At 39.4% G+C, this 57,671-nt stretch carries 54 protein-coding genes (1 of these 54 running past the window's edge); 18 read left to right on the top strand and 36 right to left on the bottom strand.

Features of this window, described 5'->3' with window-relative positions:
- Positions 1-790, top strand: partial view of an ADP-forming succinate--CoA ligase subunit beta gene (sucC, locus tag MWU84_RS12380; RefSeq protein WP_246901797.1) — the 3' portion only. The gene continues 404 nt to the left of window position 1, outside the view; the window shows 790 of its 1,194 coding nt (coding positions 405-1,194); its start codon lies off the left edge, out of view; its stop codon occupies positions 788-790.
- 76 nt (positions 791-866) lie between these two features.
- Here sucC and MWU84_RS12375 read toward each other — a convergent pair whose 3' ends face one another.
- On the bottom strand, positions 867-1,235 hold the full coding sequence (locus MWU84_RS12375; protein ID WP_246901796.1) for a DUF1456 family protein: 369 nt from the start codon (positions 1,233-1,235) through the stop codon (positions 867-869).
- Positions 1,236-1,359: 124 nt separating this feature from the next.
- Here MWU84_RS12375 and MWU84_RS12370 point away from each other — a divergent pair, with 124 nt between their 5' ends.
- Complete coding sequence (locus MWU84_RS12370; protein WP_246901795.1) at positions 1,360-1,761, top strand: TerB family tellurite resistance protein; 402 nt, start codon at positions 1,360-1,362, stop codon at positions 1,759-1,761.
- A gap of 126 nt (positions 1,762-1,887) precedes the next feature.
- On the top strand, positions 1,888-2,313 hold the full coding sequence (locus MWU84_RS12365; RefSeq protein ID WP_246901794.1) for an Hsp20/alpha crystallin family protein: 426 nt from the start codon (positions 1,888-1,890) through the stop codon (positions 2,311-2,313).
- Positions 2,314-2,592: 279 nt separating this feature from the next.
- Here the strand turns inward: MWU84_RS12365 and uvrB are convergent, their stop codons facing one another.
- The 3 genes from uvrB to MWU84_RS12350 all read right to left on the bottom strand — a co-directional run bounded on the left by uvrB (position 2,593) and on the right by MWU84_RS12350 (position 6,556).
- Positions 2,593-4,581 (bottom strand): excinuclease ABC subunit UvrB, encoded by a 1,989-nt coding sequence (gene uvrB, locus MWU84_RS12360; protein WP_246901793.1) that lies wholly within the window; start codon positions 4,579-4,581, stop codon positions 2,593-2,595.
- Positions 4,582-4,792: 211 nt separating this feature from the next.
- Complete coding sequence (locus tag MWU84_RS12355; protein ID WP_246901792.1) at positions 4,793-5,626, bottom strand: ABC transporter permease subunit; 834 nt, start codon at positions 5,624-5,626, stop codon at positions 4,793-4,795.
- Between the two features lie 30 nt (positions 5,627-5,656).
- A complete protein-coding gene (locus MWU84_RS12350; protein ID WP_246901791.1) occupies positions 5,657-6,556 on the bottom strand; it encodes an ABC transporter ATP-binding protein in 900 nt (299 codons plus the stop codon).
- 77 nt (positions 6,557-6,633) lie between these two features.
- Here MWU84_RS12350 and MWU84_RS12345 point away from each other — a divergent pair, with 77 nt between their 5' ends.
- Entirely contained in the window at positions 6,634-7,719 is a 1,086-nt protein-coding gene (locus tag MWU84_RS12345) for a hypothetical protein (RefSeq protein ID WP_246901790.1), read from the top strand.
- Positions 7,720-7,895: 176 nt separating this feature from the next.
- Here the strand turns inward: MWU84_RS12345 and MWU84_RS12340 are convergent, their stop codons facing one another.
- The 8 genes from MWU84_RS12340 to MWU84_RS12300 form a co-directional block, all read right to left on the bottom strand.
- Positions 7,896-8,954 (bottom strand): nucleoid-associated protein, encoded by a 1,059-nt coding sequence (locus MWU84_RS12340; RefSeq protein ID WP_246901789.1) that lies wholly within the window; start codon positions 8,952-8,954, stop codon positions 7,896-7,898.
- Positions 8,955-9,089: 135 nt separating this feature from the next.
- Positions 9,090-9,587 (bottom strand): plasmid pRiA4b ORF-3 family protein, encoded by a 498-nt coding sequence (locus MWU84_RS12335; protein WP_246901788.1) that lies wholly within the window; start codon positions 9,585-9,587, stop codon positions 9,090-9,092.
- A gap of 26 nt (positions 9,588-9,613) precedes the next feature.
- On the bottom strand, positions 9,614-10,648 hold the full coding sequence (locus MWU84_RS12330; RefSeq protein ID WP_246901787.1) for a COX15/CtaA family protein: 1,035 nt from the start codon (positions 10,646-10,648) through the stop codon (positions 9,614-9,616).
- A 119-nt stretch (positions 10,649-10,767) separates the two neighbouring features.
- The gene (locus MWU84_RS12325) at positions 10,768-12,192 is read right to left on the bottom strand and encodes an HD domain-containing protein (RefSeq protein WP_246901786.1); all 1,425 of its coding nucleotides are present in this window, start codon (positions 12,190-12,192) and stop codon (positions 10,768-10,770) included.
- Positions 12,193-12,194: 2 nt separating this feature from the next.
- Entirely contained in the window at positions 12,195-12,764 is a 570-nt protein-coding gene (locus MWU84_RS12320) for an L-threonylcarbamoyladenylate synthase (RefSeq protein ID WP_246901785.1), read from the bottom strand.
- 9 nt (positions 12,765-12,773) lie between these two features.
- The gene (locus tag MWU84_RS24430; protein WP_348647868.1) at positions 12,774-14,594 is read right to left on the bottom strand and encodes a CDP-glycerol glycerophosphotransferase family protein; all 1,821 of its coding nucleotides are present in this window, start codon (positions 14,592-14,594) and stop codon (positions 12,774-12,776) included.
- Positions 14,591-15,277, bottom strand: a complete 687-nt coding sequence (locus MWU84_RS12305; protein WP_246901784.1) for a phosphocholine cytidylyltransferase family protein — start codon at positions 15,275-15,277, stop codon at positions 14,591-14,593. Before MWU84_RS12305 ends, MWU84_RS24430 begins: the two co-directional genes overlap by 4 nt.
- A gap of 18 nt (positions 15,278-15,295) precedes the next feature.
- A complete protein-coding gene (locus MWU84_RS12300) occupies positions 15,296-16,204 on the bottom strand; it encodes an ATP-grasp fold amidoligase family protein (protein WP_246901783.1) in 909 nt (302 codons plus the stop codon).
- A gap of 63 nt (positions 16,205-16,267) precedes the next feature.
- Between MWU84_RS12300 and MWU84_RS12295 the strand changes: the two genes are divergently transcribed.
- A complete protein-coding gene (locus MWU84_RS12295) occupies positions 16,268-17,092 on the top strand; it encodes a glycosyltransferase family 2 protein (protein ID WP_246901782.1) in 825 nt (274 codons plus the stop codon).
- Here the strand turns inward: MWU84_RS12295 and MWU84_RS12290 are convergent.
- Positions 17,074-17,868: a glycosyltransferase family 2 protein gene (locus MWU84_RS12290; RefSeq protein ID WP_246901781.1), complete on the bottom strand. Its 795-nt coding sequence runs from the start codon at positions 17,866-17,868 to the stop codon at positions 17,074-17,076. The two genes, MWU84_RS12295 and MWU84_RS12290, sit on opposite strands and share 19 nt — an antisense overlap.
- Positions 17,869-18,200: 332 nt before the next feature.
- Between MWU84_RS12290 and MWU84_RS12285 the strand changes: the two genes are divergently transcribed.
- Complete coding sequence (locus MWU84_RS12285) at positions 18,201-18,839, top strand: adenylyltransferase/cytidyltransferase family protein (protein WP_246901780.1); 639 nt, start codon at positions 18,201-18,203, stop codon at positions 18,837-18,839.
- On the opposite strand, the gene MWU84_RS12280 is transcribed toward MWU84_RS12285, so the two are convergent.
- From MWU84_RS12280 to MWU84_RS12270, 3 genes are read right to left on the bottom strand one after another with little or no spacing between them, the layout of a single operon-like run.
- Positions 18,836-19,420, bottom strand: coding sequence for a LicD family protein (locus MWU84_RS12280; protein WP_246901779.1), 585 nt, complete (start codon positions 19,418-19,420; stop codon positions 18,836-18,838). The genes MWU84_RS12285 and MWU84_RS12280 overlap by 4 nt on opposite strands.
- A 6-nt stretch (positions 19,421-19,426) precedes the next feature.
- Positions 19,427-19,807 (bottom strand): hypothetical protein, encoded by a 381-nt coding sequence (locus MWU84_RS12275; RefSeq protein ID WP_246901778.1) that lies wholly within the window; start codon positions 19,805-19,807, stop codon positions 19,427-19,429.
- Positions 19,808-19,817: 10 nt separating this feature from the next.
- A complete protein-coding gene (locus tag MWU84_RS12270) occupies positions 19,818-20,633 on the bottom strand; it encodes a 2,3,4,5-tetrahydropyridine-2,6-dicarboxylate N-succinyltransferase (protein WP_246901777.1) in 816 nt (271 codons plus the stop codon).
- Positions 20,634-20,735: 102 nt separating this feature from the next.
- Between MWU84_RS12270 and ruvX the strand changes: the two genes are divergently transcribed.
- From ruvX to MWU84_RS12250, 4 genes are all read left to right on the top strand, one after another.
- Complete coding sequence (gene ruvX, locus MWU84_RS12265) at positions 20,736-21,149, top strand: Holliday junction resolvase RuvX (protein ID WP_246901776.1); 414 nt, start codon at positions 20,736-20,738, stop codon at positions 21,147-21,149.
- 1 nt (position 21,150) lies between these two features.
- Positions 21,151-21,741, top strand: coding sequence for a peptide deformylase (gene def, locus MWU84_RS12260; protein ID WP_246901775.1), 591 nt, complete (start codon positions 21,151-21,153; stop codon positions 21,739-21,741).
- Positions 21,742-21,798: 57 nt separating this feature from the next.
- Positions 21,799-22,230 (top strand): DUF5606 domain-containing protein, encoded by a 432-nt coding sequence (locus MWU84_RS12255; RefSeq protein WP_246901774.1) that lies wholly within the window; start codon positions 21,799-21,801, stop codon positions 22,228-22,230.
- A gap of 212 nt (positions 22,231-22,442) precedes the next feature.
- Positions 22,443-25,022, top strand: coding sequence for a prolyl oligopeptidase family serine peptidase (locus MWU84_RS12250; protein ID WP_246901773.1), 2,580 nt, complete (start codon positions 22,443-22,445; stop codon positions 25,020-25,022).
- A gap of 264 nt (positions 25,023-25,286) precedes the next feature.
- Here the strand turns inward: MWU84_RS12250 and MWU84_RS12245 are convergent, their stop codons facing one another.
- The 5 genes from MWU84_RS12245 to MWU84_RS12225 form a co-directional block, all read right to left on the bottom strand.
- Positions 25,287-26,792 carry a carboxypeptidase gene (locus MWU84_RS12245; protein ID WP_246901772.1) on the bottom strand — a complete coding sequence of 502 codons (1,506 nt, stop codon included), beginning with the start codon at positions 26,790-26,792 and terminating at the stop codon, positions 25,287-25,289.
- A 113-nt stretch (positions 26,793-26,905) separates the two neighbouring features.
- Positions 26,906-28,525, bottom strand: coding sequence for a family 20 glycosylhydrolase (locus tag MWU84_RS12240; protein ID WP_246901771.1), 1,620 nt, complete (start codon positions 28,523-28,525; stop codon positions 26,906-26,908).
- A 46-nt stretch (positions 28,526-28,571) separates the two neighbouring features.
- A complete protein-coding gene (locus MWU84_RS12235) occupies positions 28,572-29,222 on the bottom strand; it encodes a GDSL-type esterase/lipase family protein (RefSeq protein ID WP_246901770.1) in 651 nt (216 codons plus the stop codon).
- A gap of 108 nt (positions 29,223-29,330) precedes the next feature.
- Positions 29,331-30,218 carry an alpha/beta hydrolase gene (locus MWU84_RS12230; protein ID WP_246901769.1) on the bottom strand — a complete coding sequence of 296 codons (888 nt, stop codon included), beginning with the start codon at positions 30,216-30,218 and terminating at the stop codon, positions 29,331-29,333.
- Positions 30,219-30,229: 11 nt separating this feature from the next.
- Complete coding sequence (locus tag MWU84_RS12225) at positions 30,230-31,480, bottom strand: serine hydrolase domain-containing protein (RefSeq protein WP_246901768.1); 1,251 nt, start codon at positions 31,478-31,480, stop codon at positions 30,230-30,232.
- A gap of 114 nt (positions 31,481-31,594) precedes the next feature.
- Between MWU84_RS12225 and MWU84_RS12220 the strand changes: the two genes are divergently transcribed.
- Positions 31,595-33,805: a DUF5916 domain-containing protein gene (locus tag MWU84_RS12220; protein WP_246901767.1), complete on the top strand. Its 2,211-nt coding sequence runs from the start codon at positions 31,595-31,597 to the stop codon at positions 33,803-33,805.
- A gap of 22 nt (positions 33,806-33,827) precedes the next feature.
- Here the strand turns inward: MWU84_RS12220 and MWU84_RS12215 are convergent, their stop codons facing one another.
- The 4 genes from MWU84_RS12215 to MWU84_RS12200 all read right to left on the bottom strand — a co-directional run bounded on the left by MWU84_RS12215 (position 33,828) and on the right by MWU84_RS12200 (position 37,824).
- The gene (locus tag MWU84_RS12215; protein ID WP_246901766.1) at positions 33,828-34,151 is read right to left on the bottom strand and encodes an EthD family reductase; all 324 of its coding nucleotides are present in this window, start codon (positions 34,149-34,151) and stop codon (positions 33,828-33,830) included.
- 127 nt (positions 34,152-34,278) lie between these two features.
- Complete coding sequence (locus tag MWU84_RS12210) at positions 34,279-35,175, bottom strand: SMP-30/gluconolactonase/LRE family protein (protein ID WP_246901765.1); 897 nt, start codon at positions 35,173-35,175, stop codon at positions 34,279-34,281.
- A gap of 70 nt (positions 35,176-35,245) precedes the next feature.
- Complete coding sequence (locus tag MWU84_RS12205; protein WP_246901764.1) at positions 35,246-36,292, bottom strand: DUF3500 domain-containing protein; 1,047 nt, start codon at positions 36,290-36,292, stop codon at positions 35,246-35,248.
- Between the two features lie 41 nt (positions 36,293-36,333).
- Positions 36,334-37,824 carry a DUF5050 domain-containing protein gene (locus tag MWU84_RS12200; protein ID WP_246901763.1) on the bottom strand — a complete coding sequence of 497 codons (1,491 nt, stop codon included), beginning with the start codon at positions 37,822-37,824 and terminating at the stop codon, positions 36,334-36,336.
- Between the two features lie 105 nt (positions 37,825-37,929).
- Here MWU84_RS12200 and mazG point away from each other — a divergent pair, with 105 nt between their 5' ends.
- Positions 37,930-38,703: a nucleoside triphosphate pyrophosphohydrolase gene (gene mazG / locus MWU84_RS12195; protein ID WP_246901762.1), complete on the top strand. Its 774-nt coding sequence runs from the start codon at positions 37,930-37,932 to the stop codon at positions 38,701-38,703.
- A 92-nt stretch (positions 38,704-38,795) separates the two neighbouring features.
- On the opposite strand, the gene MWU84_RS12190 is transcribed toward mazG, so the two are convergent.
- Positions 38,796-41,402, bottom strand: a complete 2,607-nt coding sequence (locus MWU84_RS12190; protein WP_246901761.1) for a PAS domain S-box protein — start codon at positions 41,400-41,402, stop codon at positions 38,796-38,798.
- A 384-nt stretch (positions 41,403-41,786) separates the two neighbouring features.
- Here MWU84_RS12190 and MWU84_RS12185 point away from each other — a divergent pair, with 384 nt between their 5' ends.
- The 3 genes from MWU84_RS12185 to MWU84_RS12175 all read left to right on the top strand — a co-directional run bounded on the left by MWU84_RS12185 (position 41,787) and on the right by MWU84_RS12175 (position 44,050).
- Positions 41,787-43,175 carry an MATE family efflux transporter gene (locus MWU84_RS12185; RefSeq protein ID WP_246901760.1) on the top strand — a complete coding sequence of 463 codons (1,389 nt, stop codon included), beginning with the start codon at positions 41,787-41,789 and terminating at the stop codon, positions 43,173-43,175.
- A gap of 74 nt (positions 43,176-43,249) precedes the next feature.
- Entirely contained in the window at positions 43,250-43,477 is a 228-nt protein-coding gene (locus MWU84_RS12180; protein ID WP_246901759.1) for a hypothetical protein, read from the top strand.
- Positions 43,478-43,480: 3 nt separating this feature from the next.
- Positions 43,481-44,050: a phosphatase PAP2 family protein gene (locus tag MWU84_RS12175; RefSeq protein WP_246901758.1), complete on the top strand. Its 570-nt coding sequence runs from the start codon at positions 43,481-43,483 to the stop codon at positions 44,048-44,050.
- Between the two features lie 45 nt (positions 44,051-44,095).
- On the opposite strand, the gene MWU84_RS12170 is transcribed toward MWU84_RS12175, so the two are convergent.
- The 7 genes from MWU84_RS12170 to MWU84_RS12140 all read right to left on the bottom strand — a co-directional run bounded on the left by MWU84_RS12170 (position 44,096) and on the right by MWU84_RS12140 (position 50,471).
- Positions 44,096-44,767, bottom strand: coding sequence for a hypothetical protein (locus MWU84_RS12170; protein WP_246901757.1), 672 nt, complete (start codon positions 44,765-44,767; stop codon positions 44,096-44,098).
- Positions 44,764-46,407, bottom strand: a complete 1,644-nt coding sequence (locus MWU84_RS12165) for a glycosyltransferase family 39 protein (protein WP_246901756.1) — start codon at positions 46,405-46,407, stop codon at positions 44,764-44,766. The genes MWU84_RS12170 and MWU84_RS12165 overlap by 4 nt, the downstream gene beginning before the upstream one ends.
- Positions 46,388-47,026 (bottom strand): lipid-A-disaccharide synthase N-terminal domain-containing protein, encoded by a 639-nt coding sequence (locus tag MWU84_RS12160; protein ID WP_246901755.1) that lies wholly within the window; start codon positions 47,024-47,026, stop codon positions 46,388-46,390. Before MWU84_RS12160 ends, MWU84_RS12165 begins: the two co-directional genes overlap by 20 nt.
- Positions 47,027-47,740, bottom strand: coding sequence for a glycosyltransferase family 2 protein (locus MWU84_RS12155; protein WP_246901754.1), 714 nt, complete (start codon positions 47,738-47,740; stop codon positions 47,027-47,029).
- Between the two features lie 189 nt (positions 47,741-47,929).
- Positions 47,930-48,970: a methylmalonyl Co-A mutase-associated GTPase MeaB gene (gene meaB / locus MWU84_RS12150; protein WP_246901753.1), complete on the bottom strand. Its 1,041-nt coding sequence runs from the start codon at positions 48,968-48,970 to the stop codon at positions 47,930-47,932.
- A gap of 2 nt (positions 48,971-48,972) precedes the next feature.
- Positions 48,973-49,533, bottom strand: a complete 561-nt coding sequence (locus tag MWU84_RS12145; protein ID WP_246901752.1) for a DUF2911 domain-containing protein — start codon at positions 49,531-49,533, stop codon at positions 48,973-48,975.
- 29 nt (positions 49,534-49,562) lie between these two features.
- Positions 49,563-50,471 carry an aldose epimerase family protein gene (locus MWU84_RS12140; RefSeq protein WP_246901751.1) on the bottom strand — a complete coding sequence of 303 codons (909 nt, stop codon included), beginning with the start codon at positions 50,469-50,471 and terminating at the stop codon, positions 49,563-49,565.
- A 142-nt stretch (positions 50,472-50,613) separates the two neighbouring features.
- Between MWU84_RS12140 and MWU84_RS12135 the strand changes: the two genes are divergently transcribed.
- From MWU84_RS12135 to MWU84_RS12125, 3 genes are read left to right on the top strand one after another with little or no spacing between them, the layout of a single operon-like run.
- Complete coding sequence (locus MWU84_RS12135; protein ID WP_246901750.1) at positions 50,614-51,156, top strand: RNA polymerase sigma factor; 543 nt, start codon at positions 50,614-50,616, stop codon at positions 51,154-51,156.
- On the top strand, positions 51,140-51,736 hold the full coding sequence (locus tag MWU84_RS12130) for a hypothetical protein (protein WP_246901749.1): 597 nt from the start codon (positions 51,140-51,142) through the stop codon (positions 51,734-51,736). Before MWU84_RS12135 ends, MWU84_RS12130 begins: the two co-directional genes overlap by 17 nt.
- Positions 51,737-51,776: 40 nt before the next feature.
- Complete coding sequence (locus tag MWU84_RS12125; RefSeq protein WP_246901748.1) at positions 51,777-53,282, top strand: hypothetical protein; 1,506 nt, start codon at positions 51,777-51,779, stop codon at positions 53,280-53,282.
- A gap of 79 nt (positions 53,283-53,361) precedes the next feature.
- Here the strand turns inward: MWU84_RS12125 and MWU84_RS12120 are convergent, their stop codons facing one another.
- The 3 genes from MWU84_RS12120 to msrA all read right to left on the bottom strand — a co-directional run bounded on the left by MWU84_RS12120 (position 53,362) and on the right by msrA (position 56,980).
- A complete protein-coding gene (locus tag MWU84_RS12120) occupies positions 53,362-54,690 on the bottom strand; it encodes a Gfo/Idh/MocA family oxidoreductase (RefSeq protein ID WP_246901747.1) in 1,329 nt (442 codons plus the stop codon).
- Entirely contained in the window at positions 54,691-56,025 is a 1,335-nt protein-coding gene (locus MWU84_RS12115) for a DUF1080 domain-containing protein (protein ID WP_246901863.1), read from the bottom strand.
- Between the two features lie 289 nt (positions 56,026-56,314).
- Positions 56,315-56,980: a peptide-methionine (S)-S-oxide reductase MsrA gene (gene msrA, locus MWU84_RS12110; protein WP_246901746.1), complete on the bottom strand. Its 666-nt coding sequence runs from the start codon at positions 56,978-56,980 to the stop codon at positions 56,315-56,317.
- Positions 56,981-57,671: the final 691 nt, after the last annotated feature.

Genomic DNA, 57,671 nt, shown 5'->3' with positions numbered 1-57,671 from the left:
TACTGAAGGTGGAATGGATATAGAGGAGGTGGCAGACAAAACACCACACCTTATTTTTACGGAAGAAATAAATCCAGCAACTGGTTTATTGCCTTTTCAGGCGAGGAAAATAGCTTTTAACCTTGGGTTGTCCGGGACAGCTTTTAAGGAAATGACCAAGTTTGTTAGCAGTTTGTATAAGGCTTACGTGGAGAGCGATGCAAGTTTATTCGAAATAAACCCTGTGCTTAAGACCTCTGACGATAAAATTATGGCTGTGGATGCCAAAGTGTCCATTGATGATAATGCGCTTTATAGAAGGAAGCAGTATGCTGAAATGCGCGATCTATTGGAGGAGAACGCAATTGAGGTAGAGGCAAGGGCCGTAGGTCTAAACTATGTAGATTTGGATGGAAATGTAGGATGTATGGTGAACGGTGCCGGATTGGCAATGGCTACAATGGACCTTATTAAAATGGCCGGTGGTGAGCCAGCCAACTTTTTGGATGTAGGTGGAACCGCTGATGCCAAAAGGGTAGAGGAGGCTTTCAGGATTATTTTGAAGGATCCTGCCGTTAAATGTATCCTGATAAACATCTTTGGTGGAATTGTTCGTTGTGATCGAGTAGCTCAGGGAGTAGTGGATGCTTACAAAAATATGGGCGATGCCATAAAGGTGCCTATTATTGTTAGATTACAGGGAACCAATGCTGAATTGGCCAAGGAAATTATTGATAATTCAGGTTTGGCCGTGCATTCCGCAGTACAGTTTCAAGAAGCAGCTGATAAGGTGAAGGAAGTATTGGCGTAAGCCCAATAGAATACAATAAATTAAAAGGCAGTACTGTAATAGTGCTGCCTTTTTTATGTCAAAGAATTTAGGGTTGTCAGGACCTTTTTTTGTTTTTATATTTTACCGGACTTATGTCGTGGTCTATATTCTTTTTTTGTTGCTCTTTGAATCTTGGTTTTTGAGCAGCTTTGGCAAGGGATTCTTTTTTTGGTTTGGGCAAAGATACTTTGGGATCTTTGGGATTCTCCCTAGTACCGCGGTAATGTATCACCAATCCGTTTAAAAAATTCCGCAAAATTTGGTCTCCGCATTCTACATAGTTGGGGTGATCTTCTTTTCTGAAAAAAGCTCCCAGCTCGCTTTTGGAAATTTTAAAATCGACCAATTTCAAAATTTCTACTATTTCATCATCCCGCAATTTTAAGGCAACCCTTAATTTTTTGAGAACATCATTATTGGTCATAGGAAATATTTTTTCACAAGATATTACAAAAAAATAGGATGTGGCGCTAGTTTGGGAATACTTTCCTTGAAGCTAGGCAATAAATCAATCCGATTTAACGTAACTTAGTGTTAAACTGTAATTTATGAGTACCTATATGGAGAAGCTGGGCATAATTTCCCAAATGATTTCTTTTGCAAAAGCAGACAAGGAAATCAAGGATTCGGAGTATGATTTTTTGTTGGGAGTGGCCAAGCAACTGGAAATCGATAAGGAAACATTCGATTCCCTTTTTCATAAGAAAGTAGGGAAGGTCTTACTTAAATCCGAGGCGGAACGGATTCTTCAGTTTCACAGGTTGGTACTGCTCATGAATGTGGATCAAGAACAACGATTGGTCGAAATTGAACAGCTACACAATATAGGTCTGGGGTTCGGGCTTCCTCAGGCGGCTATTGAGCAGGTATTGACGGTAATGCACAATTATCCTGACAAGTTGGTGCCTCCTGCAGTCCTGATCAATATATTCAAAGCCTATAATAATTAGCAGTAAGATGACATAATGTCTGACTGTTGGCTTAAACATGCGCCATAATGACATAAAAATTGATTCGGTATAACATTTGTCCTTTAGTTCATGAAAATTTAAACAATAACTTAAAATATAAAAGTCATGAGTCTAGTAAAAAGAAATAATGTTATGTTTCCTTCATTAATGAATGAAATTTTGCGACCAGATTGGGTTGGTGGCGTAGATAACTTCAAAGACAGTGCACCCGCTGCCAATGTCAAGGAAACTGAAAGCGAATATCTATTGGAATTGGCCGTTCCCGGAAGAAAGAAGGAAGATTTCAATGTAGAAATCGATAATGACATTCTTACCATTTCTTCGGAGGTTAAGAGTGAAGAAAATAAGGAGGACGATGGTTATACCCGAAAGGAATTTACTTTTTCATCCTTCAAAAGAGTATTTAGTTTACCGGAAACAATATCCTTGGACAAGATTAATGCGACCTATGAGGATGGGATCCTAAAGTTTGTTCTACCTAAAAAAGAGGAAGCATTGCCCAAACCAAAAAGATTGATTGAAATAGGGTAAGCTTAAAAGTGATTGTGCGTTCCTTTGGATGCATAATAGATTGGTTGGTTGATTAGAAAAACGCTTTGAGAAATCGAAGCGTTTTTTGTTTTGGTTAAATTCTCATCCATGATAAAAAATGTCAGTTTTATATTTTATGCGTTAGCCCAGTGTTTCAAGAGCTATAGGTTAATAGAAATGCGATTACAATACATATCTCCCTCTTTTTTGGGGAAATTTCAGTTTAATACACTGAACTTTGGGTTGTGTACCTAAAAGTGGAAAGTGGTGGGATACCCTTTATTCCTGCTCCTGCAGCAATTTAATTTCATCCCTTAACTTTGCAGCCTGCATAAAATCCAAGTCTTTGGCTGCTTTTTCCATGGCCTTTCTTTTATCCCTGATCATTTTTTCCTTTTGTTCATTGGTTAGATACAATAAGTCGGGCTCTGCAGCCTTCATCTCTTCTTTTTCAAAATGATAGGTGGAGACAGAATTTTTAGCTAAAACGCTGTCCAGACTTTTGTTTAGCGCGGTAGGCGTTATATTATTTTCAAGATTATATGTGCTTTGTTTTTCCCGTCTGTAGTTCGTCTCGTCAATTGTTTTTTGCATGCTGTTGGTAATTTTATCCGCATACATTATTGCTTTTCCATTAAGATTCCTTGCAGCACGCCCCACAGTCTGGGTGAGGGATCTGGCGCTTCTTAGAAAGCCTTCCTTATCGGCATCCAATATCGCTACTAGGGAGACCTCTGGTAGATCCAGACCTTCCCTTAATAAATTCACTCCTATGAGTACATCAAAAACGCCTTTACGCAGGTCCTGCATTATTTCAACTCTTTCCAAAGTATCTACATCGCTATGTATATAGCGACAGCGAACATTTATTCTAGTCAGATATTTGGCCAATTCTTCCGCCATACGTTTGGTTAAAGTGGTGACCAATGTACGTTCATCCTTTTCCACTCTTACCTGGATTTCCTCTATCAGGTCATCAATTTGGTTCAAACTAGGGCGTACTTCAATAGTGGGGTCCAATAACCCCGTTGGTCTTATTACCTGTTCCACATAAACCCCTTGACTCAATTCCAGTTCGTAGTCTGCGGGTGTGGCACTGACATATATAACTTGATTTTGTAGGGCTTCAAATTCCTCGAATTTTAGCGGTCTATTATCCATGGCTGCAGGTAATCTAAAGCCGTACTCCACCAAGTTTTCCTTTCTCGATCGGTCGCCACCATACATGGCGTGTACCTGTGGAATGGTAACATGGCTTTCATCAACTACCATCAAATAATCTTTAGGGAAATAATCCAATAAGCAGAACGGTCTGGTTCCAGGTTCCCTACCGTCCAAATACCTGGAATAATTTTCGATTCCTGAGCAATATCCCAATTCCCGGATCATCTCCAGATCAAAATTCGTACGTTCTTCCAAACGTTTTGCTTCCAGGTGTTTTCCTATTTCCTTAAAATAGGCCACCTGTAGCACCATATCCTCTTGAATAAGATGAATGGCATTTTGTAGTACATCCGGGGAGGTCACGAACATATTGGCCGGGTAAATATTAAGTTGTTGGTATTTTTCCAGTATTTTGTTCTTGTAGGGGTCAAAGGCCTCAATTTCCTCAATTTCGTCCCCAAAAAAATGAATTCTAAAGGCATGGTCGGCATAACTCGGAAAGACGTCCACTACATCGCCCTTTACCCTAAAATTTCCGTTCCTAAAATCGGCAGTCGTCCTTGAGTACAAGCTTTGTACCAATTGATGTAAGAATTTTGTCCTTGGAATAACCTGGTCTTTCTCAATACTTATAACATTTTTCTGAAATTCTACGGGATTCCCTATGCCGTACAAGCAGGAAACGGAGGCCACAACCAAAATATCCCTTCGGCCAGATAATAGGGATGATGTGGCACTCAGGCGTAGTTTTTCTATATCTTCATTTATGGATAGATCTTTTTCTATGTAGGTGCCACTTGTGGGGATGTAAGCCTCTGGTTGGTAGTAGTCATAGTAGGAAACAAAATATTCAACGGCGTTTTCAGGAAAAAACTGTTTAAATTCCGAGTATAATTGTGCTGCCAAGGTTTTATTATGAGCCAATACCAGGGTAGGGCGCTGCACCTGCTCTATGACATTGGCAACGGTAAAAGTTTTTCCGGACCCTGTTACCCCCAAGAGGGTTTGATAACGCTCATCGGCTTCAAGGCCCTCTTTTAATTGTTTAATAGCTTGGGGCTGATCACCTGTAGGTTTAAATTCGGAAACAACTTTAAATTTCATGTGTACTTAATTCAGGAACTCCTATAGTTTTAATTTGATCTTTTCGATTGCTAGATTATGATCAAAAAAAAATCATCTTCGTTTAATGTCCTAAAATTAAGAAATAGCAAGCAATACTTAGATTCTTTGGCAACTATTTATGACCATTTATGCCCTATAAGACCATTACGGAAGTTATGGCAAGGGTATGGAGGCTTTTTGGATAGGTGTCTTATAGATCACGTTTTTTGAGCAATGCATAGGAAAGATAGATGAAAATCACGGTCCAACACCCCACTATCAAAATCTCATAAAAATGAACGGCATAGTCCTTGTTGAATTGCTCCCCAATTTGCTCGGCCATACTTTGTACCGCTTTAAACCTGGAGGCGGGCTCTTTGATCAGGTTGCTCATAGACTCCAAGGGGAGGAATTTCATAACCGAGGCAGAAGCTTCCTTGCCGGCCAGCCACCATACTAAAAATCTGATACCCAAATTTTCAATGGCAAACCAAATAATTAAAAAACCTAAGGCAAAGGCAGATCGCTTTACCAGTATACCAAGGAATAGGCAGAAGGAAAAAAAGCCTACCATCTTAATAAAATAGGCCAATAAATATTCCAATTCTGAAAATATAATCGATACCTCCGTAAAATCGGAATAGAAAAGTCCTAGGATCAATGAAACTATAAAAACAAAAAGGGTAGAGATGACCGAAAATGCAAAAACGGTAAGAAATTTTGAGGCTATAAATTCCTTCTTGCTCAGGCCGTCTATTAAATTTTGTTTTAAGGTCTTATTGCTATATTCGTTGGCCATCATGGATACAATGATTATGGCAAAAAAGAGCTTCAATCCACTGGCTATCCAAGTGTTCAAATGCCAAATGTATGGAAAATTGAAAATTCCCTGTTCGGCCACATGGAACTGAATGGGGCCAATATCAAACTTTATGGCGGCTATCAATGCCATGCAGAGGATAAGGACGAAATAGGAAATGATAAGGACCTTACTCGCGTTATTGTTCCATAATTTTATAAATTCGATCTGTAATAAACGTAACATATTTTTAGGCGTTTGAGGGTGTTATTGGGGTTAGTCCTTATGATTGGTCAGGCTAAGGAATTGTTCCTCTAAACTTTCTTTGCGTTTTACTAAGTGGGAGAGCACAATTCCATTATCAAATAAATCCTTGTTTAGAGTGGTCGCTTTCATTTCCTCTTTCAAAATTGCTGTTATCAAACCGTTTTCCTGCTTAATGGGGCCAAAACTGGCGTGGTTGCCCAAAAATGTCACTAAGGCAGCCTCGTCAACCGCCCTTAGTTCAAAGAAGCCATAACTGGTCAGCATTTGGTCTACCGGGCCCGAATAGAGTTTTTCGCCTTTTCTTAGGATAATGACATGGCTACAGACTTTTTCTACCTCGTCCAGCAAATGTGAGGCCAAGAGAATGGTAGTGCCCTGTGAGGCAATTTTTTTTATGATTTCCCTTATTTGGTGTATGCCTTGAGGATCTAATCCATTGGTAGGTTCATCCAAAATTAGTATTTCGGGATCGTTGAGAAGAGCCGAGGCAATGGCCAGTCTCTGTTTCATTCCCAATGAATAGGTTCTGAACTTACTGTTTTTTCGGTCCAATAGTCCAACCATTTCCAATTTTTCTTCAATTTTATCTTGGGAAACTTCCTTAATTTTGCAGACCAATTTCAGATTTTGTATGGCCGTCATATAGGGATAGAAATTGGGACGTTCAATAATAGCGCCTACTTTTTTAAGGGCTGCGTGGGTGGAAACGGTTCCACCAAACCATGAAAACTCACCTGCCGTTCTGTTTACTACGTTCAGGACGATGCCAAGGGTGGTCGATTTTCCACTGCCATTTGGGCCTAAGATACCGTAAACGTTGCCTTTTTCAATGTTAAATGACAGGTCTTTTACTGCGGTTAGATACCCAAATTTCTTGGTGAGGTGGTTTACGGTCAGTATAGTTTCCAAAATGGGATAGTTTTTTTGAATGTTTGTACTTACTTGACGAAGAAATCGTTATTTTGTTACAAATTAAAGTTTTTTCCATGTCTGAAAGATTAATGTCCAAGAAAAAGCCTGCATTTCCAGTCAATAAAAGATTGGATGCCTATTTGGAGCACTATAGTAGAAAAATTGAAATTCCAATTTTTTATGATGACCTATTGCGTTTTTCCGGTTCGGTGGTGGTTTATGATTCCAACGAGGAGGATACACTTTGGGTACGTGTGTATTACAGTGAGTTCGAAAGGGCAGAGATTGATTTAGCCTTAAAAAAAATATATTCTATTCTACATTACGATGGCAGCGATAGTATCTTTCCATTTTTAAATGTAGATTCCGTTGATTACTGCACCTTTGGGAATTCCAAGCCATTTAGGATTAAGGTAAGGAACATATTGAACGACATCTTTACCAATTTTTATGTAAAAAAGGCCGATGCCTCCAGGATTTATGGCTTGGAACTAGAGCATATGTTATCGCCATATAACCTTAACTTCTTGGTCTATGGGGATACTTTGATAGAAGAACATATTGCCGGTATTCCGGGGGATGTATTTATAAAGGATTTTTTGCCAAAATGTACGGAATCGGAGAAATCCCAGTTGGCGAAAGAATTTGTCAAGTTCAATGAACGCTGCATGATCCGACTATTGGGAGATATGCGATCTTATAACTACGTCATTGTTCCTACCCATGACTTTGACCATGTAGTCTACAAAATAAGGGCAATAGATTTTGACCAGCAGTGTTATGAGGGGAAACTGAAGGTTTATAGACCACAGTTTTTTAAGGAAAACTATCAAATGGTCATGCTGGTCAAAGAAAAGTTACAACGTAGTTCTGTGGACCAATACAAGATTGAGGAACGCTCCATAGTGGCCAAAAGAATTTTGAGTTCAGGGAATCGTATCAAACGGTTGATTTCTATTGTTAAGACAGATCATATATCCAATGAAGAGAATATTTCCTCCCTGGCCCAACATATATATGAGCTAACTTCGGATGTCGACTTTAAAACGTGCAAGACTATGGGGGAAGTATTGGCGCTTGCATTGGATTTTGTTAAAAGAAACTACCAAGACGTTAACGTGAAACAGATTATTGAGAACAGGATAGATCTTGAAGGTTGATCTATTTCATAATTGCAATTGAATATTGTTACAATCCCGTATTGCTGCAGTTGAAAGTTATTTAGGTGGATGTTGTGCATAAAATAAAATAAGGCCGAAGATTTAATACTTCGGCCTTGTGCGTTGTACTCCGAGGTCTTGGTTCAATGCATGGACCTGGTAGATAATGGATATATCTAACTTTTCTGTTCCTTGTTGAAGTAGACTAGGTAGTAGTACATTTGACGTTCCTCGTCCCAACCTTTTTCAACGAATTTTTGGGCAGATTCGGGATTGATAAAATCCAGTTTTATCTGGATATTGGTATCCAAGTTAATAACGTTTTTAATTTTTTTTCTGGCGTCGGAAACCGCTTTATTGGCTATGTCAAAAGTAGAGACATCCTCTATACTATATTTAGGCCCTTTTTCTACCTTGTAGTGCTTAAATTCAGGTATCAATTCCGGGTTTTCCATGACTTCGTTCAAGAAATTGGTTTCTTCAAAAGCGTCATTCTTGGCAAAATGATTCACAGCCCTGTTCATAAACAATACTTCCTGCTGCTTGTCCTCAGCAGGCAAGACCACATCTTTGGCAAAGTTCTGACAGAATTTCAAGTAGTTTTTGGTCTTAAAATTATCGTCGGAAAGTGCATCCACTCCTAGAAAATTTTCCAACCAGTATTTGGTGTCGTAGCGATTACTATCCACTGAAAGTACTTTATAACCTTCTTCCTTATCGGTATTGAAAATAAGACAACCCTTGTCCAGCTTATTGATGTTGATGCCTTGTTGCACCAAAATATCCAAGCTATTTCCCTTTTCCTGAAATTGAAGAAAATCGTGTTTAAGCTCGCTTTTGAATATGCCCACGGCATTCACTTTTACATTATCCAACATCAGATCGGTAAGGTAGGCTACGTATACTTCACCGCTTTTAATATGTGGGTGGTTCGATTGATCGAATAATTGTGTTGCTATTTTTTTCGAATTGGCGTGAAGGCTACTTGGCTCCTCAAAAATATCGGAAACAATTTTATAGACTTCATTAAATTCAACATCGGATTCATGCGAAAAATAATAGTAATTCTCCTCCTTTTCCCTAAAAGGTTTAAAAAAATATTCCTTTAATAGTCCCGTAGTTTCATCGTTGAGAGAAAATGGTTCTTCCGACAGAAAGATACCTTCGCTTTTATTTTTGTTTCCTACGCGATGTATGGAAATTGTTTCAATTTGGGTAGGGTATAAGTTGATCATGGATCTTGGAAAATATTTATGGGTTAACTTGTACTTAAGCCGCTGTTGGGGGCCTAAGTTAATTGTATTCTAAGATGGCCGCTTAATTGGCCAATTATTATATCCTACCACTTTAGGCAGGGGCAACTGGCATTATCAGTTCCAGTTTTCATCAAAATCCAAATCTTCATAATTATCCAAGGTATTGTCAAAATCGAATTCAGATTCATCTGCCTCAAACTTTTTTTCAGGTGGGGAGTCCGGCAATTCACCAAAACTGAAAAGTGTATTGGGATAGGCATGCCCATCTTCTTTTTCAACTATATCGGCCAATTCCACAAAGAAGGTCCACATGCTTAAAAAGTCATATACATAAATTAGTTTGGGGGATTGTTCAGTAAGAATGTCCTGTAAGAGAATCTGGTTCATTAAACGTACATCGGAGCCATTTTCACTCATGTCAAATAAGGCAATTTCCTCGTCCTGCCTCCACTCCTCATCACAGGTGTAGAAAGAAGCCATTTCATTTCCCAAAAAGCCAAAAGCTTGGGCAATGGCATTGTGAAGGTCTTCCATGGAATTGCCATCCTCTATTTCAATATCCCTAAAAATATCTTCCTCTGCATCTAGAATAATCCGTATTTTGTATATCATCGGGTACTTTTTTTGTGGAGGCAAAGTTACAAAGTTTTCATGGTTTTAAAAGCATTTAAAGCTTCCAAAACCAAATAGAATTGAAAACTGAACAAAACGGAAGCAAACACAAGATGTAGGGGCTGGGTGGCAAAAGGGAAATCCAAATAATACATGGCCATTCCGGAAACAACTTCCAAAAGCAGGAGTGCCAAAACCCATTTTATTTTGGAATAGCCCAGGTTCAAACTGTAAATCCTTATGGCGAGAAACAGGTTTAACAGTACTACTATAATGGAAAACGAACGATGTACGTAAAATGATAGTGTTGGATTATTGAGCCATTGGTCAGGAGCATTTTCGCCATAAAGGTCGGTTTGTATATCAACAAACTGTCTTACTTGGGTTCCCAATACTACTTGCACCAGTGTGGTTAAAAGCACGAAGATTATTAGATTTCTAGTTATTTTGTCCGGCTTTAAAGACTTTGTCTTAAGGCTTGTGGCATGAATCAAGTAGAGTATCAGTGCTACTATAAACAAGGCCATGACCATATGTATCGTTATTTTGGCCGGGGCCAAAACGGAATATACCACAGTGGCCCCAAGCCATGCTTGGAAACCCATTGCGAATACTACGACCCACGAAAGAATAGTGATGCTTTTCTCTTGCTTCCAGTAGGTAAAGGAGGCTATGGCCATTATTAAGGTTCCCAGGCCGGCCAGGGCACCAAATAACCTATTAATAAATTCAGTCCAAGTATGGAAAGGGTTAAAGATAGCGTAGTCATGCTTGGTGTAAGGCGCCCAATTAATGGCATCATATGTAGCTGATGTACTGAAACTTTCCTTGGCTACCCATAAGGCTTCGTCTACAATAATTACCTGACCTTTTTTAAATTCCTTTTCTGGCTGCCATTGTAATTCCGCAATATCGGTAGGTGGAATGTAATAACCGAAACATTTTGGCCAATCCGGGCATCCCATGCCACTCCCGGTCATTCTCACTACAGCACCGGCTACAATTACCAAGTAGACCAAAACTAAACTGATCTTGGCGATTTTTGTAAATTTTTTTTGCATTTGGATGTTTGAAAGAATAGTGCAAAATTACCACTCTTTTATTTAATTAAGGTCTGGGTAGGTCTTAATTTTGTATTGTAAAAAAGCTGATTGGTAAATCTAATTATGTCGTATTGGCATTAGTTTAAACTTAACCCCATTTCTTTGCCTTTTTCCAACATTAGGTTGTAAGCAGCATCGTATTCGTTGGGGATATCCCCTTCCAAAATAGCTTCCTTAATGGCTTCCTTGATCATTCCTATTTCCTTGGAAGGATTTAAGTTGAAGGTTTTCATAATTTCTTCACCACTAATGGGGGGTTGAAAATTTCTAATGTGATCCCGTTCCTCGACCTCTTCGATTTTTTGACGGACAATTTTAAAATTGTTCCTATACCTTTTTTGTTTTTTTGGATTCTTGGTAGTGATATCCGCTTCGCAAAGGGTCATTAAATCCTCTACATGGTCGCCCGCATCAAAAATGAGCCTTCGAACGGCGGAGTCGGTTACAAAATCCTCGGAAAGGACTATGGGCCTGGAACTCATAAGCACCATTTTTTGGACGAATTTCATTTTTTCATTTAAAGGTAGCCTTAAGCGTTTAAAAAGTTTGTAGACCATTTTAGAACCTACAAATTCATGGGCATGGAATGTCCAACCTATTTTTTTATCGAATTTTTTGGTAGGGGCCTTGCCAATATCATGCAAAAGGGCGGCCCAACGTAGCCATACATTATCGGTGTTCTCAGAAATATTGTCAACCACTTCCAAGGTGTGCCAAAAATTATCCTTATGTCTTTGGCCTTCAATTTCCTCAATACCTTCCAAGGCCACCAATTCGGGCATTATAAAAGGTAACAGACCGGTTTCGTGCAACAGGGAGAATCCAAGTGAGGGTTTGCTGCTGGACAAAATTTTATGTAATTCGTCCACGATACGCTCATTGGAAATAATTTTAATTCTTTCCTTGTTGTCCACTATGGCCTGTAAGGATTCAGGATGAATAACAAAGTTTAACTGGGAGGCAAACCTAATGGCCCGCATCATTCGCAAAGGATCATCGGAGTAGGTTATGGAGGGGTCCAAAGGAGTTCTGATCAATTTTCTTTTTAAATCCCCAATGCCATCAAATGGATCTAAAAGTTGTCCGTAGTCCTTGGGGTTAAGTGAAATTGCCAGGGCATTGATGGTAAAATCCCGCCGTTTTTGGTCATCTTCCAGGCTCCCATTTTCAACAACTGGTTTTCTACTGTCCCTATGGTAGCTTTCTTTTCTAGCTCCAACAAATTCAATTTCAATGTCTTGAAATTTGATCATGGCGGTTCCGAAGTTTTTAAAGATGCTAACTTCTGAGCTTCCAGGTAATTTTTTGGCGACCAATTTGGCCAATTCTATTCCACTGCCAATAGCTACAATATCAATATCTTTTGGAGTGCCCCTTTCCAATAAATAATCCCTTACAAAGCCTCCGATTACGTAAGAATCTAATGAAAGTTCCTTGGCGGCATCGGAAATGGTTGAAAATATCGGGTTGTTTATGGCTTCTTCGTGGTTTTTATTCGTCATTCTTACTCTCGGATCACTTTTACGGTACCATCATTACCGAGCATAATAATGGAAGATGGGGTGCTGTTAATTTTATCGCGGTCCAAATTTACTATATAGTCCACACCTTTTAAAATCTCATCCGGTATTTCTTTAAAACTTGTAGGAGTTGGTTGTCCGGCTATGTTGGCTGAAGTAGACACGATGGGTTTTTTAAATTTCTTTATCAGATACTGGCAAAATTGATCTTTTGCTACCCTAATGGCCAAAGTATCGTCATTGGCGATTAAATTTTTGGCTACTCCCTTAGGGGATTCATAAACAATAGTGGTTGGTTTGGTGGCAAGGTCCAATATATCGTAGGCCAGCTCCGGTACTGTTGTAACATGCTGTTCCAGCATAAAATCATTGGCCACCAAACAGATCATAGTTTTGGTGTTGGATCTTTGCTTTAGGGTATAAATTTTTTCTACGGCCGCTTCATTTGTCGCATCACAGCCAATTCCCCAGACCGTATCCGTAGGATACAAAATTAGACCTCCTTTAGTGAGAATATCAAAACATTGGTTTACCTCGAAAAGCAAATCTTTCATATTACTTTATTATCTTAAATTTCTTAATCTTTTTAATTCCTTGTATCGGGAATACACGCCCAATGCGTTAAGATAGCAGACGATAACCCCTTTTTTTCCGTCCAGTATACCAAATCTTAAAATATAATGGTTGAAAAATTTGTAAAATGGCCGGAAAACAAAGTGGTAAAAGTTGGGGTCATAGTCCTTTTTAAGTTCCTCTACCGCTTTCATTTGGCCATACTTTACCATTTTACCCTTATAGTCTTCGTAGTTCTTGAAGGAGTAATGAATCAGCTTGTTTTTAAGCACATCCGACTTTCCGTCAACAACCAATGTTTCGTGGACTATTCTTTCTTGTGTAAAATGAGCTTTACTTTTTTTGAACAATCTATAATTTTTATCGCTTTGCCAACCACTAAAGCGCAAAACCTTATTCTTGAACATAAAGGTCCTGTAAAAGTAATAGGCATCGGCTGTTGATTTTGAGGAATTCACGGTTTTCAGGATTTCATTTCTTAATAGATCCGGGACTCGTTCGTCCGCATCCAAGAAAAGTATCCAATCGTTGGTCGCTTGTTCCAAAGCAAATGATTTTTGATCCGTATAATTAACGAATGGGCGTTGGATTAACTTAACCTTGGGGTGTTCTTTTATTTTTTGGATGGTGCCGTCTGTACTGAAAGAGTCCACAACAATAATTTCATCAGCAAATTTTACGTTTTCCAAAACTGCATTAATATGGATATCCTCATTATAGGTAATAAGGATAGCGGATATTTTGCTGGTCTTTTCACCATCAAAGGGATTCTTTATCGGTTTTCCGAACATGGAATTAATCTTCAGCCTTCGGGCCAAAGACAGTTTCCTTTCTTCCGGTACCCCACGGGTTTCAATGTAATTTTTAACCGTATTAACCATTCTAAGGGCCGACTTCCCATCTTGGTATGGGTGAAATTGCATGTTTATATAGGCCCTTTCCACAGCGTGGGGGTCTAAATTAAAATTATTCAAAACTTTTTCCGTAAGACCTGTATAGGTATGGGAATTGTCCCACAATACCTTCGCAGCAATATTTTTAAAGGATATTACCGGTTTGTTCAACAGTATGAATTCATAAATTACGGAAGAAGTATCACTGACCAAGATATCTGCTTGTATAAGGGATTTAATAATGTTCTTGTCTTCCTTGAACAGTACATTGGGTGTCTTATTGGCCAATGCTTTGTATGCGCTTATCCATTTTTGTTCCATGAGGTCATGAAACTTAATTAGGATTACATAGCCGGTCGTTTCGGCAAGGTTTTTAATTTCCTGTAATAAATACGGAGCAGAAGTAAGGCTAGGGGAGAAGGTAGGGGCGTAAAGGATAATCTTATCCGTATTGTACATCTCCAATATGGCCTTTTTTTCAAAATCATATTTGTTTTTCTCCGAGCTGTATACATCCAATTTTGGCCAACCTGTCTCTATGACATCAAAATCTTGGTGTATTTTTTTTAGTTTATTGAATCTATGCGTGAAATAAGGTCCTTGGGTAAGATAAAGATCGAAGTAATGTCGTATCCTGAAATGTCCTTTTTTTTCACCGGCCAGTCCGTGAAAAACTTGGACTTTTAATCCGCGTAAGTAATAGGGTACTTCATTTCCCGGAACGAAAATGGCATCGCTATTATAGAGCTGTAAATCTAAAGTGCTTACTGTATAATCTTCGTTCTTAAAGGGAAAATTATCCAATAATTTTCCGGATATGTACCAAATAAAGTCATGCCCCTGTTCTAGAAGTACATCCCGGATGGGGGCAAGGATGCCAAAGGCATAGGCATTTTGGCAGAATAAAATTACCTTCATTTTCGAAATATGGTATTGGCATTATCCAAATCTTCTTTAAAGTCGACTTCCATACAGTTGTAATCGGAAATGTCCACGGCACTAATTTTAAGGCCGTCTTTTTCAATGGCCATTTCCAACCCTCTTTCAAAATAATCATTGTCATCACATTCTTCTAGCCTTGTGATAAAGCTGTTTATATCCTTGGCCGCGATGAAATTAATGCCCACTGCTTCTCCAAGTCCATTTTTCACCGTCTTGGATAGTTGATCTATAAAATTGTTTTTTAAAGTGTACTTAACTTCTTCATCTGCCACTTTACTGGTGTTTACAGCTACAAACGATTGATTTTTATCTATATAAGGCTTTAAGAATGACAATAGTTTTGCGTCAAAAACAACATCGCCATTAAGCCAAAGTACAGATTTGTCCCTGCTTTTCATTAAGGCTTTTAAAAGGCTTTTGGAAGTGTTGGTCTGATCAAAAAATGGATTGTAAATATAGGTGAGTTGTGGAAAGCGTTCCATTATTAAATCCTTTTTAAAACCAACAACAACATTTACATCGTGGATGTTAAAGGTTTCATCCAAATTGTTGACCTGCATCTCCATGATACATTTTCCATTTTTTAAAGGTGTCAATGGTTTGGGAAAGGGATTCCCCAGTCTTGATCCAATACCTGCTGCTAAAATGACAATTTTCATGAGTTTTTTAATTAAATGCTAGTCCGTAACTAGACTGGTTATATATTTTTGTCCTTTTGGAATCGCTGGTAGAACAAAGTAATCACCAATTATTTTGTTGTATTTCTCGGGTAAAAAGCTGTTCCTTGCATCAGAAGGGTAAAAGGTCATTTCACCAAACAATGTTTTTTCATTTATGGAGTAAAGGTCTACCCTGGTAAATGGGAGCTTATCCGCCAATCGCTGGGCTACATTTTTCATTTCCTCAAAGTTTACAGGCTTTTCAATTTCCTCCGGATAGAATGGAATTTTCTCGGTATACAGCTCTAGTTTCTTCCAGTCCATGTCATAATAGCATCTAGAATTCGTATTTCCTCTATCCAAGTCTATTTGAACGAATTTAGGTATACCATCAAAGCAAAAAAATTTGTAATCGATCAATACCTCCTTGCCCAATTCCGCTAGATATTTCTCTGCAATTAGTCTTGGTTTAACATCTTTGTAAGCCCACTCTTTTCCGCCTCTGAAATATTGATTTTTGGACATCCATTTTTTAAGCAGAAACCTGGCCTTTATTCTATTGAGTTTTTTTTTGTCCTTTACAATTAGGTTGAAATGATAGCCGTGGACACCCTTGATTACAAATTGATCGGGTAATTTGTCAAAATCAACTTCCGAACTTTTTTCATAAACAGCCAAGGTTTCATTTAAAAACTGCTTTCCAATTTTGTCCTCGACATAAGATTTGACGGCATATTTATCTACAAGCTGATTTAATATTTTTGGTCTGAAAAAAACTTTGTACCAGGATATCTTTTCATAAAATTCGATCGGCTGGTCAAAATCCAATTTTTTCCCGGAGTAATATTCGTAATAAATTTTAACGAAGGTCTTCTGGGGAAGAAATTTAAATTTCTTAAGAAGTCCGAATAATAATTTTTTAACCATAACCTAATGCAAAGATAAAGCAGGCCGCAAAGATATGTAAATAAAGGTTTATAATTTTGGAGGGTGAAGAATGTCAACCCTTCGATATCTGTTATTGTAAGTACTTATAATTCCGAAGAATGGTTGGAAAAGGTGCTTTGGGGTTTTCATTTCCAAAGTTTTAAAAATTTTGAGGTGGTCATTGCAGACGATGGCTCCGGTCCTAAGACCAAGGAGTTGCTTCGGGTCATGGAGGATGCCGTTTCTTTTCAAATTGTTCATGTTTGGCAGAAGGATGAGGGTTTTCAAAAATCCAAAATATTGAATAAGGCTTTGAAGGCCTGCAGTGCCGAATATATAATCATGACAGATGGGGACTGTATTCCCAGAAATGACTTTGTGGAAGTACACCTCCATAATTGTGCGCCAGGTTACTTTTTATCCGGGGGATATTATATGTTGCCCATGCATATTTCCACCCTGATCGGTAAGGAAGACATTGAAAGGCAAAATTGCTTTAATATACATTGGCTTACATCCAATGGTATCCCCAAGAAATTCAAGAACAGTAAATTAATGGTAAGGGGTTATGTTTCCAAGGTCTTAAATTCCCTTACGCCCACCAATGCCAGTTGGAACGGTCACAACTCCTCTGGTTGGAAAAGAGATATTCTTAAGGTAAACGGTTTTGATGAACGAATGCAATATGGGGGACAAGACAGGGAGTTGGGAGAAAGATTGAGGAACAGTGGTATAAAGGCCAAACAGTTGAGGTATACTGCCGTTTGTGTGCATTTAGATCACAAAAGAGGATATAAGACCTCTGAATCAATCACTAAAAATAAGGCCATAAGAAAAGAGGTCAGAATTTCCAGATGTTCTTGGACTCATTATGGCATAGCCAGATAATGGGCAAGTTCGTTCTTTTTCCAAAGCCGCTTTAATTCCTTATACCTTTCATAATCGCCCAAGGCATTTAAATAACACACGGTAATACCTTTTTTTCCGTCCAGAAAACCAAGTCTAAGAACGTAGTTGTGAAAAAACTTCCACATAGGTTTAAAGATTAATGGAAGATAATAGAACTTCTTTTCTTTATAAAATGCCTCTTTGGCTTTTAATCGCCCATATTTTAGCATTTTTTGTTTGTAGTCGTTATAGTTCTTATAGCAAAAGTGCACCAATTTTTCCTGTAATATTCCCGATGTCCCATTAACGACAAGCGTTTCGTGAACAATTTTTTTGTTGCAAAAACGAGCTTTACTTTTTCTGAAAAGTCGATAATTTTTATCGGTTTGCCAGCCACTGAAGTGCAAACGACGGTTTTGGAACATGAATTTCCTATAAAACCAGTACGCACAATGATCAGATTCCTTTTTTGCCTTATCCTTGATCTCTTTCTTTAATTTATTTGTAACAACTTCATCCGCGTCCAGAAAAAGGACCCAATCATGGCTGGCCTGTGTTAAGGCAAAGGATTTTTGGGCTGTGTAATTCACAAATTCATGTTGGATAACTTTTACCTTGGGATGTTCGCTCAGATACTGATAAGTACCATCTGTACTATAGGAGTCCACAACTATAATTTCATCCGCAAAATCAATTGAATCAATGCATTTTTGAATGTAACCCATTTCGTTGTAGGTGATGATTAAAGCAGATATTTTTTCTTTGGTATCGGGCATGTAATTACATATTTGACTATTGCTTAGATAGTATTTTATATAAATAGTTGCGTCTTTATTGTAGGAATTTATCCTACTATATATATAACTTAAAATATGCCATTAAAGTATCCCGAAATCTAAAAAGGTTATCTTCGGCGGTGAGTGATGCCAGTAAAATTATGCCATGGTGCATTAATAACGGATAATTAATTTTTAGATTCTATTTTTCATGATTTCCAAGTTTAGGAGGCTGTTTTATCCCAAAATAATTATTTATTGACAATAAATTCTTACTCCCAAACGTTTGACTATCTTTGCTGGCTTTAACTATTCTACTGATTTATAACTATATGACAGAGGCTTATCTACAAATTCTAATATTAAAATATCCGAATTGGAACTTTCACGTGGACCAAGATGATCGTGTAGAACTATTGATCAGTTGTAAGTCTGAATGTAAAGATGCCCTAGCGGAAATGTTGGAAATTGTTAGAAATATAAGTGTCTTTTTTAATGACAATGATTATGTCATAAAACTTAAAAAAGGAAATACCCTCGCCGTAAAGGTAAAGAGAGCAAAAAATATCAAAAAGTATAAGAAAATGTATACTTCCGGATGTTTTGATATTTTTCACTTTGGACATCTCAACATTCTTAAAAAGTCCAAAGAAATGTGTGGATACCTAGTAGTAGGTGTTTCTACAGATGAGCTTATAGCAAAAGAAAAAGGTAGACCGCCTGTTATTCCGTTCGAGGAAAGAATAAAATTGGTAAAGGCCATTAGTTATGTAGATGAAGTTATTCCCCAAGTGGATAAAAATAAACAACGTATCGTGGATGAATATAATATTGATGCCATCTCGGTAGGGGATGATTGGAAAGGAAGGTTTCCAAAAACAACATGCCCTGTGGAATACGTGGCTTATACGGCCAATGTCAGCAGTACAATTCTAAAAGAAACATTGCAACTGCAGGCCATAGAGTCTTAGGCCAATGCATTGTCATCCTTGGAAGTATCCCAATTCTTTACAGGTGTTTGCCAGTCTCCATACCTGTAGGTAAGATACTCGTCCGTTAGGGCGGGGGTTTTATACTGGAAGCCTTTAAATTCCAAGCTTCCAAAAGATTGGTAGAACTGCGTAGGGACATATTTGGTCTTATTGTCTATTTCCCAATAGCTATTTCCATTTTTGGGATATTTTATAAAAACATCCAAACAAACCGCCCCTTTCAAAAGTCCAAAAAATCGTTTTTCCCTTATTTTGATCATTCGAATATCGCCCTTGGCAAAATAATCAGTGGTACTATTAAAATATCTGGTCCTGACTCTATATCCGGCATTCCTTAATTTAGTGTAAAAATCCTCTAGCTTTTCTATTTGATCGTGGTTAATGGAAACATCAATATCATTGTCCCAGGGTAAAAGTCGGTTCTCCCTTCTAATACCTAATAAGGTACCTCCTTCGATCCAATAATCAATATTACATTGGTTGAATAGGGTAGCTACATTTTGAAGCATTCTTTCGGCTATAACTTTATTCTTACCTTCAAGTGTTATGTTATAGGCCATATGTGCTTAATCTAAATTATTTCTTAGGAAGGTATCCAACCCATCAAGATTGTCCTCTTTTTTATAGTGATAGGTCTTTATGCCTACAGAAATTGCAGAGTTTTTGGCATCTTCATTATGTTCAAAATAAAGCACATCACCCGGTTGTAAATTAAAGTGATTCAGCATTTTAAGAAAATATGCCTTATCGGTCTTGTTGGGATTATGTTCCAAACTAAAGACCTCATAAGGCATATTTACAATTCCATAGGTAATACATTCTTGTTTATTGGCATTTGTTAAGATGATTTTGGGATTGGGAAAAGCGTCAAGCAATTCCTTCAAATCGCGATCTATCCCGTTTATAGTAACAAATGTGTTCCAAGCATCTACAAGAATTGTTTTCATTATTTAGATTTTAAACGGCAACGTCGTATTCCCTTAGAGCATCATTTAGGGACGTTTTTTTGTTGGTGCTCTCTTTTCGGGTGCCAATGATCAAGGCACAGGGCACTTGATAATCACCTGCCGGAAATTTTTTGGTATAACTTCCTGGGATAACCACAGACCTTGCAGGTACCAATCCTTTTCGTTCTACTGGTTTGTCGCCCGTAACATCTATAATTTTTGTTGAGCCTGTAAGTACCACATTTGCTCCCAAGACGGCTTCCTTTTCTACGCGTACACCTTCCACAACAATACATCTCGATCCAATAAAGGCATTGTCTTCAATAATTACAGGAGCTGCTTGTAATGGTTCGAGGACCCCACCAATTCCTACACCGCCACTCAGGTGGACATTTTTTCCTATTTGTGCACAACTACCTACGGTTGCCCAAGTGTCTACCATAGTACCCTCGTCTACATAGGCTCCGATATTTACATAACTAGGCATTAAAATAGTACCAGCGGAAATATAAGATCCGTGTCTGGCAACCGCATTGGGAACAACGCGTATTCCTTTTTCGGCATAACCTCTTTTTAAGGGCATTTTATCATGATATTCGAAGATTCCCGCTTCCAGGGTTTCCATTTTTTGTATCGGAAAATAAAGTACTACAGCCTTTTTTACCCACTCATTTATCTGCCAACCGTCCGTGGTAGGTTCTGCACAGCGCAATTTACCGTTGTCCAAAAGATCTATGACTTCCCTTATAGCGGTTTGAGTTGGTGTTTCTTTAAGTAGGTCCCGATTTTCCCAAGCGGTTTCTATTGTTTTTCTTAGTTCTTTCATCTTAAATAATTCAAATTTTAGCAAATATAAGAGCTAGTGGGTAATTAACCTTTTGTTTTTGCACTTATAACAATTTATCCCTTATTTTTGCAAAAAATTTGTGTGGGAAGGATTGTAGCATTGGATTATGGAAAGGTACGGACGGGAATTGCAGTTACGGATGAATTGCAAATAATAGCTTCTGGCCTGACCACCGTTGATACAAGGCAACTTTTGAATTTCCTAAGGAAGTATGTTCAGGAAGAGAAGGTGGAAAGATTTGTGGTCGGGGAGCCAAAACAAATGAACAACCTTCCGTCTGAATCCGAGGAGTTGATCAAGCCTTTTTTGAGAACTTTGGAAGGTGTTTTTCCACAAATTCCGGTAGAGCGCCAAGACGAGCGCTTTACCTCTAAAATGGCATTTCAGACCATGATAGATAGTGGTCTAAATAAAAAACAAAGAAGGGATAAGGCCTTAGTGGATGAAATTAGCGCCACTATTATCCTTCAGGCATATTTAAATAGAAAACAGTAGTATGATATTACCTATAGTTGCATACGGGGATCCGGTACTTAGAAAGGTAGCGGATGATATAGACCAGGATTACCCCAAATTTGAGGAATTGGTGTCCAATATGTGGGACACGATGTACAATGCCAATGGGGTAGGTTTGGCCGCACCCCAGATTGGCCTTCCCATTAGGTTGTTTTTAGTGGATACCACTCCATTTTCGGAGGATGAAGAGCTTACGGAAGAGGAGCAAAACGCATTGAAAGGGTTTAGGAAAGTTTTTATCAATGCCCGTATAGAGGATGAGACGGGTACGGAATGGGATTTTAACGAGGGGTGCCTTAGTATTCCGGATGTTCGGGAGGACGTTTCCAGAAAAGATACCATTACCATATCCTATATGGATGAAAATTTTAAATCCTATAAGGAAACCTACGATGGACTTTTGGCCAGGGTAATTCAACATGAATATGACCATATAGAGGGCATATTGTTTACCGATAAATTATCCTCCTTAAAAAAACGCCTTTTAAAGGGTAGGTTGACCAATATTTCCAAGGGAAAGATAAAGGTGGAATATAGAATGCGCTTTCCCAATATGAAAAAAGCACGTTAAAACAATTTCTATTATAAACAAAAAGTAGCATATTTGCCGCTGAAATTAATATAACAGATGGGTTTAAATAAAATATTATCAATTGCAGGTAAGCCAGGTCTTTTTAGATTATTGACACAAACGCGTTCAGGTTTTGTGGCAGAATCCTTATTGGATGGTAAAAAAGTTACCGTAAGTTTTAAAAACAATGTAAGTGTCTTATCTGAGATTGCAATCTATACTTTGGAAGAGGAAGTACCGTTAAAAGTGGTATTCGAAAAAATCAAGGAAAAGGAAGATGGTGGAAAAACGGCGGTTAGCCATAAAGATGATAAGATAAAACTGGAGGAATATTTGTTTGAGGTGCTACCTAATTATGATGAAGACAGGGTTTATGCCAGTGATATTAAAAAGATCATTCAATGGTATAATTTGTTACATGAGCATGGGATTACAGAGTTTGCGGACGAGGAAGAAAAAGAAGAGGAAGCTTCCAAGGAAATTGAATAGATTTAGCAGACACAATGCAAGAACCTTCGTTTACGAAGGTTTTTTTTTGCCCTATACTTTATTTACTCCCCACTGCATGAGGCCGAAATACGTCACCTTAAATAAAAATCGTCCTCCATTTAGCTGCTGTGTTTTGTTGTTGGTCTAAATTGTTGTGCATGCGAAAACTATTTATGGAAATTAATATTCTAATTCCTTAATCAGTTTATATTATGGCGAAATTTTATACCAGAAGTGCAGTTGTTTTTGTAATGCTCCTTCTGCTTCCTTTTGTTCTTATTGGGCAACAACGTACCGGAAATATTGTGGAATATTTTGGTAAGGAAAAGGTGGAGGATATCCATGAAGGAAAAGTTATTCATGTATTTAATAAGGCATTGGCTTTGACCATTCCACGTTTTGGATTTGAATCCTCGTCATTCCCCGAAGATCCGGTTTTTGATAAATTTCTTATGGAACCCAATGCCCATGTAAGGGAAGGTGAAGTTTTTGATATTGATTTTTTTGGAAGGGAATTAAAATGGAGCGCAATAAAGGTAGATAGTAGCAATAGCTTTTCAGGTCGGGACCTCAGGTCTGGCTATGTATATCTCACCTATAATTCGGGTTCGGAAAAAACGGTTTTGTTCGAGGCTTCCGGACATTCATTGGCTTCCATCAACGGTTATCCCTATGAAGGGGACCATTATGATTTTGGCTGGAATCTTATTCCTTTGAAATTAAAAAAAGGGAAAAATGTTTTTGTTCTAAAAGTAGGCCGTTTTCCTCGGATTCGCGCGCGCTTATTGGAACCAAAAGCCGAGGTTCAATTTACTACCCGTGATTTAACGGTTCCCGATCTTTTAATGGAGGAGGATATGGAGTACAAGGCAGCCATTAGGGTCATAAATACTTCGGGCAATTGGCTGAAGAAATACGCTATTGAGGCTAAGGTGAACGGAAAGGAGCTAACTACTAAAATAGCCGATATCCCACCTTTTACTGTCTATAAAATACCCTTTTCCATTCCTTCTTCTACGGTGGATACCTCAATGGCCAAGGTGAATGTAGACCTTGGGTTGGTACAAAGTAACGGACAGCTGGTTTCTGCCGAGACTTTAGCTCTAAATGTGAAATCGAAATATAAGCATCACAAGAGAACTTTTATAAGCGATATAGATAAAAGCGTTCAATATTATAGTGTAGCGCCGGACAAAAGTGGAAATACCGAGGGTGGGGCAATTTTTCTTTCGGTACACGGGGCTTCCGTGGAGGCTGTAAATCAGGCAAATGCCTATAAACAAAAAGATTGGGGGAACTTGGTTGCGCCAACGAATAGGCGGCCATACGGGTTTGCATGGGAAGATTGGGGCAGATTGGATGCCCTGGAGGTGCTTGCGGACAGCAAGAGGCTATTTAAACCGGACAATAGTAAAATTTATTTAACCGGTCATTCCATGGGAGGTCATGGAACCTGGTATTTAGGAGCAACCTACCCCGACCATTTTGCTGCCATTGCACCATGTGCTGGATATCCAGATCTGCTGTTGTACCGCGGAAGTAGAACAGAAAGGCTTTTGGAAATGACAGAGGAACAGCGGGAACGGTTTGGAATTAGTCCGAAATTGTTTGAACGTATGACAGCAGAGGTAGTGCCTACAGCAGTGGAAAACATTGTTGAAAGAGCGGGAACCCCGAGTAGAACCGTAAAATTGATCCGAAATTATCTGCATCATGGGGTATATGTATTGCACGGCGAAAAGGATAATGTTGTTCCGACCCGTTTAGCCCGGGATATGAGGGAGCGATTGGGTACCTTTCATCCAGATTTCACTTATTATGAGTATCCTGGAGGTAAACATTGGTATGGGAACCACAGTGTGGATTGGGATCCTATTTTCAACTTGTTTAAAGCACGAACAATTCCAGAAATAAAGGATATAAAAAATTTGGAATTCAGCACGGGTTCGCCAGGGGTTTCTGCTTCCTCACATTTTATTACCATCCACCAGCAAGATATACCTTTTGAAATTAGTTCGTTTGATTTTTCATGGGATGCCATTTTTAAAATTGAGACCAAAAATGTATCCCTGTTGGAGGTAGATTTTTCACAATTGCCTAGTGAGATCAAGAGCATAGAGCTAAACGGAAAAGAATTTGGGATACCATCACAAGAAAAGATGTTTTTCAAGGAATCTGAAGGGGTATGGACAATTGTTTCCAAACCATCCTTGTGGGAAAAAGGTCCCCATAGGAACGGTGGGTTCAAGGACGCCTTTAGAAATGATGTAGTGTTCGTTTATGCTACCAAAGGATCTAAAGCGGAGAACGATTGGTATTACAACAAGGCTAGGTTTGATGCCGATACCTTCTGGTATAAGGCCAATGGAAATATTGAATTGGTCGCGGACACCAACTTTTCTCCCAAAGATTATCCCAACAGAAATGTTGTAATTTATGGTAATAAGTCCAACAATGCGGCTTGGGATAAATTATTAAAAAATAGTCCGGTCCAAGTATTCAACAGTAAATTAAATTTCGGAAATAGAAGTCTTACGGGAAGCAATTGGGGCTTATATTTTATAGTACCTAGGGCCGATAGTGATTTTGCCAGTGTTGGAGTGGTAACGGCAACGGGACCAAAGGGTATGAAAGCAGCCTATGCCAACCATTATTTGGTGAACGGAACTACATTTCCCGATCTAATGCTCTTTGATGAAACTGTATTGGCACAAGGGACTTCAGCCGTCAAGTGCGCTGGTTTCTTCGGAAACGATTGGTCTATTGAAAAAGGGGATTTTGAATGGGAGTAAGACCTTAACAATAAACAAATTGATTATAAACCCCGAATGGACCATGATTTATTCGGGGTTTATATTTTACTCTTTAGGAGAGATTTGAATGCTCACACACTTGGTTGCCCGTTTTGTTCGTGCGGGCCCGCCAGTTCCGTTCGGGCGGGCGTTGAAATGCGATTAGTAGTTTTCTTCCGATGCCTCAAGGGCCTGCCCTTGTCGGCAGAGAGGCCTGCCCGTACCCATTCAGGCGGGCTTGCCCTGAGGAAATTGACTCTATGTTTATTTGGATGCATTTAGTATAAATCGGGAAACATCTTTCTTAAACTTTTCCATGGATGGCTTGTGGGTGTACATCATATGTCCAGCCTCATAATATTCCATAAGGATATTGTCCCTGATTTCCTTTTTAAGACCCAAATGGTTGATACTGTGTTCTACGCCATAAAAAACAGTGGCAATGTCATAGATGCCATTTAGGATCAATACTTTCATATTTGGATCTCTAGATAATGCTGTGGCCATATCAATACCAGTGTTGATCGCCGCTGAAGCTCCCCATCTTTCATTCCCTTTATGGGACCAATCCCATTTAAATCCGTCCCTTCTCCCTGCGGTTATCGAGTATAATAAATTTTTGTTGACTTTTAAGTCGCCATAAAAATAATCCAAAAATCCACTAATGTAGGCAGGGGAAATGGCCAAACTTTGCGGGTCATGACTTCCTTCCTGGGATAGTAGATCTTCATTGATTCCTGTAAATCGGGAATCCAATCGGCCCACTATTTCACCCTTATCCCTTAAAAATTCAGCAAAAAATTCACTGGCAGTAACCCTTAGGTCTGCTTTGAGCCAGTAGTTGGTTTCTGTACCGGTATAGTACGCTAACTTGGAGGCAATGTTGGCCTTTTCATTTTCCGAAAGTCGATCCCCTTTAAAGAGGGCGGGCGTATACTCGTTTTCGGTAAAGGACCTTACTGTTTTTAAAAACTCAAAGACGTTTTCCGGTTTATCGTCTATTTTATTATGATACCAGGCCGTTGCGGCATAGGTCGGAAAATGTACTATATAAGGGAGGTCATCATTTGGAGGGAACAATAAGGTGCGAAGATCAAAAACAGCCGATACCATAATAACGCCGTTCATGGCCACACCTTGGCTCAACAGGGTATTCATTAAACCGGCGTTCCTAAAAGTCCCGTAGCTTTCTCCCAGTAGGAATTTGGGACTGTTCATACGGTCATTGTGAATCAAGAACTGGGTAATAAATAATGAGAGACTACGTATATCCTGGTCCACACCCCAAAAGTCTTTAAACTTAGCTTTACCTATGGGGACGCTCAAACCGGTACCTACGGGATCAATCATTACTAGATCTGCTATATCAAGGATAGAGTAGTTGTTGTTCACAATTTTGTAGGGGGCGGCCGGAGTTGATTTTGGGTCATCCACCACAATTCTTTTGGGTCCCAAAATACCCATGTGCAACCAAAAAGAGGATGACCCGGGACCACCGTTAAAGGCAAAAACAATAGGTCGCCTTTGGGTGGCCAATCCTCTTCTGGAATCCCTTGTGTAATAGGTAAAGCCCATTAATGCAATGGGCTTGTTGGTTTCGTCCTTTACCTCAAAAGTACCTGCCTTTGCCGTTAAATAAATGGTGTTGCCATTTATGGTAACGCTTTGCATGGTGGTAGCCACTTCAGCTTTGGGTAAAGAATCGTTTTCCCTGTTGGGATAGCAAAATTGTCCCAAAAGGAGGGTAATTACAAGAATAAGAGCCTTCATTTGTTTAGTATTTAGATTGGGTTAAATAGCTAAACAGGCAAGGATATGATAATTAGGGGCTTACAATATATTAAATATACAGATTATAGCCCACAGTATTACTTAATGAATATTTAGTCCTTTTCAATAGTTTTGTAGGTATACTTGCTTTTTTTCCACTCTATGAGTTCGGAAGGGTAGTATTTTACATTCATCTTATCCAAATATGGAGCTTGGTTGCCCAATCTTACCTTGTAATTATCCCAATTTCTATTTTCCTCAACACTCCAGCTAAGTTCGGAATAACCGATCATCCTTGGAAAGGCCAAATATTCAACTTCGTCCATATTGCTAACGGTCTCGGACCAAAGTGGTGCTTCAATGCCCAAAATGTTCTCCTTGTTTATTCCTTGAACATATCTCTCCGGGGTCCACACATATCCGGTATCTACAGGAATTAAACCTGCCCAATTAAGTCCGTATTTTGAAAGGGTATCATATTTCATGTCCAAATAGGCCTTTTTTCCTGGAGACAAAATAACTTTTAGCCCCTTTTCCACGGCCAGTTTGGCATTTTCTTCATTGGCCCAAAATTGGGCAATGGCACTTGTATCTATGTCAGCGTGTACAATTTCATCCCAACCTATCATTTTTTTGCCGTATTTCTTTACAATTTTGTCTACTTTGGAAACAAAATGAATAAAATCCTTCTTTTTGGTAACATGACTTTCATCGCCTCCGGCATGAAAATATGGGCCGGGAGTAATGGCTGAAATTTCCCTTACCACATCGTCGATGAAGGCGTAAACGGTATCCTTATTGGCGTCAAAAGTGCTGAAACCTACTTCGGTACCCGTATAGATTTTGGGTGTTTTGCCATTTCCATTAAGGATGGGATACGCAACGGATGCAGCATTGGTATGACCGGGCATATCCACTTCTGGAACTATGGTAATAAAATGTTTGGCAGCATAGGCCACAATGTCCTTATATTCTTCTTGGGTGTAAAATCCACCTGGGCCACCTCCAACTTCGGAACTTCCACCGATTTCGGTAAGTTTGGGCCAGGATTTGATCTCTATGCGCCAGCCCTGATCATCTGTAAGATGTAAATGAAGCGTGTTAATTTTATAATAGGCCAATATATCGATATACTTTTTTACATCCTCCACGCTAAAGAAGTGTCTTGCAACGTCCAACATAGATCCCCTATATTCAAAATTGGGGTTGTCGGTGATCTTACCTGTGGGAATCAACCACATCTTATTTTCGGAAAGAGTATCATTACTGGTTTCCGGAATAATTTGTCTTATGGTCTGTATACCCCTAAAAGCTCCTTCGGCCGTCTTGGCGTTTAGAATAATGGAATCTTGTGTTATATATAGGTCGTAACCTTCCTTGGATGAAAATGCAGTGCTATCCGACTGGTTGATAAAAATGATACGGTGGGGAGAAGCGTCGATTGTTGCGTTAACAGCCAAGTCCAAATCTGTATGCCATTTTATTTTTTCAGATAGAAACTCACCAACTTCTGGAAAACCATCAGCGTTTTGTGAGGTATAGATGATAGTGTTTTTATCCAACCCAAAGGCAGTATTGGTAGGTATTATTTTAAGCGGTTTGGGAATCAAGTTCTCGGCAGACAGATCCGTCATTGGAAAATTGATAACTTTCTTTTTTTCCTGTTGACAAGCAACAAAGGCAGTAAAAACGGTCAAAACTACCAGTGATTTAAAAAGAATTGATTTTTTCATTTAGATTGATTGTATTAGTGTTATTTAGTTATTCCTTTACAAAGGATCAATTCATATAGGGGTTGATGACAGAAAACCAAAGGTCGTATCCCTTACTGTTCATATGAAGTCCATCACCTATAAAAATATCCTGTCGCACATGCTTTCCATCCATCATCACATCCCATACATTGGCAAACTCCAAGCCACTCTCTTCTTTACAGAGCTTTTTAAAAGCCCTATTTAATCTTTTGTATTTTCGTTTTAGCTTCCATCTGGCTATACTGGGTTTTGCGGCTATTATCACCACTTGGGTTGTGTTGTTTCTTTCCCTTATTTTATGTATTATTTCGCGGGTCGTCTTTATAATATCTTTGGTCTTTTTTTTGGAGGCAATATCATTATCGCCCTCGTAGATAAAGACTTTTTTGGGATTATATTTTAGAATGAGCTCATTGTAATAGCGGAATAGATCGGAAGATTGGGATCCCCCAAATCCTGAGTTTATAATTTGGTGATCAGGAAACATAGATTCCAAGTTTTTCCACATTCTGATGCTAGAACTACCTGTAAATACGATCGTTTCTTTTGAGGAGTCCCAAAGGGGTTCATATTTCTTCTGAATGGCCATGACCTCATTTTGAAAGGCTGGAGTTTTTTGGCCATAACCAAGGAACGCCAAAAAAAGGAATAAATAAGTGAGCTTTTTCAAATGCATTTGATTTAAAGGTTTAAATTATAACAAATATTGTTTCCATCAAATAATTTTCGACCGGGGACATCGGTTGTTCGCTGATGGTAAAGTCCGGTCTTGCTGGGCATGGGTTTAGGGTTGATGGTGGGGAACAATTATTTTCTCCGCTAGCGCCCATTCGTAAAACCGTGCTATCCAATTGTCCGACGGCAGGTTCTGAGTTTTCATTCCAAAGCCGTGGCCCCCCTTGGAGTACATGTGCAATGCAGCGTTCTTTCCCGCCTTCGACCAGGCAGAGTAAAGTTCAACGCTTTCATGGGACAGGTCAAATTGATCATCGGAAGCACAGATTATAAACATGGGCGGTGCATCCAAAGGAACGGTATAGGTACCTAAAACGGTCATCCATGGATAGACCGGAACTATAAAATCCGGCCTAGTGGTTTTAGTATAATTAAAAGTAACGCCCAAGGTAACCGAACCGCCAGCGGAAAAACCCATAAATCCAATTTTGTTGGAGTCGATTCCCAATGATTTTGCATTGCTCCTTACATAATCCATTGCATTTAAACCATCTGATGTTGCCAGGTCAAGGACCATGGCCATTTTTTTTGTCATTGCCGAAGAAGTATTTTGATTATCTCCATTTTCATTGGGGAGGGTACTTTCATTTTCTGGCAATAGTCTGTATTTAAGTACAAAGGCCGTAATTCCTTTGGAGTTTAACCATTTTGCAACATCTACACCTTCGCTATTGATACTCAATACCCGAAGTCCACCACCGGGTGCAATAACAACTGAGGTTCCATTATTTAGGGAGGGCGTTGGTCTAAAAATTTGAAGGGTCGGTGTAGAAACATTGGAAATCAATTCGGTTTGCCACTGTTCGGAATAAGTTGTTTTTTCAACCCCTTGCCAAACTAACTCAGTATTGTTTTCGTGAGGAAGTAAAACAATTTCCTGTGAAATCATCATTTGAGGCAATTGCAAGGCAATAAGAAAAAGTATAACTTTTTTCATTGATATGTTGATTAGTATTTTGTGATGAGGGATTGGTAAACCATTTGTCTCATTTTCTCCCCATAATAATTGTTGTAAGGTTGTAGCTGACTCATTAGGATTACTATGAGTTCTTCTTTTGGGTCTATAAAGAAATAGGTGCAATAGGCGCCGCTCCAATAGTATTGACCTACCGAGCCCAATGCTTTGCTGTCAGCTAGATCGGTGGTGACACCAAAACCTAGTCCAAAACCTTGGCCTGCGGCCTCATATAGATTGCCTACTTGGTTCATGGTCATGATATCCACGGTTTTGGGACTTAGTAAATGTTTACCTTTATATAGCCCTTTATTTAGAAGTATTTGGCAAAATTTCATATAGTCGGAGGCACTTGAAAAAAGGCCGTGGGTGCCGCCATAAACGGTGTTGCCTTCTGTAGGTAATTGGGTTTTGGAATTTATCAGATTCCCTTGTTTGTCCAAATTATGAACGGGCATCCATCTCCCCCTATTTTCTTTGGATATATTATACCCAGTGTCTTTCATGTCCAAGGGGTCAAATATCCTATCTTTTAAAAATTTGGCAGTGGTCATACCGGAGAAATGTTCAATAAGCAATGCCAAGACATCTGGGGAAGCACTGTAGTACCATTGTTCCCCTGGGTGTCCTATCAAGGGCATTTCTAGCATAGCGTTTACCCTACTTTCTATATTCTTATGCGGCTCGGAGTAAAGTGCTTTAGCAATCTCGTTGTCCAATTTGGTTCCTCCCAGACCATGTGAAAACCCGGCGGTGTGCGTTAAAAGATGGTTAATGGTTATTTCCTTGTTGGCGGGTTCGGTTTCGCTATTTAGCCCTTGCCCCAAATCCTTGGCTACCCTTAGATCCTTGAACTGCGGTAAATATTTGGAGACCGGATCTGTAAGGAAAAAATATCCTTCTTCATATAACATCATAAACGCTGCTGTTACTATGGGCTTTGTCATGGACATGATATGGAACAACTGATCTTGTCGAATAGGGGTCTTATCTGCCAAACTACTATATCCATAGGCAGTTTCGTGAACAATTTCTCCCCGTCTCATAATATAGGAAACGGCACCTGGAATTCTTCTTTCGCTTATTTCTTTTTTAAGAAAATCGTCATATCGGTTCAACCTTTCCTTATCAATTCCCGATATGTTTACACTTGATAGGGTATTTGAACCAGTTTGCCCATTGGCAGGAACAGCTAGGATTAATAGAAGAAACAATAGCGTTATAATTGCGTTTGTATTTTTCATGATTTTCTTGGATTAATCTTTTAAAGATAAGATTAAAAAATTGTTCCATTAAATCCTTAATTGTTATTATATTAGAGTATTAGGCCAAACCAATACCAACAAACTAAAAACACAATGCCCAACCAAAAAAAAAATTTTGTTCTTTTCGCCGTTTTATGCTTTTCTACAATTGGATTTTCCCAAACGCCAGTTTTAGATTATGACACCCAAATACGACCAACCGCTGTTGCAGTTCCCATTGAAACCGATCCTATGATCGATGGGAATATTTTAAAAGATGAAGTTTGGCAAAAGATAAAACCATTTGGGGACTTATTACAAAGTCAACCCAATTACGGACAAATGGCCAGCGAACGCACGGAGATAAGAATTGCCTACACGGAACACACTTTTTATTTGGCAGTGGTCTGTTATGATTCGGACCCTGATGGGCTTGTAGTTTCCGATGCCAGAAGGGATGCTTTGTTGGATAATACCGATGCCTTTCTTTTTATAGTGGATACTTATAAGGATAATCAGAACGGCTTTATTTTTGGAACCAATTCCCTAGGGGTGGAATATGATGCCCAAGTAGATAACGAAGGTCAGGGCAACCAAAATACAAATAGGCAACAAGGCGGGACCATAGGTGGCTTTAATTTAAATTGGGATGGGTCGTGGAAGGTCAGGACTTCAGTGCACGACGAAGGATGGAGTGCAGAATTTGCCATTCCATTGCGTACCATAAGATTTCAGCCAGGGAAGGATTGGGGCATTAATTTTCGCAGAAATATCAGGAAGACCAATGAAATTGTTTATTGGTCCCCCATGCCCATAGGGTTTAACTTAAATAGACTTTCCTTGGCCGGCACCCTTACGGGCCTAAATCTTAAAACTCCTAAAAATTTAAAGGTTATTCCCTATGTGCTGGGACAATTGGCAAAAGATTTTGAAGCCAATGATCCGAAGGCAAAATTTACCCCTGAGGTGGGTGGGGATATAAAATTTAGTATTACTCCTAGTCTTACCTTGGACCTTACCTATAACACCGATTTTGCCCAGGTGGAGGTAGATGAGCAACAGGTAAACCTGGATCGTTTTAATTTGTTTTTTCCAGAGAAGCGACCGTTTTTTTTGGAGAATGCAGGCTTGTTCAGTGTGGGGAGTCCTGGGGAAGTAGATCTGTTTTTTAGTAGACGTATCGGGATAGGGGATGATGGAAACATAGTGCCTATAATTGGAGGGGCCAGATTATCCGGAAAACTGGACCGAACCAATGTTGGACTTTTAACCATGTTTACCGATGAGGTCGAGGAGGCGGGAATTCAGAAGAATAATTTTACAGTAGCTCGCGTTAACCATGAATTCAAAGGGCGGTCCGCCTTGGGGGCGGCGTTTATTAATCGTTCAGGCATAGGACTTGATGATGATTTTAACAGTACTATGGCCCTAGATGGAAAGCTGGGCCTGGGGCGCAAAGCCAGGATGACCGGTTTTTATGCCCGTACCAATGGGCCCATGGATACTATTAATGAGCATTCCTTTAGACTAAAAACAGATTACGTTTGGAACAGCTGGGAAATAGGAGGGGGGTATACCGAAGTTGGCGAGGGCTTTAATCCCGAAGTAGGATTTTTGCAGCGCTCCGCTTTTAGAAAGCCTGAGGCACGGGTGCTATATCACTATAGGCCCAAAGATGAAAACTCGGTAATCTTGGAATTACGGCCGCATATCTCATATAATAGCTTTTGGAATTTTGATGGATTCCAGGAAACCAGCTATACCCATATAGATAATCATTGGGAATTTAAAAGTGGTATGGAAATCCATACCGGGCTAAATCTCACCACGGAAGGGGTTTTGGATCCTTTTGAAATTTCGGAGGGAGTTGTCGTACTGCCTGGCACTTATAGGCACTCGGAATCCCAATTGGTTTTCTTTACCAATAAGAGCAAGCCGGTTTCCGTTAATATTCGTTCCGTAATCGGTGGGTCTTTCGGGGGTAAGCGGTACCAAGAAAGTGCCACTCTGAGTGTTCGCTTGGGCGATAAATTTAATTCTGATTTTATCTACCTTTACAACAACTATCAATTGCCGGTGGGCGATTTTACCGCGAATATTTTCCGTAGCCAAATGACCTATTCCTTTAGGCCCAATTTATATGTTCAGAGTTTGGTACAGAACAATTCGGCCAATGAGCTCTGGGCGGTAAATTTGCGATTGGGCTGGTTGCAACGTGCCAATACAGGGCTATTCGTGGTCTATAATTACAATGTACGGGAGGGTGACCCCTTAAATAATAGTATTATTATTAAATATAGCCGTATGTTCGATTTGGTGAATTAGGGCGGCACACTTTCCTAACTTTTTATAACATTACGTCACTAATTTGAACAACAGGTTCAATGTTGGTATAATTGGGAAGGTCGGCCATAATTTTTTCCGCATTCGGGCCGAAGGAATTTTGAAAAGAATCCATAGTTGCAAAATATAAATTGCCCATAGCAGCATAAGTTGCTGGTGATCCAGGAATGGCTCCTCCAAGTCCTTTCTCTACAGTTGCGGCCTTTACAGAATCCCCTAATAATTCCCCAACCAGTTGTACATGTTGGTTGCAATAATAATCCATATCAAAATTTTTGCCTTCTCCGTTAGGATACAAAACGCTTACTTTAATCATTCCTTTTTTCATAATAGTTTATCTTAATTGTTTTTCTAAATGTCAATAATAGGAGGCTGCTTAAATGAAAGCATTTGCAAACAGGGATTTAAGAGTATAAGTTGTAAACTTGCTGCAAATACTTAAATAGAATAATGTTCTATCTAATCCCCTTTACATTCATTTTTAGAGTGTACAAGGAGGTCATGGCGGTAATAAATAGGGTTTTTTGGTCTTTGCCTCCAAAGGTTACGTTGGCCGTCCACTTCTGGTCAATAGGAATATGCGATATTTGTTCCCCTTTGGAATTAAAAACGGTCACCCCGTTTCCTGTCAGATATACGTTCCCCCGGTTGTCCATGGTCATGCCATCGGAGCCCATATTGGCAAAAAGGGTCTTGTTGCTTAGGCTGGCATCTGGGTTTATGGTATAGGAATAGGTCTTTTTATCTCCTATGTCGGCAATGTATAAAAGCGTACCTTTCTTATTACCTATAATACCATTGGGCTTCACAAAATCTTCACCTACAATGATTATATCCTTATGATCTGGAGTAAGATAGTAAACGCGCTGTTGTTCTATCTCCTGTTCTGTTCTTGTCCAATATGGTCTTTTGTAGAAAGGGTCGGTAAAATAGATACCGCCCTTGGGGTCGACCCAAAGATCGTTGGGACCGTTTAATTTTTTGCCTTCAAAATCATCGATCAGGACCGTAATGTTTTTTTGGGAATCTATTTTCCAAAGTTGATTTTTATCATCTGCACAAGCCAATAGATTTCCTTGGTGGTCAAAATAGAGTCCGTTAGATCTTCCAGAAGGCTCCATATATACGGATACGGCTTTCTCCTTATCAGACCACTTTATGATACGGTCGTTGGGCTGGTCCGTAAAATATACATCCCCGTTGGGGGCTACCGCCGGTCCTTCGGTAAAAAAATAATCTGTGGCAACCAAACGGACTTTAGCATCCTCGGCAATCAAAGGAGTCCGCAGTGATTTGCAGGACAGGGAGAACAAAATCGGTATTGTTAAAAATACATTTAAAACTTTTTTCATTTAATAAATTTAATTCTTAGAACTAATTGGGGATAATTAAAGTTATGGGTTAAGGCCAATATTCTATCAATCAATGTTGGTGGTCTTTTTCATAGTGGGCTTTTAATACATCCTCCCCATAATCATTCGTAAGATCTCGAACCACCGTGTGTACGTGATTGGCATTGTTCTGTGTGTTGTCGTATTCAATAAGTAAGGTAGGACCCTGAATTCGGAAGTAATGGCCCTTACCGGGCTGTAGGCTTCCCGCCCAGGCAAAATACAGATTATCTATACCTGACTTGTTTATTTTGTCCCTAAACCCGGCTGCAAATTCATGCTCATAATTGTTAAGGTAAAGTTCTAAAAGGTCCATGAAAGTTTTTTGCTGATTTTGGGACAGGTGGGAGTATGAAAGCCCCAATGGTTCCAACTGTTCCGCTTTTCTTTTTGTCAATGATAGAATGTCGCTTGGGGCAACATCGGTAAACAAAACAGTTTTCAATTGTTCCTTGCTAAGGGAGTTTACAAGTGCAAATCCCAGTTTGGCCTCTTTTTTAAGTACTTCCTTGCCTTTGTATTTCGTGCTGCGGACAATCCCTGGATTTGTACCAAAAAAGGTAGGGGTAGAGGAGCTTATTGTACCATTGGAAGAAGTAAAATTTAAGGAAAGATGGTGGCCTTCAAATCGCCATCCCCATGGTTGGTCCTTGGATGGATTGCCAAAAATACAAAAGTGGTAATTTAAGGGGTCACGTCTGGGCCTGCCATCGGGCATTTTATCGTTATCATCGTTTTCTATTATCCTTAGTACTTTTTCCAGTTCCATAATTTCTTGGGACTTGCGAAAACCTTCTTCACTCAAGGAGGCCCTTAGCAAATCCAGGGCTGCCTTTTTCTGTGCTTCATTAAAATCATGAAAGGTGGCCCCTTCTCTTGGAATGGGCACGTAATTCATATTATAGCGTTCTGAATCCTCTAAAGTAAATAGGGTTTTGGCTTTTATCTCGTCGGACAAACTATTTAAAAAAGTATTGGCCTTTTCCAGTACGTGCTGAGCAGGTAGCAGACCAACAAACATAAGGAGTAGGGACGAAGAGATTATTTTTTTCAGGGTCATTTTAATTTTTAAACACATTTTTCGGTTTTTTGATTATTTCTGTTTCAACTGTATTAATATTATTTTAGGCGATAGCTAACGAATGCCAAACGGCTACTATCGGGTGACCAAGAAGGTACATTCATAGACCCCTGTCCACCAAATAATTTGGCAATTATCTTTGTTTCGTTGGTTTCAAGATTTAGTAATCGGAGCATGACGTCTTTGTTGGTGGGGTGCAAATTTGCGGGAACCTCGGGACCAAAAGAGATATAGACCAACCAATTGCCGTCCGGGGAGGGGTGGGCAAACCAGTCGTTGTAATTATCCGTTGTAATTTGTTCCTGTTCGCTTCCATCTGGCTTCATACGCCAGATCTGCATTGTCCCGCTACGGTCAGAATTAAAATAAATGTATTTGCCGTCAGGCGAGTAATCGGGTCCGTCATCCAAGCCAGCTGCAGAAGTCAATCTGGTTTCCTCTCCTCCGGTAACGGGAATGGAGTAAACGTCATAATTGCCATTTCGCGCTGCACAATAGGCCAAAGTTTTGCCATCTGGAGACCATCCATGCCAATAGGAGGGGCCATTGGGAGTTATTTTTTTTGGTACCCCACCTTCTATGGGTAACGTATAGATCAATGACTTTCCTGTTTCGGTCTGATCACTTATCACCAATATCTTACCGTCAGGCGAAATGCCATGGTCGTTGTTTATTTTTTTCGCAAAATCGGTCGGAATTAAACTGGGTTCACCTCCTTCAACTGGTATTTGGTAAAGTAGTCCCATACTGTTATAGAGCAGGTTTTTTCCATCTGTAGTCCAATTTGGTGCATCCAGACGTTTTTCGGATTGTAGGATTACTTTTCTATCCAGAGTGGCTATAGGAATAATTTCCAAAGTACTTTCCAATTTCCTATGGGAGTCTGGCACAGCATCCAATTTTTCTATGCGTACATTGGAGAATTTTGCGGTTTCCACGACATCGTTGTTATGGGAGCAAACGCCAAGGCCAATATAAAAAGGAGCTTTAAACGGCACTTTTATGGCCCCTCCAGAAGATTTTAATGCCCCATGCCCTGCGGATAAGGACATAAAGAGATAGTCGCCTACCTTGTCGATCCGTGCTCTTTTGGGAAATTTAATATTGGATTGAAGCTCCCGTGTTATATCCCCATCCACTTCCCTGTACTGTATGGCAGCCATACCATCGCCATGAACGGCTACATCCACATAGGCCGAACCGGGTTCCAGACTTTGGCGGATAATTAGGCAGGCTTTTCTATGAGGGTCCACACCTTTGCCCAAGAACTCAATATCCGCTTCAATGGCAACATCTCCGGACATCTTTCTCCAAACATAATGCAGTTGGTCATTGATGAACCACATATTTGTTCCACTTGCCGAAATAGTATAAGTGCTGTCCAAAGGATCGAATTTTATAGAGCCTTTATATTTTACGCCACCAATATCACCATGGCCTTGGAATATTCCCAAATCCTGTTGGATCCCCCATGCAAGGAGAACCAAGCCAATCAAGGCTATAGGAAAAACAATTCTTTTATTGGTCATAATAGTTTGGTGAGATATGCAAGGAAATAAAGTTAACTAAAAAACTCTAAACATACGACAGTTGAAACCATACGGTCTTTGTATTTTTGTTGAAAAGTAAATTTTATGAATTCTAGGGAATCCCAATTACTAGCCTTTGATCGCCTTCTTACTATAATGGATGAATTAAGGGCACAATGTCCGTGGGACAAAAAGCAGACCATGCAAACACTAAGGCATTTGACCATTGAGGAAACCTATGAATTGGGAGATGCCATTTTGGACAATGATTTGGAGGAAATTAAAAAGGAATTGGGAGATGTTCTGCTGCACATAGTTTTTTACGCCAAAATAGGGAGTGAAACCCAACATTTCGACATTGCGGACGTTGCCAATGACATCTGTGAGAAGCTCATTAATAGGCATCCGCATATTTATGGGGATGTTGTGGTTGAAAATGAAGAGGAGGTAAAGCAGAATTGGGAAAGAATAAAATTAAAGGAGGGTAAGAAAAGTGTTTTGGAAGGTGTTCCCAATGGTTTACCGGCCCTTGTAAAGGCCAACCGGATACAGGATAAGGTGGCAGGGGTAGGGTTCGACTGGGAAAAGCCGGAACAGGTATGGGAAAAAGTACAGGAAGAACTGGAAGAATTCCAAGATGAGGTTAAGGACGGAAACCTTGACGCCATGGAGGCCGAGTTTGGGGATGTACTTTTTTCTATGGTAAATTATGCCCGTTTTCTGAATATCAATCCAGAAAATGCTCTTGAGCGCACCAATAAGAAATTCATAAAGAGATTTCAATATTTGGAAGCTAAAGCCAAGGAAAAGGGCAAGGCCTTAAAGGATATGACGCTATCTGAAATGGATGTTTTTTGGGAGGAGGCCAAAACCATTTAAGTTTTTGCAAACTGCTATTTTTTGCTTGTAGTCTAATAGTCTTTTAACTTTTAAACGAGTTTCATCTTTCTAAATTCAGAGTATTGATGTTATTAAAAGACTATAGTAAATGTGGTTCCTACTCCCACTTTGCTAGAAGCCGAAATAGAGCCACCCATGGCTTCGATCTGTATTTTGGTCATATATAGTCCAACCCCTTTTGCCTCAGGATGATTGTGGAAAACTTTGTTCAGACCAAATAATTTATGGCCATGTCTTTCCATATTTATACCCAGGCCATTATCACTGACCTGCAGAATGGTCTTACCCCCATCAATCTTGGATTCCAGATAAATTTCCGGAACCCTATCCTCGGATTTGTATTTGATCGCATTGGAAATTAAATTGAGAAAAATACTATCAAGATAAATATCATTATATACCACGGTTGCTGCCTTTGAGAAATCACTTTTAATGATGGCATCGGATTGGGAAATCTGACTTGAGATTATTTCCACAGTTTTGTTAAGTGTTTTTTCAAAAGATAATTCCTTGGTTGCCCTAGCACTGTTATCGGTAGTCTGTATTACTTCCACCATAGTGTTTAAGGTAGAGGAGAGGTGGTCTATTACAATTTCAAATTTATCAAATAATTCATTTCGTTCTTGGTCACTTTCGGCCACCTTATAGAAACTGGACAAGGTTTGTAGGTTACCTACAGGCGACCTTAAGTTATGGGAGGTTATATGGGCAAAATCCGCCAATTGCCGATTTTGGTTTTTTAGTGTTTTGGTAAGGACTTCAAGGTTTTCTTTGGTTTCGATCAATTTCTTACGATTGTACACAGTTTCGGAAATGTCCGTGGCAACCCCTAAGAATCCGTTAATTTCTCCATTTACGTCTTTTATAGCGGTCGTAATCAGCTGTACAGGAAAATGGGAACCATCTTTACGTACATAGGTCCACTCCATCGATTCATAACTGTCACGCCTGGCATGTTCCACAAATACATCAAAACCGCTAATAGTCTTACCAAACAGGCTGGACAATTTTTCGCCATGTTTTTCTATCTCTGGCCGCAAATGAATAATTTCCGGCGTTTTTTTGCCGATCATTTCGGAAGGGGAATATTGCAACAAGATTTCCGCCCCTCGGTTGAAATGGGTTATAATGCCATTCAAGTCCGTTCCTATTATGGAAATTGGGCCTGCATTGAAAATAGCCCTAAGCTCTTCATTGGCCTTGTTTAGGGCATTTTGTGAAACTTTTATGTCATTTATATTATGGAATACTCCATAAAGCCTAATACATTGTCCATTGACCATTTCGGCATGCCCAATGGCCCGTGCCCAACGGCTTTTACCTTTGGCGGTAATCAATTCTACTTCTAGATCATAGGGAGTTCCATTTTCAATGGCATTGGCCACCGCTTTTTGAATCCTTTCCCTACTGTATCCTTCCTTAAAAAAATTAATGGCAGTTTCAAGATTGGGTACATAATCATGGGGCACTTCATGTATTTCACAAGTTACTTGGCTCCAATAGATTTTACCACTAATAGTATCCACTTCCCAAGTTCCAATTCGAGCAACTTGGTTGGTTTCATTCAAAATCTCCTCAATGCGGAGTTTTTCATTTTCATGTTCTTTTATGCCGGTAACATCCAAAGTATATATGACAATTCCCCCGACTTGGTCTGAGGAAACATACCAAGGTCTTATGTCCCAGGTAAGCCATTGAACACGACCATCTGGCCAACTATGCTCGGTCTCATCTTCATGATGAACAGCCCCTGCCAGACAATTTTTGTGCACCTTTTTCCATTTATCCTCAATGTCTGGAAAAATCTCGTATAGTGATTTGCCGATAATTTGTTTGTCCGTAAGCTGATAATCACTCCTCCATCGATCTGATGCCGCAAGGAACCTCATGTCGTTGTCGAACATGGCCATGGCATTAGGAGCTTGGTCTATAAATATTTTGTTGTGTTCCTCTCTTATCCTTAGATCGGCCTGTAAGGCATTCACCTGCTCCATTTTTTTTTGAATCCCCTTGTTGGAATTGGCCAATTCCTCATTGGCAAGCAGTAGGGATTGGGATTTATTCTTAAGATTTTTTATTAGCGGTAATAAGATAAGGGTAAATTGACCAATGATTACCAGCGCAACAATTATTGCAAGAAAATAAGTTAATATGTCAAGGTTGATGAGATTTTTCTCTGCATGGAATTGATATTCCGACACAATTTGGTCTGTGCTCGTTAAGACGGATGATTCCAACTCCCTAATGGTATTGGCACTGGTTTGCAGTACCTCCGGATTATTGGGGTTGTTCAGGATCTGAAGGGCAGCATCCAATAATTTTGTGGTCTTGGGACGTGCAGCAGTGAACAAGGAATCTATTCTTTCCGAATCCCTTCGTTGTTGGTTGACCAAAATGAGGGATTTCTCATTGCTCTCCCATTCCGAGGTTAAAGCCCTTAGGCTATCAAGATAAACCTTGTTGGCCATAATACCCTGATCCTGGTTCAAGGTAAAAACGTGCTTGGAGATACGCTGGCTCAGCATACGTTGCTTTCCTGCGATATTGATTAAACTTACATCCGAAGTTATAAGGTCGATCCTCTTTTGGAAAACGATAACAGCTAAAATTAGTATCAGAAGTATACTGGCAATAAAGATGAGATATCTTTTTTTTGTGGACCTTTCAAGTCTATCCATTTATTGAATTTTCTAAAGTTGATCAAGGTCGCTAAACAAATGCGATAGGATAGGTTGTAAATCTCTATAATAAATTGCAATAAATACCTAGCAATATGCCCTCTTGGCTCCTAATTTTTATAATCTTTTAAAGGTAATATATTATTTTTGCAATTTAAAATACTTTTCGTGCACACTGGAAATGCGTTAAAAACGAAATAACGAACTTCATTACAAAATGCTTGTTTCTTGATATTGGCAATATCCTATTACAATTTTTTGCCGAGAACGAATTGTATGGTATAGGTACTTTTTTAGCGTAAAAGCGACTGCATTAATTAATAAAAAATCCATTGTTTAAAAACCAAAGCTAACCCTTATATTTGACCCTCTAATTAAAACGTTTTGTTACAGAAATACACAAAGGAGTTCAGATATAACCTGTCCCTTTCTTTTCCCGTAATCCTAGGAATGCTGGGGCATTCCTTTGTACAGTTTGCCGACAATATTATGGTGGGTCAATTGGGTACGGCAGAATTGGCAGCGGTCTCCTTGGGGAACAGTTTTGTATTTATAGCCATGTCCTTGGGGATAGGATTTTCAACTGCCATTACACCTTTGGTTGCAGAGGCCGATGGGGCAGGAAATGTTGGTGATGGAAAAAGCGCTTTAAAGCATGGCCTGTTGTTGTGCACAGTATTGGGATTTTCACTGTTTGGTATAATATTGTTGGCCAAGCCGCTCATGTATCTTATGAAGCAACCTCCAGAGGTGGTAGAATTGGCCATGCCTTATTTGGATTTGGTGGCATTTTCTTTGGTTCCCCTAATTGTTTTCCAAGCGTTTAAACAATTTTCAGAGGGCCTGTCCCAGACTAAGTACCCCATGTATGCGACTGTCATTGCCAATTTTGTGAACATTCTGTTGAATTACCTCCTTATTTTTGGTTCCTGGGGGTTTCCTAAAATGGGTATCGTAGGAGCTGCGGTAGGGACCTTGGTTTCCCGTATTATTATGGTGATCTTTCTTTGGGTACTGCTCAAAAACAAAAAGAAATTTCACGATTATGTAACTGGATTCAACTTTAGAAAGATAGAGAAAAAGGTCATGAAGAAAATCATTGACCTCGGATTTCCTTCGGCTTTACAAATGTTCTTTGAAGTGGCCATTTTCACTGCAGCCGTTTGGGTGAGTGGTGTTCTGGGCAAGAATTCCCAAGCGGCCAACCAGATTGCCTTAAATCTCAGTAGTATGACATTTATGGTGGGAATGGGCCTAGGTGTTGCAGCAATGATACGGGTTGGAAATCAAAAGGGATTGACAGATTTTAAGGAATTAAGGCGTATTGCGCAATCTATTTTTCTGCTCACTCTAATATTGGAAGTCATATTTGCAGTTTGTTTTGTTGTTCTAAACGATTTTCTTCCAACGATTTATTTGGACCTTGGTGATGCCACCAATTTTGGGGACAATACAGAAGTAATCAAGATTGCAGCGGAACTAATATTGGTTGCTGCCGTATTTCAAATTTCCGATGGCTTGCAGGTGGTTGTCCTAGGTGCTTTAAGGGGGCTTCAGGATGTAAAGATTCCGACTATTATTACTTTTATAGCTTATTGGGTAATAGGCTTTCCCATTAGTTTTTATCTGGGATTATATACTCCTTTGGAGAGTACCGGTATATGGATCGGCTTATTGGCCGGACTTACGGCATCCGCTTTAATGTTGTATATTCGATTTAATTATTTGACCAAGAAACTAATTGCCCAAAAGTTATTGCAGGAGATAGATTAATATAAAGGCAAGTCGTTATCTACCCTAACGGAAGGAATTTGGAGGTACCGACTAATTATATAAAAGGTTATTTTATGGAATTCCCGAAATTTTTATTAGGCGACAATACGGATTATCCAACGGCGATTTTCGTGGTACATACCGAATACCCTAGGTTTATTATAAATCTGGAGGACGACGAGGTAGAATGGTTGGAAGATTTTACCCAAGAGGACGAAAAGGATCTGGAAGCCGAAGCCGAGGGTTTAATTGAACAAGCTACAGCCTTTTATGACCGGGAAATTTCTCGCTACGACGAGTAGGGTATGTTGGAACAATTGATACAATACGACAAGGAGCTGTTTCTGTTCCTCAATAACTTGGGTACCGCCCGGTGGGACGGTTTTTGGCTTTTTATGACCAATAAATGGAGTTCAATTCCCCTTTATGTCTTTTTGGCCTTTCTTACCTATAAGGCCTTCGGTCTAAAACGTCTTTTATTGACGCTCGTGGCTATTGCGGTACTTATTTTGGTTACAGATCAATTGGCCAATTTTTTTAAATATGGCGTGCAGCGATTGAGGCCCTGTCATGATCCTGAGTTAAATGGGTTGATGCGTTTGGTGAAAAGTTCCTGTGGCGGAAAATTTGGCTATTTCTCTGCCCATGCCGCCAATTCTTTTGCTGTAGCCATTTTCTTTACCACCTTATTACGCACAAATTATAAATATTTGGGAGCTTTTCTAATGGTTTGGGCTTCAGTTGTCGCCTATAGCAGAATATATATAGGGGTACATTTTCCGTTGGATGTGCTAACGGGAATGATTATTGGAACATTTTTGGGTGGATTATTTCTTCAGCTCTTTCTAAAGGCGGTTGCCAAATACGATCGTTGATCTATTTTTGGCTACTTAGAAACTTAATGCCCTGTCTTATTTGGATTATTCCCGTTCAAAAATTTCTTTGTTCAGTGGGCCCATAAAAATCAAGAAAAAGATAGCTCCAAATGCCAGTTCGTACACTTCCCATGTACGGCTAGCAGGATTAAGTGCAACAAATATGGTAACCACTAAAAAGGCGATGGTATGATGCCATTTTACAATGGGTACGGCAAAATTGTTGGCCAAATCCTTAAACCAACCAAATTTTCTATAGAGTATAGGGGTAACTAATAGATAAAGAAACATCACCAGAAACAATAACTGGCTGAAGATGATTTTGTTTATTTTCGTTTCGCCCACCATCAGATTGTGTAAATTGGTTTCCCCTTGGGCATTGTTCTCGATAAAAAATTCGCTTGATTCCACCCCGAAAATTCGTTGACCCCATGAAATTTCTTCCCCAGCAGCAAAAAGGAACAAGACTACGAAAATGGAAGTCCCCAGTTTCCATAATATTTTTTTTGTGCCCCACAACCTTAATAAATGGTAGAGCGAAAGGATGCATATTCCGAGTAGCATAATGGCTGTTCCCCATTCTACGGGACCATCCTCTTGGGCATAGTTAACATCAAAATATATATCGTCGCTTAGGCCCAAATAAAGACCAAACAAGACAATTGCCAATAAAATACTGTACCCTATTTTTTCAATTTTAGTTAAGATGCTCATCATCGTTTTTGTACTATATATAAATTACTTGTCAAACGGTTCTTATATCCTCTGGTTCCTGGATCCGCGTTATAGTTGAGGTCGTATACGGTCTTTAAGGTATAGTTATATTCGGGGTCAAATATACGTTTAAATTCAGATTCATCTTGCGGAACTACCAAAACGGCATATTTTTCCCCATCCGGAATCAATATTTCATCCTCCCCTTTAAGCACGGGAATCGATGAGCCATAGTCCCAGATCATTTCAGGGGCAATTTCCCCAAAGCAATAGGTTTTTATTCCCTCTTTTTGCATAGTCTCCTTTAATAGAGAAATACTTTTATACTTGGAATTTTTGTCCATGGCTCCGGCCAAAGGCATTGCCAGGGTTTTAATAGCACCTATTAATAAAACGGTCAATAAAAAACAGTTAAAAAGTTTATTCTTTTTTAGCTGAATAATAATTAAAACACCTATGGCAAGGAGTGCTAAGGACGATAAGGCATAATAAGCCCAGAAAGGTTGCAGGCCATCCTTTAATAGCAAGTAAGCGACCAAAGGAAACGAAATTCCTACTAGTCCGATCAATCCAAAATGTAAATACACGGGTATTTTTTCCTTTTGGGATAGCTGGCTCTTAAAATTTCCAATGATGTACTCCGCATAAAACCCTGTGTTGAAAGCGAGTGGAATTAATACGGGAACAAGATATCTGGCTTTTTTTTCCGGGATGATGGAAAGCAAAATTACCGAAAAAATAGTCCATAAAAAGGTAAATAGGTATGCTTTTTTGTCACTTACCTTATTTTTAAGATAGGGATATAAAAGGCCTATTAAAGCTGGAATGGTCCATATTCCGCTTTGTACAAAAAAGCTCCAATAATAATAAAAGGGTCGCACATTGTAGCTGGACCAATTGGCTGTTTCTTTTTTAGTGATGGCCATAAAAGCATTGGGATCGGCAAGGCGAACGTATAGGAACCACCATACACCAACAACCAGAGCCAAGAGTATCATAACTAGCAAGGAGATATATTTCCTGTTTACACCAAAGTCCTTATAGGTATATACAAAACCATAGGCCAAAAGAAAAGGCAATAGAAGGCCATATAGGGACACTGGTCCTTTACTCATAAAGGATAGGCCTATAAAGACTCCGGCTAGTATACTGTTCTTCCATTTGTGGTCTGGTAGGCTAAAAAAACTATATAAAAAATAAATGGCCGTTAACATAAATCCGTGGGTGTATATATCCCATGGTGCTTCAACAGTAATTGCGATGATATAGAACGAACTTAATAGAATAAGGGCATTTATTAGTGCATGTAATTTATTGCCCAATATTTTTAAGGAGAAGGCATATCCCACATACCCTAAAACAATGGCCATCAACATTGTTGGTAATCGAAGTGTGGCCACATTTTCCACACCAAAAATAAATCCAAAAATAGCGGTGATCCAACTTGGTAAGGGGGGTTTCTCATATCTAGGAAGGTCGTTCATAGTAGTTAGCAACCAATTTCCGTCCGAAATCATTTCCCTCGCGGTTATGAAATTTCTAGCTTCCATGATGGTAACGGGAATAACGTTTAAATGAAATAGAAAAATGGAGATTCCCGCCAGCAAGATCAAGGCGATAGGATTATTTTTCAACCACGTCATGAACTTCATTTTTAAGGATAAATAAATTTCTCAAATAAACGATGAGACCTAAACTATGACCAGCGAAAAGGACGGGGTCCCGTCTAAAAATAGCATAGGTAAGAATTAAGGAGGCCCCGATTAAACTTAGTAACCAAAAACCGAAGGGAAGACTGGAGGTCTTCTTTTTCTCGGAATATATCCATTGATAGACAAATCGAAAGGTGAAAATAACTTGGGCTATGCTCCCCAACAACAGTAACCAGATAGGAATGTTGTCCTCACTAAAAAATTGCTTGAGGTCGTAGGTATTGTTATTGTATCCATAAATAATGATGATTACTGGGAATATCCATAGAAATGCCCTGAAGGCCTTGGGTAATTTGGTCCATTCACCTTGTAATTGAATATTGCGGATATAAATAAAATAGGTAATAGCCTGTCCCAACATAATGGCAAAATCATCACGTAGCCATCCGTATACGAACAATAGAAAGGAAGCCAGTAAACTTAATTGCCAGAAAAGTCTAGGGGTAAGTACTTTTTTGTTTTTTTCCGAAATTACCCATTGCACCAACATTCTACTGGAAAATAGAATTTGGGCAATAAAGCCAATAGCATAAACCATCCAATCTGCCATTTACCCTCTTTTATCCACTTGGTAGTTAATATATTTTTTCTTCATCCATAAATAGGCAAAACAATCCATTAGAGGTCCCAATAACCTGTTCCAAAGGCCAAACTTAGCAGTTCCTGCCAGCCGCGGAAAATGGCGGATGGGAATTTGGACAATGGTTCCATTTTGCAGTAGGATCATGGCGGGTAAAAATCGATGTAGGCCCTTGAACATTGGAATTCTTTTGGCGAAATCGGTTTTTATTACCTTCAACGGACAGCCTGTATCGTCCATTCCGTCATGCGTAAAAGCGCGGCGTATGCCATTGGCTATTGTAGAGGAAGCATTTTTTACGAAAGAATCTTTTCTGTCCGCCCTAAACCCGGTTACAAGATCGTATTGATCTATATGTTCCAAGAGCAGGTTAAAATCCTCTGGGGAGGTTTGAAGGTCAGAATCTATATAACCCAACAAAGGAGTATCCACATAGTCAAAGCCAGCTTTAAGCGCTGCGCTCAAGCCTCTGTTTTGTGCAAATTTCAAAAAGCCAAAGGCCTCGTTTCTTTGACAAATGCTTTCGATCAATTGCTGGCTCTTATCTTTTGAACCGTCGTTTACGAATAATACTTTCGCCTTTTTCGTACAAATGGACAAGTAGTCCTTAAGTTCCTTTTCAACACGTTCCAAATTATCTTCTTCATTGTAGACAGGAATAATTATGGTGAATTCGTATTTCATTATGTACCGGGATAAGCGCTTTCAAATTAAATTTAGGGCCAAAGATAATCATCTTTGTTAACCTATTGGTCATTGTACCCTTCATCTTATTTTGGAGGTATAGTTAGAATCAGATCATGATAAATTATCTCCGTGTACAGAATTTTCATTTTGTATAATCCCAATGGAACCATCCTGCAAAAGGATGGATCATTGTGTCTTGGCCAGTGCCAACAATTCTTCGGCGGCCCTAAACGGGGAAATTTTACCATCTACAACCAATTTAATTTTAATGTCCAGATGGGTTTTTATGTATGGGTTTTGATAAAATTGTTGCTTAAGTTGGTCTTCAATGGTCTGAAGTAGCCAATATTTGTTTTGTATTCTTCTTTTTGCGATAATGCGGTCGTTGCCCGGGGTATTGTTAATATAAGCTTTGATAAGGTCCCATATTTCCGATATTCCCGTTTTCTGAATAGCGGAACAGCTAAGAACTTCAGGGGTCCAACCATTATCTTTTGGAGGAAATAGGTGTAGGGCTTTAGTAAATTCAATTTTGGCCAAGTTGGCCTGTTCAATGTTGTTGCCGTCCGCTTTGTTGATAACTATGGCATCTGCCATTTCCATTATACCCCTTTTAATGCCCTGTAATTCATCTCCAGCCCCGGCCAATTTCAATAATAAAAAGAAATCTACCATCCCATGAACTGCCGTTTCACTTTGACCTACCCCAACTGTTTCCACTAAAATGGTATCGAAGCCGGCGGCTTCACAGAGGATAATAGTTTCTCGCGTTTTTCTGGCAACACCGCCCAAAGAATGACCGGTAGGGGACGGCCTAATGTAGGCATTCTTATCCTTGACCAATTCTTGCATACGGGTCTTGTCCCCCAAAATACTTCCCTTACTTATTGTACTGGACGGATCTACTGCTAGTACAGCTACTTTTTTTTCTTGGGCAGTGAGGAAGGATCCAAAGGTTTCAATGAAGGTACTTTTGCCGACCCCAGGAACTCCGGTTATGCCTATTCGTATACTTTTGCCACTATGAGGCAGACAATGGTCTATTATTTCATTGGATTTTTGATAATGTTCAATGTTCGTACTTTCCACCAAGGTAATGGCCCTGGCCAAGTTTGCTATATCCCCCTTTAAAATACCTTGGACCAATTCCGCTACGGACGGATTTTTTTTTCTAAAAGATTTTATTTTAGAATTACCATTTCCGTCAGTGTTTTTCTTGGTTGCCAAATTTAATCATTTATGGGAACGCTAACCTTGGTTTTATCCCAGGCAATACTTAGGTAAAGCTGTTCATTTTCTTCGAAATCTATGGAAAGACTCTCTAAGGGTTGTGATAATTGCTGTACAGGGACGGTTACTTGAAGTACATCGGTTTCGGGGTTTCTGGTTGTTTTTTTTCCACCACTTAAAATAGTTACTCCCCATTCAGGAATTTCACTGTTAAGGATAATGCTCCAGTTTTCCTTGCCGGGTATTGTCCAAAGGGCATAACTTCCGGAAGCCAAACTTTTGCCCCCTATGGTAATATTGGTGGCCGAAGTAAATGTGGTAGGTTCATTGGCCCCAGTTCTCCAAACCACATCATAGGGTACCAATTCACCAAAAATAACACGGTCCTTTTTAAAGGGACTGCTGTATTTTATGTTTAGGTCCATTCCATTTTGATTATAGGTGGCTGTTTTCTCTGGACTATTCTTTTTGGTCTGCTCCATTAAATAGGGTCGTCCGAAAAAGAAGAAGGCCAAAATTAGAACGACAACAACTGCCAAAAACCATTTAAGAAATTTCATATCCTCCGATTTTACTGTTAAAAACTGTTCTAATTTACGAAACCAAACTTAAACTCTGTCTCATTGTGGTAGGTTTCTCCTGGCTGCAAAATACTATTGGGAAATTGGTGCTGGTTGGGAGCGTCAGGGAAATTTTGTGTTTCAAAACAAATAGCCCCAAAGGCAAGGGGAGTATATACCACAATTCCAGGTTGGTTGGTAATGACCTCCATGGTAAGCCCTGATTTTTCCGATACCAGCATCGTATTTTCCTTGGAACCGGAATCCAGTACAAATGGGGTGTCCAGACGAACTTCTCCAATCTTTTTCATTTGCAGAAAATCGTATTTGGAATTTTTTACGGAGACTATTTTACCGGTTGGAAGAAGTTTTGCGTCGGTTTCCAAGTATTCGCTGCATGCCAATCTTAAGTAGTGTTGGTCTATTTTGTCCGCCCCATCCAAATTAAAATAAGAGTGGTTGGTCAGGTTTACCGGAGTGGCCTTATCTGTTACTGCCTCATGGACGATGAATAGGGAAGCACCTACCAGCTTATAGGTTACGGTAGATTTTAGGTTTCCAGGATAACCTTCTTCCAAATCCTTACTTAAATAGCTTAGTCTTACAAACGGATCTTTCCCATCATGGACTTGGTCTATGGTCCAATATCTTTTTCCAAACCCCTGTTGTCCACCGTGAAGGTGAACCCCATCCTTTGAAAAAATAGGATAGCGGACATTGTTGATTTGAAAACCACTTTTTGATATTCTACCGGCATATCTGCCAATACAGGCTCCCAAGGATTTGTTGTCCGATAGATATTTTTCAGGTTCCTCCAATCCGACCACCACATTGGTGTCCCGTCCTTCCTTATTTTTTAATATCAACTTTTGGATGATGGCTCCATAGTCCAATACGGTCAGCGTAATGAAATCATTTTTTATTGTAACTTGATTCAATGTGTTTTTTTTAAAGATTTAAGATAAAAATAATCTTTTTTGCAACATTACAATCATTCCGTCGTCCTTTAGGTAATTGGGATATGTCGGAAATGTTTTAAATGTAACCAAACCCTCCCATCAACAAAAGAAACGGGCCAAAATGTTTCAGATTGATATTGTAGAACAATGTAAACGTAACGATCGCAAAGCGCAATTAACACTGTACAATCAGTATTGTCAGGGCATGTTCTGTGTTGCCATGCGGTTTTTAAAAAATGAGGATGATGCGGAAGATATAGTTCAGGAGGCGTTTATAAAGGCATTTCAAAAAATAAGCCAATACAGGGGAGAGGTAACTTTTGGGGCTTGGTTAAAAAAGATAGTGGTAAACAAAAGTCTCGATTTTTTAAAATCAAAGCAACTTAAGACAGTGGAATTAAATGAAGGGTACATGCATATTGTGGAGGATGAGGACTGGACAGTAGAGGAGACGGTTACTGTACACGAGGTAGCCCAGGCCATAGCAGGATTGCCCGAAAAATATAGATATGTACTGCAGTTGTTTCTGGTGGAGGGGTACGATCACAATGAAATATCTGAAATACTGGATATTACTTCCAGTACTTGCAGAACAAGATTATTAAGAGGTAAAGGACAGTTAAAGGAAATATTAAAAAGGAGTAAGTATGTCGCAAGATCTTAGAGAAATGTTCAAGGATTCCGGTTCTGAAATTACAGAATCAATGAAGGTTGGCCATGAGCAGCGTTTTTTAAAAAGATTGGAACTGGAACTACCGGTTACTAAAAAGCCAGCTTTCCCAATCTTTAAAATTGCTGCCTCACTAATAGTTCTAATTGGTTTAGGGACTTACATTTTTATGAATGATAATGATCCAGAGCCCATAAAGACAACGGTCGTGGAAAAAGGTACCTCAATGCCTAAACAGGAAGGAATTTCCCTTGGCGATCTTTCCCCTGATTTAAAAAAGGTGGAAGATTATTATATGGTAAGTATAAATTTGGAGTTGTCCCAATTGGAGATATCAGATAGGAACAAGGCCTTGATAGATAGTTTTATGGAACGATTGGAAGAATTGAATGTGGAATATAAAAAGTTGAATACCGAATTAAATGAAATTGGTCCAAATGACCAAACCATAACTGCCTTGATAAAGAACTTGCAATTGAGACTACAACTGTTGCACAAATTAAGGGACAAGTTAAAGGAATTACAAATCCAAGTTACGGAGGCCGATAATGATAACTCCTTCACGAGTATTTGAGAAAAGGAAACGCTGCAAAAGAAAAAATATAAATGTACAGATGAAAAATATATATAAAACAATAGGGCTTATCGCAACGATAATGTTAATGGCGGGCACCAATATTATTTGGGCGCAAAAAAAAACAAAGACTTTCCATGAAAATTTTAATGTCTCCGCAGATGTGGTTCTGGAGGTAAATACCAGTTATGCCGATATAGAATTTGAAACTTGGAACAAGAACCAAGTGGATATCCTAACGTTGGTGGAATTGGAAGATGTTTCCGACGCGGAAGCAGTAGACTATTTTAAAAAGGAACCTATAAAGATTATAGGAAACAGTAAAAAGATAACTGTAAGTACAGCTTTGGGCCACCAGGAATTCACCACTTTCAATACCGAAGATTATGATATTGATTTTCTACATCAATTTAATGGGGTAGGGGAAGCATATAATATTACTCCTTTGGTGGAATTGCCGGAAATGCTGGAAATGCCGCCCTTACCTCCAATGAATATGCAGCCATTTGATTATGAGGCCTATAAAAAGGATGGGGAGGCCTATTTAAAAGAATGGAAGAAGGAATTTGATAAGGGATTTGGAAAGGATTATCAGGAAAAGATGGAGGAATGGAGTAAACGGATGGAGTTGAAGCGGGAGGAAATCGATAAAAGAAGGAGCGAGATGGAAAAGAATAGGGAGCGTGCACACCAAGAGCGAATGGAAAAATTGGAAGAAGTGCAAAGGCAAAGAATCGAAATTCAGGAGAAAGCAGAAGAACAAAAGTCCAAAGCCATGGAGAATAATCAAAGGGCTATGAATATAAGAAACGACAATGGGACTATTACCATAGAGATCGATACTACCAATGGGGGCAAAAGAGAATTCATTGTTATGGAAGAAAGGGAGTACAACGCACCCAATGTTTTTTATTCGGTAAAAAAAGGCGGGGATAAAAATTTAAAGGTGAAGAAAACCATTAAGATAAAATTGCCAAAAGGCACCAAAATAAAAATGAATGTAAGGCACGGAGAAGTTATTCTGGCAGAGAATACCAAGAATCTTAATGCTACATTATCCTACTCCACTTTGTTGGCCACAACCATTGAAGGCGACAAGACGTATATAGATGCTTCCTATTCGCCAGTTAGTGTACAAAAATGGAACTATGGTCAATTAAAGGCGGATTACTCGGACAAGGTAAATATTAAGGAAGCTGAAAACCTTACCCTTAATGCCACTTTTTCGGATATAACCATTGATAATCTATTGCAGAAGGCGTATATAAGAAATAATTTCGGCCCTTTGTCCATCAATTCTATTTCCAAAGATTTTACCGATTTGGATATTAACCTTCAAAATGCAGAATTTAGGTGTGTATTGCCAAAAACAGCCTTTAATATTGCGGTAAATGGTAGCAATTCAGAATTGGTCTACCCAAAAGAACTTAAACTCTCAAAAACAAAAAACGGGTATAATACCTTAAACAAGGGATATTATATGAACAAGACTAGTGGCAAGTCTATCATTATTAATTCCAAGTTTACAGATGTGGTGCTGCAGTAATCGCAACCAACTTTAATTAAATAAAAGCGGGGGATTTTCGATAGAAAATCCCCCGCTTTTTACAATTGAAAACTAAGAATTACAATTTTGGCTCCCAGCCATTTTGGTATTCCCTTTTCCAGTAAGACATGGCTTCATCATCATCTTTGACCTTACCAGTGGTAGGGTTGATGTGGATGGTCCTTCCTACATTTTGTGCAATATTTCCTAAATGACAGAGCATGGTGGAAATGCTGGCATCATTGATATCGGAATTCAGGGAAGTGTCCTGACGAATGGCACTGAAGAAATTATGGATGTGGTTTACATCCAGGCCGCCCATACCCACGGTATTGGTGGTTTCACTTTCAACCCCTTCTTCCACTTTTTTGATCAGGCTGCCATCCAAATTATAAAGATTGTAATCGTTTCGGCTAAGGGTTATCATTCCCTTGCTACCATAAATGGTAATTCCCCTGCCAGGTTGATCCGGTTTAATAAGTCCACGGCTATGACCTGTCCAGGTAATAAATTTATCATCTGCATATTTATAGGTCACTTGTTGGTTGTCCACAAACTCCCAATCATCCTTAAAGGTATATTTACCGCCAAATGAGGTTACACTTTCAGGAAGGTCTACCCCTAGGGCCCAACGGCATATATCAATTTCATGGGTACCATTGTTGTGTATTTCTCCTGTTCCCCACGTACGGAACCAATGCCAGTTATAGGGGTGAATATTGTCTCGGTAATCTTCCCTAGGGGCCGGTCCCTGCCATAGATCCCAGTCCAAGGTATTGGGGACCTCTATTTTATTCCCAATTCCAATAGAACCCCTATTGCTGGAATAATAGGCCTCACCTTTGTAGACTTCCCCAATAATTCCTTCACGGATTTCTTTAACGGCCAATGCGGAACTTTGGGCGGAACGCTGTTGGTTTCCCATTTGTACCTTTAGGCCATATTTCTTTTGGGCGGCAACCAAGAGCTCATTTTCGTGGGGATTGTGGCTACATGGCTTTTCAACATAAACGTGTTTCCCTGCTTGTAAGGCCATGATGGCCATAGGGGCATGCCAGTGTTCCGGTGTAGCAATGAACACGGCATCTACTTTTTTGTCCTCCAACACTTTTCTAAAGTCTTTTTCTACTTTAGGGACATAACCGATGTTTTTCTTGCACCAAACATTGTGTTCTTCCAGAATTTTGTCGTCTACATCACAACTATAAAGAACTTTGGCATTGGGATCCTGGTTAATGGCCACGAAGTGGGCCTTAGCCCTACTTCTTACCCCAATTACCGCAACATTTATTTTGTCGTTGGCTCCTAGAATGTTACTGTAACCCATGCTCGGCATCACCAATCCGCCCAAGCTAAGGGCGGCACCTCCAGCTGCCGTTTTTTTGATAAAATCTCTTCTCGTTTTCATTTATTCGCTTTTGTTTATACTTTTTATTTTGATGTTTTTAAAAGATACCCTATCCCCATGATCTTGCAGCAGGATGTGCCCTTCCTCAGCTTCACCAAAGTTGGGCCATTTTACGTATTTACTTTCTGACACCAATTTCCTATAGTCTTCACTTCTTCTTTCATATTCCAAAACTTTGGTCCCATTTAACCAATGTTCAACGTGGTTGTCAATTGATTTGATATGGGCTGTATTCCATTCCCCAATAGGATTAATTGGTTTGTCCAAGTCGGCTTGGATCAGGTCATATAGGGAAGCTACTGTTCTACTACCATCGTGATTGCCCAATTTGGCATCTGGGTGGCGGGCATCGTCCAGAATTTGATACTCCAGACCGATGGACGAACCTGGTCCTTTGTTAATGTCGGTATTTACGTAATATTTTATGCCGCTATTGCCCCCTTCGGTAAGTTTGAAATCGACTTTTAATTCAAAATCTCCATATAGGTCTGTGGTTACTATATCGCCACCAGCTGCAGATTCTTCCCCTCCAGAAGCCAATACGGTAAGCAGGCCGTCTTTAATTTCCCAGCCTATTTCTGGAAAATCATCCAAGCGGGCACCTCTCCAACCTTTGGTAGTTTCTCCGTCCCATAATAATTTCCAGCCGTCCTTTTCTTCCCCCACGGTTAATTTGTTCTTGGTGTTTATAGGGGTCAAAGGAGACTTTCTGGAATAGGTATCCAAGTTGTCAGTAAGTATCTTAACATTTTTCCAAACTATGGAGGTGCCCTCTTTTTTATCTTTCCCTATACCGTGTACCTGCAATGCTATAAAGCCACTCGCCGTTTTATCGTCGATCAAATAGGAGGCCGGTACATCGTTTATCCAAGTTTTTATGGTATCACCAATGGCCTCGATCCTATAATGATTCCAATCGTTTTGTTTAAAGGCCTGTTGAGCCTTAGGGTTACCCTCCAAAGGGTTTAACCACCCTCTTCTACCTTCATCATAGATACCGGCACTCCAGGCCCTTTCCGAAGGATCTATTTCTACTTGGTATCCATGAACCCGACCATCCATATACGTAGGTAGGCTATTACTTCTTATCTGTATCCCTGAATTCATCGACGGATCAACTTTGTATTCCAATTCCAGAATAAAATCCCCATACATTTCGTCGGTGGTCATAAAGGAGTTGGGAGTGTTGTGAACAGTAGTCCCAACAATAGTGCCATCAACAACGTCATACTTGGCCACGCCACCTTTTTGGTTCCAGCCGTTCAAGGTTTCGCCATCAAATAAATTCACCCATGGGGTGTTGTCCTTTTCCGTTCCTTCGCAGCCTATGACCATGGTTGCCAGCACAACAGAGGCGAGAAGGGTAGAAGAGATTTTTGATCGTAATTTCATTATTCTAAACTTATTTTTTATGTGTGAGCTTGAAAGGTATAAAAAAAGTGATTAATTATCCCTTTAACACACTAAATTTAGGCCAATTGTTACATTAAAAAACGACCAAAAAAAAGCCGACTAGCATATCGCTGTCGGCCTAATTTATAAAATCCGAATTTTGTCTATTCTCGTTGGTCAATATAAGGTGAAACCTCAGAGAATTGGTTTACAACTTTCATAAGGGTCTAAATTAATGAGCCTGATCCTTTAGTAATTCGGGAAATTTAGCCTGAAATCGTTTTAACCGAGGTACGGAAACGTTTCTGATATAGGAATTGTTGGGATTGTTTTTTTCATAATCCTGGTGATAGTCTTCGGCGTCATAAAAAATATTAAAGGCTTTCACCTCCGTGACTATAGGTGCTGAATAGACTTTTTCTTTCTTCAGTTGGGCTATGTAGTCGTTAATTATATTCTTTTCAGTTTCGTTCTTATAGAAGGCAATTGATCTATATTGGGCACCCTTGTCCGGCCCCTGTCTATTTAAAGTAGTAGGGTCATGTGAACCAAAAAACACCTTTACCAAGGTCTCAAAAGAAATTACTTTAGGGTCGTAATACACTTCAACAGCTTCGGCATGGGTAGTTCTGCCGTATCCAACGTCCTCATAAGTAGGATTTTTTTCCTTGCCCCCCGAATAACCGGAGACCACTTCCTTTACTCCTTTAACACTTTCAAAAACGGCCTCCACACACCAAAAACAACCACTGGCAAAATAGGCTGTTTCATATTGTTGAAGCTCATTTGCCGTTAACTCGGCCATTGTTTCATGCTTTTGTTCCCCTTTGGTCTTGGATTGACAGCTAATTGTGCTAAACGCCAAAGTGGTAAGTAGTGTAATCTGTAATAGTTTCATAGTTAAATTTCTTAATGTTACTGTGCTCAATTTTTTTGTTGGTCCAGCAAAGGTGGTTCCGCTAAAATATCTCTACAAAAATCTTGCCCTAATAAAGGTACTTCAGTTTTGCTAAACCAGCTTTTGGATATTATTTTATGAATTAGTGTTTAAATTTCAATATTACTTACGGAATTGTAGGTTAAAAGTTTTAAAATATCATTTTTATTCTTGAAATACATTTTTCAAAACCTCTAGGCCCCTTTAAATGTGAATGTGGAAGCAACCCCGCCAAAAAGATAGGATTTTTGGATTAGTGCTCTTTATTACGAATTCACCTACCCCTTGCCATGTACGTATATTATAAGAATGGCGTTAATCGGAATTGCTTGTCCAGGCACATTTATATATTATTAGGATTATTACTACAAAATTTGATTGAATGTAATTGGTTGGTCTTAAAATTGTGTAAGAATTACCGATTAAATACCTGTATCATCGATAAGCGTTTTGAAGCCCGGTTTTCACTCATCGAGCATTTGTTGCACTTTATCGGGAGATTTGTCAGATACCGAAAAATAAGGGGGTTTAAACGAATTGTGACCTATACAGGGCTACATGTGGCGTTAAATTTACATAACAAAACAACGCATCATGAAAACGCTTTTTACTTTAATTTTTGTTCTTTTTATCGGAGTAGCTGCACAAGCAA

The organism is Arenibacter sp. F20364 (assembly GCF_023015905.1).
Lineage (GTDB): Bacteria > Bacteroidota > Bacteroidia > Flavobacteriales > Flavobacteriaceae > Arenibacter.
Note: the sequence above shows the minus strand (reverse complement) of the source record. Positions and strands in the feature narration are given on the sequence as shown.

Excerpts from the sequence above, each read along its gene's own strand:
- MWU84_RS12375 (WP_246901796.1), bottom strand. The coding sequence starts at position 1,235 with ATGACCAATAATGATGTTCTCAAAAAATTAAGGGTTGCCTTAAAATTG.
- MWU84_RS12370 (WP_246901795.1), top strand. The coding sequence starts at position 1,360 with ATGAGTACCTATATGGAGAAGCTGGGCATAATTTCCCAAATGATTTCT.
- MWU84_RS12365 (WP_246901794.1), top strand. The coding sequence starts at position 1,888 with ATGAGTCTAGTAAAAAGAAATAATGTTATGTTTCCTTCATTAATGAAT.
- uvrB (WP_246901793.1), bottom strand. The coding sequence starts at position 4,581 with ATGAAATTTAAAGTTGTTTCCGAATTTAAACCTACAGGTGATCAGCCC.
- MWU84_RS12355 (WP_246901792.1), bottom strand. The coding sequence starts at position 5,626 with ATGTTACGTTTATTACAGATCGAATTTATAAAATTATGGAACAATAAC.
- MWU84_RS12345 (WP_246901790.1), top strand. The coding sequence starts at position 6,634 with ATGTCTGAAAGATTAATGTCCAAGAAAAAGCCTGCATTTCCAGTCAAT.
- MWU84_RS12340 (WP_246901789.1), bottom strand. The coding sequence starts at position 8,954 with ATGATCAACTTATACCCTACCCAAATTGAAACAATTTCCATACATCGC.
- MWU84_RS12335 (WP_246901788.1), bottom strand. The coding sequence starts at position 9,587 with ATGATATACAAAATACGGATTATTCTAGATGCAGAGGAAGATATTTTT.
- MWU84_RS12330 (WP_246901787.1), bottom strand. The coding sequence starts at position 10,648 with ATGCAAAAAAAATTTACAAAAATCGCCAAGATCAGTTTAGTTTTGGTC.
- MWU84_RS12325 (WP_246901786.1), bottom strand. The coding sequence starts at position 12,192 with ATGACGAATAAAAACCACGAAGAAGCCATAAACAACCCGATATTTTCA.
- MWU84_RS12320 (WP_246901785.1), bottom strand. The coding sequence starts at position 12,764 with ATGAAAGATTTGCTTTTCGAGGTAAACCAATGTTTTGATATTCTCACT.
- MWU84_RS24430 (WP_348647868.1), bottom strand. The coding sequence starts at position 14,594 with ATGAAGGTAATTTTATTCTGCCAAAATGCCTATGCCTTTGGCATCCTT.
- MWU84_RS12305 (WP_246901784.1), bottom strand. The coding sequence starts at position 15,277 with ATGAAAATTGTCATTTTAGCAGCAGGTATTGGATCAAGACTGGGGAAT.
- MWU84_RS12300 (WP_246901783.1), bottom strand. The coding sequence starts at position 16,204 with ATGGTTAAAAAATTATTATTCGGACTTCTTAAGAAATTTAAATTTCTT.
- MWU84_RS12290 (WP_246901781.1), bottom strand. The coding sequence starts at position 17,868 with ATGCCCGATACCAAAGAAAAAATATCTGCTTTAATCATCACCTACAAC.
- MWU84_RS12285 (WP_246901780.1), top strand. The coding sequence starts at position 18,201 with ATGACAGAGGCTTATCTACAAATTCTAATATTAAAATATCCGAATTGG.
- MWU84_RS12280 (WP_246901779.1), bottom strand. The coding sequence starts at position 19,420 with ATGGCCTATAACATAACACTTGAAGGTAAGAATAAAGTTATAGCCGAA.
- MWU84_RS12275 (WP_246901778.1), bottom strand. The coding sequence starts at position 19,807 with ATGAAAACAATTCTTGTAGATGCTTGGAACACATTTGTTACTATAAAC.
- MWU84_RS12270 (WP_246901777.1), bottom strand. The coding sequence starts at position 20,633 with ATGAAAGAACTAAGAAAAACAATAGAAACCGCTTGGGAAAATCGGGAC.
- def (WP_246901775.1), top strand. The coding sequence starts at position 21,151 with ATGATATTACCTATAGTTGCATACGGGGATCCGGTACTTAGAAAGGTA.
- MWU84_RS12255 (WP_246901774.1), top strand. The coding sequence starts at position 21,799 with ATGGGTTTAAATAAAATATTATCAATTGCAGGTAAGCCAGGTCTTTTT.
- MWU84_RS12250 (WP_246901773.1), top strand. The coding sequence starts at position 22,443 with ATGGCGAAATTTTATACCAGAAGTGCAGTTGTTTTTGTAATGCTCCTT.
- MWU84_RS12245 (WP_246901772.1), bottom strand. The coding sequence starts at position 26,792 with ATGAAGGCTCTTATTCTTGTAATTACCCTCCTTTTGGGACAATTTTGC.
- MWU84_RS12240 (WP_246901771.1), bottom strand. The coding sequence starts at position 28,525 with ATGAAAAAATCAATTCTTTTTAAATCACTGGTAGTTTTGACCGTTTTT.
- MWU84_RS12235 (WP_246901770.1), bottom strand. The coding sequence starts at position 29,222 with ATGCATTTGAAAAAGCTCACTTATTTATTCCTTTTTTTGGCGTTCCTT.
- MWU84_RS12230 (WP_246901769.1), bottom strand. The coding sequence starts at position 30,218 with ATGAAAAAAGTTATACTTTTTCTTATTGCCTTGCAATTGCCTCAAATG.
- MWU84_RS12225 (WP_246901768.1), bottom strand. The coding sequence starts at position 31,480 with ATGAAAAATACAAACGCAATTATAACGCTATTGTTTCTTCTATTAATC.
- MWU84_RS12220 (WP_246901767.1), top strand. The coding sequence starts at position 31,595 with ATGCCCAACCAAAAAAAAAATTTTGTTCTTTTCGCCGTTTTATGCTTT.
- MWU84_RS12215 (WP_246901766.1), bottom strand. The coding sequence starts at position 34,151 with ATGAAAAAAGGAATGATTAAAGTAAGCGTTTTGTATCCTAACGGAGAA.
- MWU84_RS12210 (WP_246901765.1), bottom strand. The coding sequence starts at position 35,175 with ATGAAAAAAGTTTTAAATGTATTTTTAACAATACCGATTTTGTTCTCC.
- MWU84_RS12205 (WP_246901764.1), bottom strand. The coding sequence starts at position 36,292 with ATGTGTTTAAAAATTAAAATGACCCTGAAAAAAATAATCTCTTCGTCC.
- MWU84_RS12200 (WP_246901763.1), bottom strand. The coding sequence starts at position 37,824 with ATGACCAATAAAAGAATTGTTTTTCCTATAGCCTTGATTGGCTTGGTT.
- mazG (WP_246901762.1), top strand. The coding sequence starts at position 37,930 with ATGAATTCTAGGGAATCCCAATTACTAGCCTTTGATCGCCTTCTTACT.
- MWU84_RS12190 (WP_246901761.1), bottom strand. The coding sequence starts at position 41,402 with ATGGATAGACTTGAAAGGTCCACAAAAAAAAGATATCTCATCTTTATT.
- MWU84_RS12180 (WP_246901759.1), top strand. The coding sequence starts at position 43,250 with ATGGAATTCCCGAAATTTTTATTAGGCGACAATACGGATTATCCAACG.
- MWU84_RS12175 (WP_246901758.1), top strand. The coding sequence starts at position 43,481 with ATGTTGGAACAATTGATACAATACGACAAGGAGCTGTTTCTGTTCCTC.
- MWU84_RS12170 (WP_246901757.1), bottom strand. The coding sequence starts at position 44,767 with ATGATGAGCATCTTAACTAAAATTGAAAAAATAGGGTACAGTATTTTA.
- MWU84_RS12165 (WP_246901756.1), bottom strand. The coding sequence starts at position 46,407 with ATGACGTGGTTGAAAAATAATCCTATCGCCTTGATCTTGCTGGCGGGA.
- MWU84_RS12160 (WP_246901755.1), bottom strand. The coding sequence starts at position 47,026 with ATGGCAGATTGGATGGTTTATGCTATTGGCTTTATTGCCCAAATTCTA.
- MWU84_RS12155 (WP_246901754.1), bottom strand. The coding sequence starts at position 47,740 with ATGAAATACGAATTCACCATAATTATTCCTGTCTACAATGAAGAAGAT.
- MWU84_RS12145 (WP_246901752.1), bottom strand. The coding sequence starts at position 49,533 with ATGAAATTTCTTAAATGGTTTTTGGCAGTTGTTGTCGTTCTAATTTTG.
- MWU84_RS12135 (WP_246901750.1), top strand. The coding sequence starts at position 50,614 with ATGTTTCAGATTGATATTGTAGAACAATGTAAACGTAACGATCGCAAA.
- MWU84_RS12130 (WP_246901749.1), top strand. The coding sequence starts at position 51,140 with ATGTCGCAAGATCTTAGAGAAATGTTCAAGGATTCCGGTTCTGAAATT.
- MWU84_RS12125 (WP_246901748.1), top strand. The coding sequence starts at position 51,777 with ATGAAAAATATATATAAAACAATAGGGCTTATCGCAACGATAATGTTA.
- MWU84_RS12120 (WP_246901747.1), bottom strand. The coding sequence starts at position 54,690 with ATGAAAACGAGAAGAGATTTTATCAAAAAAACGGCAGCTGGAGGTGCC.
- MWU84_RS12115 (WP_246901863.1), bottom strand. The coding sequence starts at position 56,025 with ATGGTCATAGGCTGCGAAGGAACGGAAAAGGACAACACCCCATGGGTG.
- msrA (WP_246901746.1), bottom strand. The coding sequence starts at position 56,980 with ATGAAACTATTACAGATTACACTACTTACCACTTTGGCGTTTAGCACA.